The following is a 55,809-nucleotide window of genomic DNA, read 5'->3' as shown; positions in this document are numbered from 1 at the left end:
TTCTGTTCAAATCATATCTTTGGAAGTTATAAATAACCTGATGTTATATATTTCCTTGCGCCAGTACGAATATGTCTGCGCCATCGGGCGTCATGGCAGCCTGTCTGCGGCGGCTCAGGCCCTCAATGTCTCGCAACCGGCGCTGTCCACTGCGCTGACGCGGGTCGAATCGCATCTTGGCTATCCTCTGTTCACCCGCAGGCGCGGGGCGGCCATGGCTTTGACGCCGCAGGGCCGCCGGTTCATCGAACAGGCACAAGGGCTGGTAAGCGCGGCGGCGGCGATCGAAGGCCCCTCGCCCGTGTCGCAGGGCTCATCCCAGTTGAAGTTGGGCTGTTTCGTCGATCTTGCCCCCTTCCATCTGGCCTCGGCGTTGCAGGCCCTGAAGGCGGTCATGCCGGATGTTTCTGTGTCCTACCGGGTTGAAAGCTTCGAGGGATTGCAGGACTGCCTCATCGACGGACAGATCGACATTGCCATCACCTATGATCCGGGCATGGATGCGGGTTTCGTCCGGCAAAAGCTGTTCGACTCTGTGCCTTGCGCCCTTGTCCCACCGGATCATCCCCTGGCGTCGGCTGGGACTGTGTCGCTGGCAAGGTTGGCAAACGACCCCCTTATTCTGTCCAAGGAAGGCCTGTCCGCGCAGCATGTGCTGACCCTGTTCCGGCAAAACGGGCTGCACCCAACGGTCGCGCACAGGGCCGCAACGCTCGAGATTCAACGCAGCCTTGCCGCACATGGCGAGGGGATCGCGATCAGCTATGCCAGCCCTTCGAATGCGCTTAGCTACGACGCCAAGCCCTTGGTCAGCCTTCCGATTACAGACAAAGACGCGCCCGAGGCTGTCGTGTCGGCCCGGCACGGGACAGGACCGGTCGATGCAACAGTCGCTCTGGCCGAGCAAACCCTGCTGGACAGACTAACAGCGTTTTAGGTCACTGCTTTTTGCGCAAGCGGATAACCACGTCGACCGAGGCGATCTCGACCCCTTCCGGGGCTTCGGGCAGGCGTTGAATGACCAGTTGCTCTGATGGCGCATCGCTCAGGCGGCCCTCGTCTTCCCAGAAGAAATGCGGGTGGTCATGCGTGTTGGTGTCGAAATAGCTTTTCGATCCGTCCACCGTGATTTCCTGCAAAACACCGGCGTCGCAAAACGCACGCAGGGTGTTGTAGACCGTCGCCAGCGACACTGCGTCGCCATTGGACTTGGCCGAGTCAAACAGGCTTTCGGCTGTCACGTGACGATGACGCCCGTCCCCAACCAGCAATTCGGCCAATGCCACACGCTGACGCGTCGGGCGCAAACCCGCGCCTTCCAACCAATTTGTCGCTATGTTCCGGCTCTGAGGTGTCATAAATCCGATACCCGTTCTTGCTGGTTATATATATAGGGTCGCTTGGTCAGGAATTTCAAATGAAATTCATTCGCAAAAACCTTGCGGGTGCAGGGAAAAGAGTGTCGCTGGAACACCATGACGTGGCCTGCCGCTCTTGCAGGACCTTGCATACGGGTGTTAGACGAGGCCAGATATAACGAACTGACCCCTGGCAGGAGAGGCGGCAAGAATGGCCCAATTCCCGAGCAGCTTTGACAAAGACGATCTGCTGAAATGCGCCCGAGGCGAGCTTTTTGGCCCCGGCAACGCGCAATTGCCCGCCCCGCCGATGCTGATGATGGACCGGATCACCGATATTTCGGCAGACGGGGGTGCGCATGGCAAAGGCCATGTTCTGGCAGAGTTCGACATTACGCCAGACCTTTGGTTCTTTGACTGTCACTTCCCCGGCAACCCGATCATGCCCGGCTGCCTTGGTCTGGACGGCTTGTGGCAACTGACCGGCTTCAACCTGGGCTGGCGCGGCTGGCAGGGGCGCGGCATGGCGGTCGGTGTGGGCGAGGTCAAGCTGACCGGAATGGTGCGCCCGGACCGCAAGATGCTGACATACAAAATTGATTTCAAAAAGGCGATCCAGACCCGCCGCCTGACTATGGGCGTCGCGGATGGTATCGTCGAAGCGGACGGTGAAATGATTTACGACGTCAAAGACATGAAAGTCGTTCTGTCCGAAGCCTGAGCCTGACCGGCCCGAATGTAAGGAGCACGCACATGCGTCGAGTAGTTGTCACCGGTCTGGGGATCGTCTCCTCTATCGGCAACAATGCCCAAGAGGTTCTGGCCTCGCTGAAAGCTGGCAAACCCGGCATCGAAGCCAACGAACAGATGGTCGAACACGGCTTTCGCAGCCAGATCGCCGGAACGCTGAAGATCGACGTGGCCGAGCATGTGGACAAGCGCACCCTGCGGTTCATGGGCCCCGGCGCAGCCTATGCCCATATCGCCATGAGCCAGGCGATTGCCGATTCCGGGTTGGGCGAAGACCAGGTGGTCAACCCGCGCACGGGTCTAGTAGCCGGTTCCGGCGGGCCATCCACAAGCGCCATGCTGACGGCGCATCAGACGGTTCTGAAAACCGGCGCAACCAAGCGGATCGGGCCCTTTGCGGTTCCCAAATGCATGTGTTCGACGATTTCCGCCAACCTCGCGACCGCGTTCAAGATCAAGGGTATCAACTACTCGATCACCTCGGCCTGCTCGACGTCGCTGCACTGCATTGGCAACGCGGCGGAACAGATCATGCTGGGCAAGCAGGACGTAATGTTCGCAGGCGGTGGCGAAGAACTGGACTGGACCCTGTCCTGCCTGTTCGACGCGATGGGCGCGATGTCGTCGAAATACAATGACACGCCCAAAAAAGCCTCGCGCGCGTTTGATGAACACCGCGACGGATTCGTGATCTCGGGCGGCGGCGGCATCGTCGTGCTGGAAGAGCTGGAACATGCGCTGGCGCGCGGTGCCAAGATCTATGCCGAGGTCACGGGCTATGCCGCCACCTCGGACGGTCACGACATGGTGGCCCCATCCGGTGAAGGCGGTGAACGCGCCATGCGACTGGCGCTGGATACGCTGCCCGAGGGCCGCAAGGTGGGCTACATCAACGCGCACGGCACCTCGACCCCGGTCGGTGACGTGGGTGAGGTCGAAGCCGTCCGCCGCATCTTTGGCGAAGGCAACGTGCCGCCGATTTCCTCGACCAAGTCGATGACCGGCCACGCGCAGGGCGCGGCTGGCGCGCTTGAGGCGATCTTCTGCCTGCTGATGCTGGACAACGACTTTATTACTCCGTCGATCAATGTCGACACACTTGCCGAAGGCATCCTGCCCGGTGAAATTGCAACGAAAACAGTTGAAAACGCAGGACTGGACAGTGTCATGACCAACAGCTTCGGCTTTGGCGGCACCAACGGATCCATGATTCTGTCAAAGTATAACGGGTGAATGTGATGTCGGAACTTCTAAAGGGTAAGCGCGGCCTGATCATGGGCGTCGCCAATGACCGCTCGATTGCGTGGGGCATCGCCAAGGCCATGCACGAAGCAGGCGCAGAGCTGGCATTCACCTATCAGGGCGAGGCATTCGGCAAGCGGTTGGCGCCGCTGGCCCAAAGTCTTGGCAGCGATTTCATGGTGGATGCGGATGTCACCGATGACGCCTCGCTGGATCGTGCCTTCGCAGAATTGGCCGCGCGTTGGCCCACGATTGATTTTCTGGTTCACGCAATTGCCTATTCCGACAAGTCGGAACTGGCGGGCCGGTTCCTGGACACCACACGGGCGAACTTCAAGCACTCGATGGACGTTTCGGCTTATTCCTTTGTCGAAGTCGCACGCCGCGCCTATCCGATGATGAAGGACAATGGCGGCTCGCTGCTGACACTGACTTACCAGGGGTCGAACCGGGTTGTTCCAAACTACAACGTCATGGGCGTCGCCAAGGCCGCGCTGGAGTCGGCAACGCGCTATCTGGCCAATGATCTGGGCCCCGAAGGCATCCGCGTGAACGCCATTTCACCCGGCCCGATGAAAACGCTGGCGGGGGCGGCCATAGGCGGCGCGCGCAAGACCTACAAGTTCTGCGACCAGAACGCACCGATGCGTTCGAACGCCACGCTGGAGGCTGTTGGCGGGACAGCGGTTTACCTGACGTCGGACGCAGGTGCCTGCACATCGGGCGAGATTATCCGCGTCGATGGCGGTTTTCACGTGCTCGGAATGCCACAGCCCGATTTCATGTGACCATATCTTTCCCTGCCGCCGCCAAGATTTAACCATCTTTCAGCGGCAGGGATTGCAGCATGAGCAAATTTGACCAGATCATCGCAAGCAATGCCCGGACGGCCCGACGCAAATCGGGCTTCCTGAGCCAACGCGCCCGCGTGCTGTTGCTGACCCTGACCACTCTGCTGGTGCTGTTCGTGTTCTTTACGCAGCCGCAGGTGCGCGGCGCGATCGAAGCCCTACTGGGATAGCCCCACGATCAGTTGACCGAGACGACCTCGATCTCGAAGATCAGGTCCTGCCCGGCCAATGGATGGTTGGCATCCAGCGTCACGGTCGCCTCATTCGCCTCGACCACCATAACCGGCAGCGCCTGACCGTCAGGGGTTTGCATCTGCAACTGCGTACCGGGTTCAAGCGGAATGTCATCCGGAATGCCTTCCCGAGGAATAACCTGCCGCATCGCCGGGTTGATCGGGCCATAAGCGTCAACGCAGGCAATCTCGACCCGTTTTTTGTCCCCGACCGCCAGCCCCGGCATGGCGCTGTCCAGACCGGGGATGATCTGGCCCGAACCCACGACAAATTCCAGCGGATCGCGCCCGTCCGAGCTGTCAAAGACGTTTCCGTCCAGCAGCGTCCCGGTGTAGTGGATGCGAACCGTGTCGCCTTGTTTGATGTCGGTCATTGGGGCCTCCGGGCCGTTTGGGAACTGAACGGCCAACCCTAGGGGCTTACACAATGATGTAAACCCTTCGCCCTTTAACGCCCTGCCCTTGTGTGCCAACCTGCGCCCGAATGTGGAGGGGAGCAGATGGCAATCACAACTTGTATCTTCGATGCCTATGGCACGTTGTTCGACGTGGCCGCAGCCGCCCGTCAGGCCGCATCCGAGCCCGGCTTTGAGGCATTGCGCGACACCTGGCCCGAGGTTGCAGGGCATTGGCGTCTGAAACAGTTGCAATACACCTGGTTGCGGGCCGTGGCCGATGCCCATGCCGATTTCTGGGATGTGACGCAGGACGGTCTGGACTGGTCGCTGGAAGCCGCCGGTTTGCAAGGGGATGCCAAACTGCGGCAGCGTTTGCTGGACCTGTACTGGGAACTGCAAGCCTACCCCGAAGTTCCGGCCATGCTGAAGGCGCTCAAGGATGGCGGCCTGCAAACGGCGATCTTGTCCAACGGCTCGCCCCCGATGCTGGAAGGCGCGGTGAAATCGGCCGGGATCGAGGGCGTTCTGGACGACGTGCTTTCGGTCGAAAGTGTTGGTGTCTTCAAGCCGCATGTCCGAGTCTACGATCTGGTGCAGGGCAGGTTCGGCTGCGCCCGCGACGAGGTCTTGTTCGTCAGTTCGAACGGCTGGGACGCTGCCGGGGCAAGCGGATACGGCTTTGTCACCGCATGGGTCAACCGCGCCGGGGAACCGATGGACCGGCTGCCCTGGACACCCGCACATGTGCTGTCCGACCTGACCTCGATCCCCGAACTGGCGGGGCTTTGATGCCTGATTTCACGACCTCAGACGGCAGGCGGCTTCATTTTGAGGATACAGGCTCCGGTCAACCGGTGCTGTGTCTGGCGGGATTGACGCGAAACAGCCGCGATTTTTCTTTTATGCAGCCGCACCTTGGCGACAAACGCCTGATCATGATGGACTACCGGGGGCGCGGGCAGTCCGATTACGATCCGGATTTCATGAACTACAACATCTTTCGCGAATCCCACGACGCGATCGAATTGCTGGATCATCTGGATGTGCCGAAAGCTGCGATTCTGGGCACGTCACGCGGCGGATTGATCGCCATGGCCCTTGCCGCCAGCCACCCTGAACGCTTGACGCATGTGATCCTGAACGATGTGGGCCCCGTGATCGAACCTGCGGGCATCGCCAAGATCATGGATTACGTCGGCAAGACCCCGGTTTCGAAAACCTATGACGAAGCCGCCAAGATCCTGCAATCCGTGATGGAACCGCAATTCCCGGGCGTTCCATACGAACGCTGGCGTGCGCAGGCCGAAATCCAGTACGCGGCAACCTCTGACGGCCTGAGCCTGCGCTACGATCCTGCCTTGCGCACGGCTTTGCTGGAACAGGCGGCTACCGGCGCGATCCCGGACATGTGGATGTTCTTCGAAGCCCTGCGCGACATTCCAACGGGCGTGCTGAGGGGCGCAAATTCGGATGTTCTGGGTGCCGAGACGCTGACCGAGATGCACAACCGCCACCCCGGCTTGATTTCGGCCGAGATTCCGAATCGCGGGCATGTCCCGTTTCTGGATGAACCCGAATCCTTAGACATCATTCGCAGGGTACTGAGTGTGACATGAGTACGATTGAACTGATCGAAGCCGCCGCTGAACGGCTGCATGGACATGCTCGGGAAACCCCGATTCTGACCTCGCCCTTTCTGGACCAGATCGCAGGTCGACGTGTTCTGGTGAAGCCCGAGTGCCTGCAACACACCGGCAGCTTCAAATTTCGCGGCGCGTGGTCGGCCATCTCGGCGCTGGAACCGGATCAACGGCGACGCGGGGTGATCGCTTATTCCTCGGGCAACCATGCGCAGGGCATTGCCATGGCGGCGTCGAAACATGGGGTGGCGTCGGTGATCGTCATGCCCTCGGACGCGCCGCAGTTGAAGATCATCAACACACGCGCTTTGGGCGGTGAAGTGGTGCTGTATGACCGCGCGAGCGAGAGCCGTGAAGAGATTGGCGAGGCTTTTGCCTCGGATCGCGGGCTGACCCTGATCCGCCCCTATGACGAACCTCAGGTCATCGCCGGACAAGGCACGGTGGGCCTTGAGATCGCACGTCAGGCCAAGGCGTTGGGCGTTACTCAGGCTGATGTGCTGGTATGTTGCGGCGGTGGCGGTTTGACCTCGGGCATCGCGCTGGCGCTGGAGAAACACGCCCCCGACCTGCGCCCCCGCCCTTGTGAGCCCGAGGGGTTCGATGACGTAAAACGCTCTTTGGCAACGGGGCTGATCCAGAAGAACGCGGCGACCTCGGGCAATATCTGCGATGCGATTCTGACCCCGCAGCCGGGTGAAATTACCTTCCCGATTCTGAAACGCCTTTGCGGCCCCGGCCTGTCGATCACCGAGGACGAGGCGCTGCGTACCATGGCCTTGGCCTTCCTACGCCTGAAAGTCGTGCTGGAACCGGGCGGAGCCGTGGCGCTGGCTTCGGCCCTGTTCCGGACAGACGAGATCGAAGGTGACGCCGTGATCGTGGTGGCATCCGGCGGAAACGCCGACCCGGAAGTATTTGCAAAGGCGTTGGAATTCCTGACCTGACAATCGCCACAGTTCTGTGCAAAACATCGACACGGACAGAAGGATCAAACGCATGACCTGCGCGGATTTTGGCGATGTAATGCTGCATTACCGGATCGATGGCGCCCCGGATGGCACCCCTATTGTCTTTGCCAATTCGCTGGGCACCGATCTGCATCTTTGGGACGCGATGCTGCCCCATCTGCCCGCCGGCCTGCGGATCATCCGGTATGACAAACGCGGGCATGGGCAATCCTCAGCCCCGCGTGGCCCTTATTCCATGGGTGCCCTGATTCGGGATGTCGAACGGTTGCTGGATCACCTTGAGGTGCGCGACTGTGTCTTTGTCGGTCTGTCCATCGGTGGTATGATTGCGCAAGGTCTGGCCGTCAAACGCATGGATCAGGTCCGCGCGCTGGTCTTGTCGAACACTGCAGCCAAGATCGGCAACCCGCCGATTTGGCAGGATCGGATACAGGCCGTGCAACAGGGCGGTATCGAAGCATTGGCCGATGCCACGATGGAGCGCTGGTTTTCCCGGGATTTCCGGGCAGCGCAGAAACATCTGCAGTGGCGAGATATGATGGTTGGGCAGCCGGTCGAAGGCTATCTTGGATGCTGCGCGGCCATTGCCGGCACGGATTTTTATACGCCCACCAGCGGCTTGCGGCTGCCCACCTTAGGCATCGCCGGCAGCGAGGACGGTTCGACCCCACCGGATTTGGTGCGCGAGACAGTCGAGCTGATCCCGGGCGCAGATTTTAAACTGATGCGCAGGGCGGGCCATCTGCCCTGCGTGGAAAAACCTGAAGACTACGCAGCTTTGCTGAACGAATTCTTGACCGGTATCGGGCATATTTGAAGGAGCCAATACATGGCTGATTTCCTTTTGGTCCACGGGTCCTGCCACGGCGCGTGGTGTTGGCGCGACCTGATTCCTGTGCTGGAATCCCTCGGCCACTCGGTCCGCGCCATCGACATGCCCAGCCATGGCGCTGATCCAACCCCCATCGCAGATGTCACGCTGGATGGGTGCAGGGATTCTATCCTGTCGGCGACAACCCCGGAAACGATCATCGTGGGCCATTCGTGGGGCGGGTATCCCATCAGTGCCGCGGCCGAGGCGCAGCCGGATGCCATGCGCGCGCTGATCTACCTCAGCGCCTATGTCCCGCAGGATGGTCTGTCGATGGTCGAGATGCGCCGCCGCGGACCCAGCCAGACGATTGCCGACGCGGTGGAAAAATCCGCCGACGGGCTGTCCTATACCGTCCGTCCGGACTGCGTGAGAGAGCTGTTCTACCACGACTGCGACCCGGACATCACGCCCTACGCCTTTGGACGCTTGTGTCCTCAGGCCATTCGTCCGCAAGATACACCCTTGCATCTTGGCGCGCGCTACCAAAAGGTCCCGCGCGCCTATATCGCCACCAGCGATGACCACACAGTACCGTTCGAGTATCAGTGCAAGATGAGCGAGGGCATCCCGTCCGCGTTCCGACGCACCATCCACTCGGGGCATTCGGCCTTCTTTTCGCACCCGGATCAACTGGCCAACATCCTGTCTGATCTGAAACAGCAATTGTCGCATCACCAAACATAGATGACCTCGGGCAACTCTTTCCTAACGTAGTAACCCCGCCTAGGGTGCGAGGGTTGAAACGACGTGACGGTTCTGATGCGCCTGCCTTTTGTCTTTGTTCTTTCCATCGTCATGATCGACGCAATGGGCATCGGGTTGGTCATGCCGATCATGCCCCAACTGATTGTCGAGGTTCAGGGCGGTACGCTGGCCAATGCGGCGGTGTGGGGTGGCATCCTCAGCACCGCTTTCGCCGCGATGCAGTTCGTGTTCGGGCCGATTCTGGGTAACTTGTCCGATGCTTACGGACGCCGATCCGTTCTGCTGGTATCCCTGTTTGTCATGGCGTTGGACTATGTGGTCATGGCGCTGGCGGGCAGTATCTGGCTGCTTCTGGCGGGTCGTATCGTCGGCGGCATCACGGCGGCCACGCATTCAACGGCGGCCGCCTTCATGGCCGACGTCTCGAAACCGCAGGACAAGGCGGCGAATTTCGGGCTGTTGGGGGCGGCTTTTGGCGTCGGTTTTGTGCTGGGCCCTGTCGTGGGCGGATTGCTGAGCGAATACGGCACCCGCGCGCCTTTTTGGGCGGCTGCGGGCCTGTCTGCACTGACCTTTGCCATTGGCATGTTCGTGATGCCGGAAACGGTGACGGACAAGACCCGCCGGGCCTTCAGTCTGAAGCGCGCGAACCCGATCAATTCGTTGAAGGCTATTGCCGCCCTGCCCGGCATTCGCCCCTTGCTGTGGGTCTATTTCCTCTATTCGGTGTCAATCTATGTCTATCCGGCCATCTGGGCCTATTTCACGACCGAGCGGTTCGGATGGTCCCCGCAGATGATCGGCGTGTCTTTGGGCATCTACGGCCTTGCCATGGCAGCCGTTCAGGGCGGGTTGATCCGCCCTGCCACCCGCTATCTGGGTGAACGGGTGACAATCATATACGGGATGGTATTCGAAATCGTCAGCTTTGGCATTCTGGGCTTTCTGACCAATGGCCTGATCGCCCTGATGCTGATCCCGATCACCGCCATCGGCGCCGTCATTACTCCTGCACTGCAGGCAATGATGTCGCGCGCCACACCGGATTCGCAACAGGGGGAATTGCAGGGTGTCCTGACATCGCTGCATGCCTTGTCGATGGTCATCTCACCCCTACTGATGACCAGCATCTTCGCGCAGTTCATCAGACCGGACACAATTGTCTACCTGCCCGGTGCGCCGTTCCTATTGGCGCTGGTTCTGATGCTGGCAGGGTGTGTGCTGTTTTTGCGCGCCCGCCCGGTCCAGGGCGTAACAGCGACATCAAACTGACGATTTCCGCCTTGCGGCCTGCATCTTCCCGCGCCACCGTGGCTGAAACAGACCGGCGCATCGGACGCGTCGATACGTCAAACCCACAGGGCCGGAGGGCACGGGATGAAACTGCAGGACCTCGATATCATCATCACAGCGCCACCCGCACCGGGATGGGGCGGGCGCTATTGGATATTGGTCAAAGTGACCACCGACACAGGCATTACCGGTTGGGGCGAATGCTATGCCTCATCCATCGGCCCCGAGGCCATGCGCCACGTGATCCGCGATGTGTTCGAACGACACATGCTGGGCGAAAACCCCGAGAATATCGAGTTGATGTTCCGCCGCGCCTATTCCAGCGGTTTCACCCAACGCCCGGACCTGACCGTCATGGGTGCGTTCTCGGGGCTCGAAATCGCCTGCTGGGACATTCTGGGCAAGGATCGGGACCGGCCTGTCTATGCCTTGCTGGGCGGGTTGATGAACGAACGCATCCGCTCTTACACCTACCTGTACCCCCTGCCGCAGCATAACCTGAATGATTTCTGGACCGCACCGGATCAGGCCGGGGAATGCGCCGCAGAAATGGTCCGGCGCGGCTATACCGCGGTCAAGTTCGACCCGGCTGGCCCTTATACGGTCCGGGGTGGGCATATGCCCGCGATGTCCGACATCTCAATGTCCGTGGCGTTCTGCAAAGCGATCCGTGAGGCGGTTGGTGACAAAGCCGACTTGCTGTTCGGCACCCATGGTCAGTTCAACACGGCGGGCGCAATTCGGTTGGGTCAGGCGTTGGAGCCCTATTCGCCGCTGTGGTTCGAAGAACCCACCCCGCCGGACAATATCGAGGATATGGCCCGCGTCGCCCGCAACGTGCGCATCCCGGTCGCAACCGGCGAGCGCATGACCACCAAGGCCGAATTCGGTGCAGTGTTGCGCGCCGGTGCCGCCGAGATTCTGCAACCCGCCCTGGGCCGTGCTGGCGGGATATGGGAGATGAAGAAGGTCGCCGCCATGGCCGAGGTTTTCAACGCGCAGATGGCCCCGCATCTTTATGCCGGTCCGGTGGAGTGGGCCGCGAATACGCATCTGGCCGCATCGATTCCGAATCTTCTGTTGCTGGAAACCATCGAAACGCCGTTCCATGATCAGTTGATCAATGGCGCAATCCGGGTCGAGGACGGATTTGTCACACCGCCAAGCGCGCCCGGTCTGGGGATCGAAGTCAACGAAGATCTGGCCCGCGCGCACCCGTACACCGGGGACGGGTTGCACCTGCAAATGCAGGAAGACCCCTGCGATTATGCCAACGGCAATGCCTTTCAGGGCGGAGCCCCCGCCACCGAGGGGTGACAAGCCCGTATGGGTTGGGGCATATTGCGCCAACCCCAATCGGACAAGTGGCCTACCCGTGACCCTGAATGAACTAACCGACGAAACCCCTGATACGTCGGCAAATATGAAAGAAAACGCGGCAAGCGCCGCGGCCTATCTCAAGACACTGGCCCATGAAGGGCGTCTTATGATCCTGTGTCATCTGGGCGACGGGGAAAAATCGGTTGGGCAGTTGGAAGACCTGCTGCAAATCCGGCAGGCGGCCGTCAGCCAGATGCTGGCGCGGCTGCGCGAGGAAAATCTGGTGTCCACCCGCCGCGATGGCAAGACCATCTATTATTCGCTGGCAGATGGGAACACACGGCAGGTGATCGGGTTGTTGTATGAACTGTTTTGCAAGCCCGCCAGTTAGCGGTCAGTTCGATACATAACCGGCAATCACCTGCATCAGCTTGAAGGCGGTCGCGGCGTCGTTTTCGACCACGGCCAGGAACTCTTCCTCACCAATGCGCAGGCAGGACATCTTGGTCTCGGCCACCATGCTCAGCGCGCGGGGTTCCTTGCGGATCAGGCCCAACTCGCCCACCAGCTCACCCGGCCCCACCTTGGTAATCAGCTGATCGGGGCCGTCGGGTTGCGGCAGGAACAGGCCCGCCTCACCTTCCAGAACCACATAGGCCCCATCGGTCGGCTGATCGTCCTTCAGGAACACCACCTGCCCCGGGATCGCCTCGAACCAACGCGCACCAAAGGCCAGTAGTCGCAATTGTCTGCGATCCAGACCGGAAAACAGAGGTGTTTGTTCCAGGGCGCGCAGCTTGCGCGCAAGGTCTGCCGAGGCGGCGCTGTCTTCTTCCACGTCCGCAGGTCCTTCGTCCGTGACCACACGACCTTGCCGGATTTCGACATACATGTCGAATACATCCGGGTTCTCGAACTGATCGTTCAGGTAGATGACCGTGGTGTCCGGCATCAGTTCGCGCAGGTTTTTGTAGACCGCAACCTGCGTTTGCATGTCATAGCTGGCCAGCGCGTTTTCCAGAATCAGGATGTCGGGTTTCTTGATCGTCGCACGGGTGAAGGCCAGCGGCTCGGCAAACACGGCGGGCAGGTTCTGACCGCCCAGCGCAACCGGAACGTCATAGATCAACTCGACAACCAAAAGCCGCGCACCGTTTTCGGCCAGCACATCGACGATCAGCTTGCGCGCCTCATCGGATCGCGCGCCACCGATTTGGCTGACTTTGCCGAACAGCGCGTTCTCCATCACCGTCAGACCGGGGGCGAACTGATCCGGGTCCAGTGAAACGAATACATCCTGCAACCGCGCCAAAAGCTTGTCGGAATGGCTGTGCCGCAGTTCAAGAATGCGGTTCTTCAACTCATCCGTGAAGGCCGGACCGATCTGTTCCGCGGAAATCACCAATGGCACGGCCAGCAGGTTGGCCAATTGCTCATCATCCAGACCCGAGGCACCCTCTTTCCGTGTCCGCTCAACCAGTTCGACCGCAGTCTCGTAGGTTGCAGCCTCAAGCCCCAGTTTGCGGAACAGCGGGTGATCGGTGCCATCAAGACCAAAGATCTGCCGCAACATATCTATCACATCGCGCGTCAGGGCGATCAGCGTTTCATCCAGACCCAACTCTCGCAACTGGCCCAGGAAGACGGTCTGTTTGGCCAGCAAATCCTGCGTCACCGGAACGCGTGGGGTGGCGAACAACAGGTTTTCGGCCACCGGCAACGCGGGGTTATAGCTTTGGCGGTCGAAAATCAGCGCCTGCTGCGTCAGGCCCGCTTTTTGAACAGCCTCTTGAACCTTTGGGCGAAGATCGATCAGTTTGCGCGCAAGCTCCGGGTGGGTGCCCGGATCAAAGACCTGCTCGGCCCCGCGTTGGAACAAGGCGGCACCCGATCCCATTCCATCGATCAGCTTCAACCACCAGTCCCGCAACTCGCTGGCATCCTGCAAACCGGCAAGGGACGGGTCCAGCCATTCGGTCTGGAACGGATCGTCGCTGTTGCCCGCCCGCAAGGTTTCAGCAAAGTCCGGATCATCCGTCTGATCGGACAAGGGCTTGAACCGCATCGGCATCATAACGTTGTCACCCAGCGTGCCCTGAAACATGACCGGCCGGGACGAGGCATAGCCGATCCGCGCCGCCACCACGCCTTGATGAAGCTCGGACAGATTATGATCACCGATTGCCACCTTGCCCGCGCTTGGCAGAATCTCGCGCGTCAGCAATTCGCTTACGGCGCGCCGATCTTCTTCGCTTGGGGCCGCGATGCCGATGATCTTGCCGCCCGGGAACGTCAGGTTCAGATCGTCCAGCACCTGATTGCCGTCCATATCGCGGACCGAGACGTGATCCAGAACGATGTCGCCGTTCAGATGCGGGCGTGCCTGTGGCTCACCCTCGAATAGTCTCTCGTCCTGCATTCCCGAAGGCGCGAAGCGTTCGATCACAACGTCCCAGCGCAGCGACATATCCTGCGTCTGGTTGTAATAGGTCAGCAGTTCCTTCCACGGCGAGCTCAGGTCCTTATACGCTGCCAAAGCCGCCACAAGTGCCCCCAGCGAGACCGAACCCTGCAGCACCAGCAAGCCGCCAACCAGATAGAACATGAACGGGGTCAGTTGCGAGATGAAGTTGTTTATGAACTTCATAAAGAACTTCTTCTGATAGATCTCGAACCGGATCCCGAACAACCGCCCCAACTGATCCGAGATCATTGCGCGGCGATAACGCCAGCCACCATTGGCGCGAAGGGTCGAGGCACCGGCGGCATTCTCGCCGATCTGGGCGGCCAGCACGCGCACCTCTTGTATGCGTTTTTTGTTCAACAGGTTGATCTGGCGCTGCAATTTCGGAATCAACCAGGCCTGCAAGGGGATCAGAGCCACCGCCGCCAGACCGAACCAGACGCTTTGCAGGAACAGGAAGGACAGGATAGTAATCATCTGCCCCGCCTGCAAAACCGGTTGGCTGATCGCATCCCCCATCAGCCCGCCCATCGGCTCGCTTTCGGCGGTGATCATCGACACCATCTCGCCCTGACTGACCCGCTCGAAATAGGGCTGCGGGAAACGCAGGGCACGGCTGATCAACTGATAGCGAAAGCGCCGCAGCATCCGCTCGCTCAGCACCCCCTTCATGGTGTTGATGCGCATCTTCATCAGGCCATGGGCGAGAACCGCAGCAAGGAAGGCAAAACACAGGATGATCAGAAAGTTGGTCTGCGGCAGGCTGTATCCCCAGACGTCCACAATATCGCTGCTGGCACCGATCGCATCGTTGATGATGCGTTTGGGCAACTCCAACGTCAGGTACAGCAAGGGAAATAGCGTCGAGGTCACGGCCAGCAGGATCAGCTGGTCGCGTTTGGAATACTTCCAGATAAAACGAAAGATCGTGCGCTCTATGGAACCTGCCCCTGCTTGTACTCAAAACTCATGATTGGCGATATGCCGGAAAACTGAACAGTATAAATCTACACAATCCCAGCAAAATTTCGCAAACACGTTTTCGAGCCTCAGATTTCTTTGCCAAATGTGAACTACTTCATTTACCAATTGACGCATTCACGCCTAGTATCCGCTGAAGGACGATTTCGGGAGGGAACTTTTGACTGCCAGTTTTGGCGCAGTGTTTGTCATGCTCTGCTTGTTGCAGATCAAACATATGTTCGCTGACTATTACTTACAAACACCGAAAATGTTGTCCGGTCGGGGTGAATATCTTCACATGGGCCGTGCGCAGCATGCCGCTGTGCATGTTGTGGGCTCGATCATTGTCTTTCTGATTTTTGGCACGCCGTTGGCCTTTATCCTGATCATCGGCGCGCTTGAGTGGTTTATTCACTTCAATATCGACTACGCCAAAGCCAGCTATTCAGACAAAAAACGGCTAGAGCCCAACCAGCCCGCATTCTGGCGTGCTGCTGGTCTGGACCAGTTGATGCACAATCTGACCTACATCGCTATGGCCTGGGCCTGGGTTGCTTTCGCAAACTGATGGGGACCGCGTCGTGTTTCCATCGCGCGACAATGACCAGCATATTGACCAAGGTGTGACCCGCTAGAAATCGGGCCACCAGTCATTCAGAACGTTTGGTCGCCTTTCCTAGCCCAGAACCGAAAAACTGCTTTCTTCGTTGATCGGGCGTTTGCGCGAATAAAAGCCGACATCGATCATGCGTTTGATATAGGGCAGTTCAAACTGAAGCGGTTCGGCGTCGTGATCCGCTCCGCCCTCGCAATAGTCGATAAGCGCAGTCATCATCTTCCCGGCGATCGGAGCGTTCTTGTACTGGTTCCCGCTGGTGCCGCAGGCCATGTAAAACCCCGGCAGACTGGATTTGTCATAGATCGGAATCCAGTCGGTCGAGGCGTCATACAGGTCAACCACCCCGCGGGTCTTGGACGGAATGCCAAGGCTGGGCACACGCTGAGCGTAGCGCATGGCCTGCGTGGTCCACTGGTCGGTGAAATCGTGGTTGTAGTGGATGTCATCCTCGCACCACTGATGCGGGTCGCATTCCGGGTCTTCTGAGCCGACAAGGATGTGGTTGCCATGCTCGGGGCGGCAATAACACGCGATGTCGCTGTCCGAGACGATGGTGCCGTCGTTTTCGAAATCAAACCCCTCGGGGGCGGGCACATGCACCACCTCTTGCCGCAGGGGGCGGGTTTCGATGGTCATGTCGTCCAGCACATTCGCCAGTTTGTTGATGATGGCCGACCCCGGCCCCGCCACGTTCACCACCACCTTGGCGTGGATTTCCTCGCCCGAGGCCAGCTTGACCCCGGCCACACGACCGCCGTCGGTCAGGATCTCGACCACCTCGGCCCCGGTGCGAACCTCGGCCCCGTGTTGTTTGGCCGCGTCCATCAGGTTCTGCGCCGACAGGGCTGGGTCGGTCACGTACCCCGCTTGTGGCCAGTACACACCGCCCTGCATCTTGCGGCCATTGGGTTGGCCGAACTCCGGGTCATCCATCCGGCGCGCGGGCGCGAAACTGTCCAGCGAATAGACCGGCAGGCGTTCAACAACCTTGTCGGGCGACCATTCCTCGAACGGACAATCCAGATCGGCGCTGTTCTTCATGTGCTTTTTCAGCATGCCATTGGCATCGGTTTTCATCACCAGACAGCCCGTTTCACGGAACTGCGCCAGATTGGCATCTGACGGCAGGCCCAGATATTCGGCCCAATCGCGCCAGTAGTGATAGCCCTCCCACGCAAAGGCCGTGCCATCGAAGGTCGAATAATGCATCCGAATGATTGCACAAGACCCTGCGGTCGAGCCGTGCCCGACCTGCGCATTGCGATCCAGCGACAGGGTCTTCCATCCAGCCTTGGCCATCTCAAACGCGATGGCGGCACCGATCACTCCGGTCCCTATGATGATTGCATCCGGTTGGCTCATTCTGTGTCTCCTTCCCAAAAGCGCTTGGAATAGGCGCTGAATTCTTCCACTTCTTCTGGGCGCGGCTCGACACCCGTGAATACGTACAGGTAATGCGAAACCATCGACAGCCGCGTCTCCATCGGCTCGTTCAGCTGCGCCAGATCGTATCCGATCTGCATGTAATACAGCACGCGGGCGCGGGTCTCGGATTCGATCTCGGAATAGCCAAAACGCGCGAACATGGCGTGAAGCGCCTGCAATCGTCGGGCATCCGATTGATCCAATGCGCGGCGCACCTTGCCGGATTTGCGCGCCCAGTCGCGCACCGCAAAGTCCAGCGCCGTATCGAACAGGTCGGTGTTCACCACACATCGATGCACGTTACAGACCGCTGCCGTGATCGTCCTGGCCGGTGCCTCTGCCTGCGCGACCAACGCAGCCGTATTGGTGGCCTGCCAGCGCGACAGCAGCGCGTCCAGAAGCTCCTGCCGGGATTTGAAATACCAATAGAAGGACGAGCGCGAGACTGCCATGCGCTCGGCCAGGTTCAGGACCTTGATCTGGTCCACACCGTCCGAGATCAGCACGTCCATGGCCACATTCAGCCAGTCGTCGCGCGTGACCTTGATGTTGCCGACCAAGGGTTCAGCCAGTGGATCATCCCGATGCAGAATTGGTTTGGTGTTCATTCAACTCTCCGGCGGTGCGCCGCCCTCGGCGGTCCGGCGCGCGATGAAATCATGTAAGGCACCCAGCCGGTCGCTGTCGCCAGCAGGGGCCTTGAAATCGTTCAGGATCGCCTTCCAGACACTGGTCGCGCGATGGTTGGCATCAGCGGCCCCCCGCTCGGTCCAGGTGCCGAAATTGGCGTAGTCGTGGACGTGGGGCTGGTAGAACTCGGTGTTGTAGCGCTCCATCGTTTGGCTGGAGGCGAAGAAGTGGCCGCTGGGTTCGACCTCGGCCAGCGCCGTGTCAAAGCCGATCTCGGCGGTCCCGGCCTGCGCACCGGCGCAAAGCTCCGCGACCATGTTCAGCACCTCGGCGTCGCAGATCATCTTCTCAAAAGATACCGTCAGACCGCCCTCAAGCCAGCCTGCCGAATGGATGGTCACCGTGGCCCCGGCCATCAGACAACCCCAGAGGCCAAACTGATTTTCATTGGCGGCCTGCACATCGTTGATATTCGATGCCGACCCCGCCGCCGACCGCCATGGCAGACCCAGATGCCGCGCCAGTTGCCCTGCCGCAAGCGAGGCTTGGAAGTGCGAAGGCGTGCCAAAGGCAGGCGCACCCGATTTCATGTCCACATTGCTGGTGAACGTCCCATAACAAACCGGCGCGCCGGGTTTGGCCAATTGGGTCAGGGTCAGCGCCGCTAGTGCCTCGGCATGGGACAGCGTGATTGCGCCTGCCACGGTGATCGGGGCCATCGCGCCCATTAGGGTGAACGGGGTGATGATCGACATCTGCCCATGCCGCGCAAAGTCAATCAGGCCCTGCGCCATGGGAATGTCCAGCGTACGGGGACTGTTGGTGTTGATGATCGTGTAGCAGTGCGGGTTGGCGCGGAACTCCTCATCCGTCAGACCGCGTGCCATGGCGAGCATCTGGAAATTGTCCATCACCTGCGGCGTGCCGCGCGAATAGAAAAAGGGGAACTTGTCCGTCAGTTCCATCTGCGCCTGCGTGGTGAAATAGTGCCGCAGATGGGTCGGCACGTCCTGCGGCTCGACCTGGGGCGAGATCATCTGGAAAACATCGAAATGATGGGTGAGTTTCAGGAACTCCAGATAGTCTTGCCCGGTCGCGGGGCGTCGCCCGCGTTCCAGATCGGTGGCGTTGGGTGCGCCAGCACCGGGCTGAAACACCAGCGAACCCAGTTCCAAAGTAAAATCCCTGCGCCGTGCCCCGGCGCGGCACGCGATCGATTTGGGGGCCGAGGCCACAGCTGCCTCGACCATATCGCGCCCGATAAAGACCATTTCGCTGTCGTCATCCACCTTTGCGCCACCTGCCGCAAACAGGCGTCGGGCCTCGGGCAACAGGACTTTGACCCCCAGTTCCTGAAGGGTGCGCAAGGCCGTTTCGTGCATATCGGCGATCTGATCGGCGGGGAACACCTCCATTTGCGGGAACGGGTTCCGCAATTGGCGGTAATTTACGTCACGGCTGGGTGCGGGCGCGGCCTCGGCCCCGCGTCCGCGCCGTCGCCTGCCACGCTCAGGGGTTTGCGAGATCATCCTCAGCCCCTCATCGCCTTGCCCTGCGGATCATATGGCGATGGGGCGATCACCCATGCGGGTCGTTCGACCCCCACCACATGCACGGTCAGTTCCGTACCCGGCGCGGCCTTGTCGCGGTTGACCAAAGCCATGGCCAGCGACTTGCCCGTGTAATGGCCATAACCGCCCGAGGTGACGAAACCAACGCGGTCCTCGCCCGACCAGATGGGTTCATAGCCGCTGGCATCGGCATCCAGCGCGTCCACCTCAAGCGTTACCTGCACCTGCGCCGGGCCGTTGCCACCGCGCTCGGCCAAGGCAGCGTCTTTGCCGACAAAGTTCTTATCCCAGTCGATCCAGCGATCCATACCGGTCATGCCGGGGGTATAGGCCTGGGTGAACTCGGCGGACCAAATGCCAAAGCTTTTCTCAAGCCGAGTCGACAGCATTGCGTTGAAACCGCACTCGCGAATGCCATCCTCGGCCCCGGCCTCCAATAGCATGCGCCGCAGTTTGATGTGATCGCCATAGCGGCAGTTGATCTCGTACCCCTTCTCGCCCGTCACCGACATGCGGGCCACGCGGGCGCGGACCAAACCAATGTCGAAATCTCCGCAGCCCATGAATTTCAGGCCCGAGATATCCTGTTCGGCCAGTTTCTCGACCACTGCCTGCGATTTCGGGCCAACCACGGCGAACCCGCAGTATTCTTCGCCCAGATCGCGGACCTCGACCCCGTCGATCATGTGATCGTCGAACCAGCGCATGTGCCAGGCGCGCAGATAGTAGCTGCCCATGATCCACCAGGTGCCATCACCCCAGTTCAGGACGGTCAGATCACCTTTGAGGCGCCCGTTCTCGCCCAGCATCGGGGCCAGCTTGGCCCGACCCGGCGCGGGCAGTTTCGAGGCCATGATCTTGTCCAGCCAGATCTCGGCATTCGGCCCTGTGACCTCGAACCGGGAAAAGCCTGAAATATCCAGCAGCCCAACGCCGTCGCGGATCACCCTGCATTCCTCGGCCACGATGTCATGCGCGTTCGAGCGTTTCAGCGTCGGCGTCTCTTCGAACCCTTTCGGCGCAAAATACAGCGGCACCTCAAGGTCCCAGCTGACGCCCCATTTGCAGCCCGCCTCGGTCATCGCATCATGGGCCGGGGTCATTTTCAACGGACGGCCTGCGGGAAGCTGTTCATTCGGATAGGTCATCACAAAGCGACGGGAATAGAACTGGCCTGTCGTCTCGCGGATGTAGCGCTTGTTCTGCGCAAAGTCTCCGTAACGGGCCACGTCCATCGGCCATGCGTCGGCTTCGGGCTCACCATGGATCATCCACTCGGCCAGCGTCTTGCCAACGCCGCCACCCTGAAGGAACCCGGCCATCACCGCGCAGGCCGACCAATAGCCCCGCTTGCCCGGCACCGGCCCGACAAGAGGGTTGCCATCGGGCGAGAAGGTAAACGCGCCGTTTACCCATGTCTTGATGCCCACGTTCTGGATCGAAGGATAGCGCTCAAAACCCAGCGTCAACTCGTTCTCGATCCGGTCGAGTTGTTCCTGAAACAGCTCTTCGCCATAATTCCACGGCGCGCCATCCATTGCCCAGTGTTCGTGATCGACCTCATAGATACCGACCAGAACGCCCTTCTGGTCCTGCCGCATATAGGTGAACCCTTCGAGGTCCACGGTCATCGGCATCTCGAAATCGGCCTGCGCGACCTCGGGCACCGTGTCGGTGATCAGATAGTGGTGTTTGAGCGGCGAAACCGGCAGTTCCACGCCCGCCATGCGGCCCAAGTGCTTGGCCCAGAGACCGGCGGCGTTGACCACGTGTTCGCAGGTAATCGTGCCCTTGTCGGTCACCACTTCCCAGCCATCGGCCGTCTGCGTCAGGCGTTCGACCTTGGTTTCTTCGTAGTATTCGGCCCCGCGTTTCTTGGCAGCCGTCGCGTAAGCCTGAACGGTGCCGGTGGTGTCGATATACCCCTCGCGATCCGCCCACATCGCGCCCAGAACGCCTTCGGTGGACATGATCGGGCAGCGTTTCTGTGCCTCTTGCGGGGTCAGCAACTCGCAGTCATCGATCCCGATAGACTGGAAGATACGGTAATTGGCCTGCAACCACTCCCACCGTTCGGGCGTGCCAGCCAGCGTCAGGCCGCCGGTCATGTGCAACCCGATATTCTGGCCCGATTCCTTTTCAATCTCGCTGAGCAGGTCGATGGTATAGGCCTGTAGCGAGGCCATATTCGGATCCGCGTTCAGCGCATGGATGCCACCCGCCGCGTGCCAGGACGAGCCCGAGGCGAGCCGCCGCCGTTCCAGCATCACAACATCCGACCAGCCGAATTTGGCCAGATGATACAGAACCGAGGCGCCAACAACGCCGCCCCCGATGACCACGACACGGTATTGGGATTTCATCCCGACCTCCCCTAATCAGAACCTGGAAAGACGCTAGTGGCACTGTTCACTTCTGTCTAGACATTTCTGTACAGTAATCGACCCAATCAGACACCCGCCTGTTTTGGCTGCTTTCAAAGACTGGCGCTGGGCCTGGATTGAACCGTGTGAAACCACGTTTGCGTGGCGGTATTGCCCTCGGGTATCCGCATTTTGATCACGCGCGCGAAATCGACGAAAACGAAGGTCGAGATATCGGCGAGGCTGAAGGTATCCCCGGCGACAAAGGGGCTCTCGGCCAATCTGCCCTCAAGCAAGTCAAAAAACGCCCCGACACGTGCCGCACCACGTTCCGCCAGTTGAGGGATCTGGGCGTAATCGACCGGACCGGGAATGGCGCGATCCTTGAAGGCCGGATGCGCGTTCCGCAGCGCATCGGCAATCGGGGCACCGCCCTGTTGTTCGACAAGGGCGTGCCACATTAACACCTGGCCTTTTTCGTCAGGTGTACGCCCCATCAAGGGCGGTTCGGGAAAGCGCGCCTCAAGATAGGCAGCGATTCCCAGGTTTTCCGTCAGGACCGCGCCTTCGTCCGTCACCAGAACCGGCAGGGTCGCGCGCGGGTTCACCGCCAGAAACGCATCCTCCAGTTGCTCGCCCTTGGCAATCGAGACCTCGCGCGTTTCGATGTCGATCCCCTTTTCGGCGATAAACATGCGGGCCCGGCGCGGGTTTGGCGCGGTTGAACAATCATAGAAGATCATCGGTTGGGTCCTTTTCGGATCATCGGCGATAGACGAAACAGCGCCTCTCAACGGCCCCTTCGGGCAAAGGCAGTTCAGTCAGCGTTTCGAAATACATTCGGTCACTCGACACCATCAGCCCGCCCTCGGCCAGCAGCGGCTCGATCAGCGGGGAAACAAGGCGCGCAAAGGCATCGTTCTTCTCGCGATTATGCCCGCCAAGATCCGCGTGGATCAGGCTGGCAGACGCGCCGAAACGCGCGACCGAGGCGGGCAGCGTCTCGCGCACATCGCCCAGAATGACCCGATCCTCGGGCGGGGTGCTGTCCGGGTGCGAGGCCACCGCGCGCTCGAACACGTAAACCGGGCGGTCCTGAATGTGCCGGATCATGTGATGATAAGTCCGGCCATTACCCAAACCCAGTTCGAATACCGGCCCCTCCATCCCTGCGGTCTGCGCTATCGCAAAATCCAGACAGGCGCGCTGCGACACCATGCGGTCGATGAACAGATCCAGACGGCTTTGATTCTCGGACACGGGGAAATCTCTCCTTGATACCGCTCACCAGCATAGACGCAGGCGGCTGTGCACTAGATGACAAAAACTCAAGAGTTTGTGTAGCAGCGAAGACATAACTTTCATATTCCCGAGACATTTCAGTCTAAGAACGGGTTTGACTAGACGGGCGGAACCGCGCGACACTGACTAAAAAATCACGGGGAGTTGATACAGCCGATGCTACCGTACGGCCAACGGGGTGGAAAACCCGAATGAGCGCGTTGTTGTCCGTAAAAGACCTCAGCATTGGTTTTGGCGTGGGTGATCCTGTGGTCACAGACGTGAATTTCGACGTCGATGCCGGGCAGACGCTTGCCCTTGTGGGCGAGTCCGGGTCGGGCAAGACTATTTCCTGCCGGGCAGCGCTGCGCATCCTTCCCCGAACCGCACAGATTCGCAGCGGCTCGATCATTCTGAACGATTCCAAGGGCACCGCTGATCTTGTAAAGATCGGCGAGCGTGAGATGCGCGGCATTCGCGGCAATCGGATTTCGATGATTTTTCAGGAGCCCATGCGCTCGCTGTCGCCGCTGCACAAGATCGGCAATCAGGTGAGCGAGGTTCTCTGGCTGCATCGCGGCGCGTCCGAGGCGCAGGCCCGCAAAGAGGTGCTGACGCAGTTCGAACGTGTCGGTTTCCCCGATCCTCAGCGCGCCTATGACTCGTACCCGTTCGAACTGTCCGGCGGTATGCGTCAACGCGCGATGATCGCGATGGCGATGGTGGCCAAGCCTGAACTGCTGATCGCGGATGAGCCGACAACCGCGCTGGACGTGACAACACAGGCGCAGGTGCTTGGGCTGATCAAGGAATTGCAACGCGAAACCGGGATGGCCCTGATCCTTGTGACTCATGACCTTGGCGTGGTTGCCAACATGGCCGAGCAAGTCGTGGTCATGCACAAGGGACGCGTGATGGAGGCCGGCCCCGCCGCGCCTATTCTGACCGCGCCGGCGCATCCTTATACCAAACAATTGTTCGATGCGGCGCCCGAGATTCCGGATCAGGATGCAGTCGGAATACCGATGCCCGACGAAGACCTGATCCTGCAGATGAAAGGGGTTTCCAAGACCTACACAATGCGGGCCAGCAAGGGCTGGCAGGCAGATAAGGAAATTCATGCCTGTCGCGGCGTCGATCTGAAACTTGCGCGCGGCAAGACGCTGGCCATCGTAGGTGAAAGCGGCTCGGGCAAGACCACCGCGGCCCGGATCGCCCTTGGTGCGGAACTGCCCGATCCGGGCGGAGAGGTGCTGTTCCGCACCTCCGCAACCGAAGACCCGATCCCTGTTCACAAAATGAGCCGCGCCCAGCGCACCGCCTTTCAGCGCAAGGCGCAGATGGTGTTTCAGGACCCCTATAGCTCGCTCAGCCCCCGCATGCGGATTCAGGATGCGATGACTGAGCCGTTGGAGATTCACCGGATCGGCTCGACTTCGGAACAGCGGGACAAGGCCGCTGAGATGTTGCAACGCGTTGGTCTGAACGCCGACATGCTGAAACGCTACCCGCACGCCTTTTCCGGCGGACAGCGCCAGCGCCTGTCCATCGCCCGCGCCATGATGCTGGACCCGCAACTGATTGTGTGTGACGAGCCGACCTCGGCGCTGGACGTGTCGGTGCAGGAACAAATCCTGACACTGCTTGAGAACCTGCAGGACAGTCTGAACCTGTCCTACTTCTTCATCTCTCACGACCTTGCGGTCGTGGCGCGCATTGCCGATGAGGTCGCTGTGATGCGCCGGGGGTTGATCGTTGAACAAGCCCCACCCGAAACCCTTTTCTACAATCCGCGCCACCCCTACACCAAGGCGTTGATTGCCGCTCAACCAGAACCCGACATCAACCGCCCGATCGACCTGAAAATGGTCTCATTGGGCGCCGGCGCGCCGGACAGTTGGGATGAAGCCTTTCGTTTCTCTGACACCGTGATACCTTCACTTGTGGAATTGGAGCCGGGCCATAAGGTACGTTGTCATGTTTAAGACCACTCGCCATTTGTTTTTTGCCGCATCGCTGGCCTTTTCTTCGACCTTGGCCGCCGCAGCCGAAACACCAACCCCGCAAGAGGCCGAATACTGGGCCGCAAAGGTTGATGCCGGAGACTTGCCACCGGTTACCGAACGCTTGCCAAAAGAGCCTTTGGTCGTCGATCTGGCCGCCAAAGGGCGCGAGTTCGGAACGCCCGGCGGGACCCTGCGCACCATGGTGACCCGGTCCAAGGATATCCGCCAGATGGTCGTTTACGGATATGCCCGTCTGGTCGGCTTTGACGAGAATTACGAGATTGTCCCCGACCTGCTGGCCTCGTTCGAAAACGAAGGCAACCGCAAGTTCACCCTGAACCTGCGCGAAGGGCACAAGTGGTCGGACGGCTCGCCCTTCACTTCCGAGGATTTTCGCTATTGGTGGGAAGATGTTGCCAATAACGAATTGCTCAGCCCCTCGGGCCCGCCGGACTTTCTGATCGTCGAAGGCAAAACACCCACTGTTTCATTCCCGGATGAGACCACCGTGATCTTCGAATGGGATGACCCCAACCCGGACTTCCTGCAATCGCTGGCGCAGGCCCGTCCGCCGTTCATCTACCGGCCCGCTGCGTTTCTGAAACAATATCACGAGAAATTCGCGGACCCGGAAGAACTGGCCTTTCAGGTCGAAGATGCCCGCGTCAAAAGCTGGGCGGCGCTGCATAACAAGCTGGATAACCTGTATAAATTCGACAATAGTGAGTTGCCTACCTTGCAGCCCTGGTTGAATGCCAGTTCGGGCAAGAAGATCCGGCACAGCTTTATCCGCAACCCCTATTACCACCGCGTCGACTCGAACGGTGTGCAACTGCCCTATATCGACGTGGTCGAGATGGAGATTGTTGCCCCCGGACTGGTTGCAGCCAAGACCAACGCAGGGGAAAGCGATTTGCAAGGCCGTGGTCTGGCGTTCCGCGATGCCTCGATCCTGAAAAAGGGGGAAGAGGTTGGCAACTACAAGACATTGCTGTGGAAAACCGGCGTAGCCTCGCAGATCGCGATCTATCCCAACCTGAACTACTCGGACGAAGCTTGGCGCAATGTGCTGCGCGACGTGCGTGTACGCCGTGCACTGTCGCTGGCAATTGATCGCAACACGATCAATCAGGCGCTTTACTTCAAGCTGGCAAAGCCGATGGCGATGTCGGTCCTGCCCGCCTCACCCTTCTACAGTGAGGAAAACGCCAAGGCCTGGGCCGACTTCGATGTCGATCAGGCAAATGCCCTGCTGGACGAGGCCGGGCTGGATCAGCGCGACAAGAATGGCATCCGCCTGCTGCCCGATGGCCGCCCCATGGAACTGGTGATCGAAACCGCCGGTGAGCGACAAGAGGTTGAAAACGCCCTGCAAATCGTCACCGACACGTGGCGCGAGATTGGCGTCAAACTGGTGATGCGCCCGCTGGACCGCGACATCCTGCGCAACCGTGTCTTTGCCGGGAACACCATGGCCTCGGTCTGGTTCGGGTGGGATGACGGGTTGCCGCAGGCCCATACGTCGCCGTCTTATCTGGCACCGACCGATCAGGTCTTTTTGGCCTGGCCGAAATGGGGCCAGTATTATCAGACCGGTGGCGAGGTTGGCGAAGCCCCCGATATGCCAGAGGCCGAGCGCCTGATGGAACTGGCCCATGAATGGGAGATCGCCACCACGGATGAAGAGCGTGAGGCCGCCTGGACCGAAATGCTGAATATCCACGCCGATCAGCTTTATGCCATTGGCATCCTGAACGGCGCACCGCAGCCTATCGTCGTCTCGAACCGTTTGCGCAATGTTCCGGAACAGGCCATGTGGGCGTGGGAGCCCGGCGCGCATTTCGGCGTTCACCGCCCGGATGAGTTCTTCTTCGCCGACTGACAGGAGCAGCTAAATGGTCATGCTGCGCTATGCGGTGTATCGCTTTTTCACGATGCTGCTGACCCTGTTGGTGGTCTCGGTCCTGATTTTCGTGATCATCAACCTGCCGCCCGGCGACTATCTGAGCAATCAGATCGCCGAACTTCAGGCCTCGGGCCAATCGGCAGGCGTGGCCAAGGCCGAGTTCCTGCGCACGGAATACGCGCTGGACCGCCCGATGTGGGAGCAATACCTGATCTGGATGGGGTTCTGGCCCGGCCCGCACGGCTTTTCGGGCATGTTGCAGGGCAACTGGGGCTGGTCCTTTGAATTCGACCGCCCGGTGTCCGAGATCGTTGGCGATACGCTGTGGCTGACCGTTGTCGTGAACCTTGCCGCGATCCTGTTTGTCTATGCAGTCGCCCTGCCCCTTGGCGTGATTGCCGCCGCGCGGTCGCGGACATGGATCGACTATACCTCGGCCTTTGTGGGCTATCTGGGTCTGGCGACGCCGAACTTCCTGCTTGCGCTGATCCTGTTTTACTACGGGCATCAGTATTTCAACTTGCCCATCGGTGGGCTTATGGACCCCAAATTCGAAGGCCAGCCGATGAGTTGGGATAAACTCAAATCCATCCTGATCCACCTGATCGTGCCAACCTTCGTCATCGGCACATCCGGAGCCTCGGCCATGATGCAACGCCTGCGGGCGAATATGCTGGATGAGTTGGGCAAGCCTTACGTCGAAACAGCCATCGCCAAGGGCATGGCCCCGTCCCGGATGCTGACCAAATACCCCCTGCGCGTGGCCTTTAACCCTTTCGTGGCCGATATCGGCAACCTGCTACCCTCGATGGTATCCGGCTCGGTTCTGGTCTCGGTCGTTCTGGGCCTGCAGACCATCGGCCCGACCCTGCTGACGGCACTCAAGACGCAGGATCAGTTCCTGTCGGCCTTCATCCTGATGTTCGTGGCACTGCTGACGCTGATCGGCACTATGATCTCTGATATTCTGCTGGTCATGCTCGATCCGCGCATTCGGTATGAGGGGCGCGAAGCATGACCGACCGCCCCGATGATCGCTTTGTCGATGACGCCCCGTTCGACCCGCAAGCCTCGGTCCAGCAACTGGAGCGCGCCGATCTGGACGCCCCAAACTGGGTGCTGGTCTGGCGGAAATTCAGAACGCACAAGCTGGGCCTGATTTCGGGCATCTTCCTGTTGCTGTGTTATCTGATGCTACCATTCGCCGGGTTCATCGCGCCCTATGGCCCAAATGACCGGAACGGCGAACACCTTTATGCTCCGCCTCAGTCGATCAACTGGTTCCACGAAGGCGAATTCAAAGGCCCGTTCATCTATCCCATCGTGGCCGAGGCGGATCTGGAGACGTTCCAGTGGAAGTTCGTCCCCGATACCGAAGACCCGCGCCCGATCCGCTTCTTCTGCGAAGGGTCGGAATACCGACTGGCCGGCCTGATAAAATCCGACACTCATCTGTTCTGCGCCCCGGACGGCGCAACCCTGTTCCTGTGGGGCTCGGACCGGTTGGGCCGCGATGTGTTCAGCCGTATCCTTTACGGCGCGCAGCTATCCCTGACCGTGGGCCTGATCGGCATCTCGGTCTCATTCTTCCTTGGCATCCTGTTCGGTTCCATGGCCGGGTATTTCGGCGGGCGCATCGACTGGACCATCAACCGGGTCATCGAGGTCCTGCGCTCTCTGCCCGAGCTTCCCCTGTGGCTGGCCCTGTCCGCCGCCGTGCCATCGAACTGGAGCCCGGTCGCGGTGTTCTTCATCATCTCGATCATTCTTGGCATCCTCGACTGGCCCGGCCTCGCCCGATCCGTCCGCGCCAAGTTCCTGTCCCTGCGGGAAGAGGAATATGTCCGCGCGGCCGAGATGATGGGCGCAAGTTCGGGTCGGGTGATCCGCAAACACCTGTTGCCCAACTTCATGTCCCACCTGATCGCCTCGGCCACACTGTCGATCCCGGCGATGATCCTTGGGGAAACGGCGCTTAGCTTCCTGGGCCTCGGCCTGCGCGCCCCGGCGGTCAGTTGGGGGGTGATGCTGAACGATGCGCAGAACCTGGCCTCGATCGAGATCTACCCGTGGACCGCCATCCCGATGCTTCCGATCATCGTCGTTGTTCTGGCCTTCAACTTCCTTGGGGATGGATTGCGCGACAGCCTTGATCCCTATCAGCAATGAGCCTGCTTGCCTCCTTGCCGGCGTCCGACGGCTATCGCACCACCGGGTCCGGGGTATTGCCCAGCGCCTTCGCGGTTTCTGAGCTTGCAACTGCCAGCCTTGCCGCCGTGGGTCAGGAGGTATCGCGCCTGATGGTGGCGCTCAATCTGACGCCCACAGCGCCCGACATCGAGGTCAACCAACGTCTGGCCTCGCTCTGGTTTCGCTATTCCTTCAAGCCCGATGGGTGGCAGATGCCCAGCCTGTGGGACGCCATCGCAGGGGATTACCGTGCCGCAGATGGCTGGATTCGACTGCACACCAACTTGCCGCACCACCGGGCCGCCGCGCTGAAGGTCCTGGGCACCGAGGCCGACCGGGATGCGGTCACGCAGGCCCTCAGGTCGTGGTCCATTGGTGATCTGGAAAACGCCATCGTCGCGGAAGGCGGCGTTGCCGCTGCAATGCGCAGCCGGGTCGAGTGGCAGGACCACCCCCAAGGTCGTGCAGTCGCCCGAGACCCGCTGATCGGATGGCACAGCCCCAGACATATCACGCTGCGTGATCGGCCCCAGGCCACCGCTGAACGCCCGCTGGCAGGGTTGCGCGTGCTGGACCTGACGCGGGTTCTGGCGGGTCCGGTCTCGACCCGTACGCTCGCCGGGCTTGGGGCCGACGTGTTGCGCATTGATCCACCGGATTGGGATGAACCCGGCGTGATCCCCGATATTTCTCTGGGCAAGCACTGCGCTTATCTGGACCTGAAATCAACTGATGGGCTGGCGCGACTGCAGGCTCTGCTGGCCGAGGCGGATGTCTTTGTCCATGGCTACCGTCCCGGTGCTTTGGACGCCTTGGGCCTGACCAAATCCAAGCGGGACGAACTGGCCCCGAACCGGGTCGAGGTCACGTTGGATGCCTATGGCTGGCAAGGCCCCTGGGCCGGGCGGCGCGGGTTCGACAGTCTGGTGCAGATGAGCGCCGGAATTGCGCATACCGGCATGAGCTGGGCGCAGGCGGACAAACCAACCCCGTTGCCGGTTCAGGCATTGGATCATGCAACCGGATACCTGATGGCCGCCGCTGTCCTGTCTGCACTGGCTGAGGCGGCGCAAAGCAACTCGGTCATGCATGCGCAACTGTCCCTTGCCCGCACGGCCGAGCTTCTTGCCGTTTTGGGCAAGACCGACGCAGCGGACGAAATCAGGGAAGCCACAAAAAGCGACTATTCCAAAACCATGGAAAATTCAGGCTGGGGGCCCGGATACCGGCTGAAACCGCCCCTTACCGTGGGCGGGACCGAACTGCGCTGGCCCCGTCCCGCCAACAAACTGGGCACATCTGATCCTGTCTGGCCGACGCCAGCCCCCTGACACACCCGCCGCGCGGCACGCGCGGCCCGGCCCAACGCTTTGGGTGGCGTCTCGTCAGAGACGCAGACCTAAGGGGCGGGAGAGCCCCTAGCGGTCGTCGCCGCCGGGGCCGATATCGTCCAGATAATCCTCGTCAATCGCGGCCTGAACAGCGCCGGTTACAGCCTCGCGCTGCTTTGGTGTCAGGTCTTCGGCGTTCTTGTCATCTGCCAGCCGCACAGTGACCTCGCGATGGGCAAAACGGATACCTTCGCGGGCAAACAATTCGCGGATTTCCTGATACACCTTCTTGCGCACCAGCCACTGATCGCCCGGTTTGGTCATGAACTTGACCCGGATGATCATCGCGGAATCCTGCATCTCGATCACGCCCTGCGATTTCAGCGGCTGGATAAAGTTCTCGCCGATCACCGGATCGCTCAGCAATTGCTGGCCCAGCTTCTTGATCAGTTTGCGGACCTTTTCCACATCGGTGTCATAGGTGACACGCAGGGGCAGCTTCATGATTACCCAGTCGCGGGAATAGTTGGTCAGAACCTTGATCTCACCAAAGGGAATGGTGTTCAGCGCGCCCAGATGGTGGCGCAACTGGAACGACCGGACCGAGATCTTTTCGACCGTCCCTTTCACATCCCCAATGTCGATATACTCCCCCTTGCGGAACGCATCATCCAACAGGAAGAACGCGCCCGAGAATATGTCGCGGACCAGCGTTTGCGAGCCGAACCCAACGGCCAGACCAACCACACCAGCACCGGCGAACAGCGGGCTGACATTGATGCCCAGTTCCATCAGCACGATCAGCACAATCGTTACCACGACAACGGCCAGAATCGCCCCCCGGAACAGCGGCAACAGAGTCGCCAACCGACTTTGACCGCCTTCGCCACCTTCATCACCCAGTTCGGCCTCGGTCCCGTCATCGGATTCTTCGGCGATTTTACTGTCGATCCAGATGCGGAAGAAGTTGAACAGGATGTAGCCGATGAACAGGATCACCATGACATCCAACGCGCGCCCGACGGGCAGGTCTTCGCTCCAGCTGGCCTCGGGGTTCCAGATCACGACCAGCGCGTACATGCCGACCACAAAGGCCAGAATACCAGCAACACGGCGGGCCAGATCCTCGTAGGTCAGGATCGTGTGCTTTCGTTGCGTGGCCTCTGGCGTGTCCGAAACGAGTTCGCCCTCCAGAGGTTCGTCCGCCGTGGCATTCTTTTCTTCGATCTGGCGGCTGCGGTTGAAATAGCGTTCCAGCAGATAGTTCATCGCACCATAGGCCACGACGACGGACATGAAGATCGCGTAGCTGCTGGCCACAATCGGGACCGAGTTTTCATTCTCCAGAACCAGATCCACTGCCAGCTTGAACCAGCTGAATACCATGTAAATGATCAGCACCGGGGCCCAGGCGAATGAGATGAACCGCAAGATCCACGACACCTGACCGGGCGCGCGCCCACCCCGGATCGCATTGGAAATGGCACCTGCATTGAACAGGATCATCAGGATATTGCCCAAGGCCCCCACCATGGTCAGACCACCATAGACCATGGCATAGACATTGTAGTTCAGCCCGAAATCCGCCACCCAGGTCGAGAACATGACGACCGAGATGTCATAGGTGGCCAGTGCCGACGCCCAGATATACAGCCGCTTCGCGTTGCGGTCGGAAAAGGGCGGCAGGCGATATTGGCTCAGATACGGCGACAGCACCATCCGCCACAGGTCGGACACCGTGCGTGACAGGAAAAAGGCTGTGAAGATGGCCGTTACCGTGAATTGGATCGAGATATCCTCGGCCTCGCCAAAAAACAGGTACCCGACGATCAGGGCCATCAGCATCGCAAATATGGTTCCGCCGATTCCCATCAGGAAGCGGAACACAAGGAACGGCATTTTTTCGCGATAGCCTTGGGGGTTTTCTTTGCTTCGGGCCACGACCCAGCGTTTGGCAAAGCGTTTGCCGTAGATTTCCGTCGACAGCCATCGGCCCAACAACAGGAACAGGACGTTCCAGACCAGAACCTCGACATAGGTCTGAATGCGCCCATCGGGGCTGGTTTGGCGCAGGACGTACTGAACCTCGAATACCGAATAGGGCAAGGCTTCCAGGCGCGAGGCGACCGACTCGCGGAACTTCGAAAACCGCTCTTGCGCCCGCATCAGTTGCGATCCGTCGGCCATTGGGTTTTCTGCCGAGTCCTCGGACGCAGCCCCTCCGCCAATGGTCGAGGTCACAACCTGCCCCGCACTGTCGATCACGATGACGCTGGCGCCAGCCTCGCTGGCGGCGCGGATCGCGGCGGCCAGATCGCCTTCGCTGGCTGTCTCGGTCTCGTCAGTTGATCCTGTCGGATAACCGGGGATCAGAGAGGTTTGCGCAGAAACGCCAACGGGCAAGACCAGAAGAACGGTCAGCAACGCCAGGATCAATCCAGCCAGAAAGTTAGGTTTCATAGGGTCTTGCATCCTAAACTCAAGATGCCGCTCAGAATACAGAACCCTTACGCTCTGTTCAAACCATCACGGCCATCGAACTCAATATCGTGCCGGGGCGTGGTCCTGGCGCAATGGGTCACTGCGGGTATTTTCAACTTCGTAAAAATTGAATATGACCTGTATTGCGCCCAGGCGCTGCCCAACTGGCCGTTTTCTCGACCATTCCGCTAACAATGCCAAACCCCGGAGAAAAATGCTCGCGATACAACATTCTTCTGTTGCCAATTCGCAATGCCTCGCGCATTTGCGATTGGGCCTTTCCGCCTTTGGCAAGCAAGGCTTAACAATATAAGATAACTGGTGCGAACGCGCGGATCCTGCACCAAGACCAGAAAAACAGGCACCAATATGAGCCTCGGCACAAACACTCTTAAATCCGGTCGCGCGCCGCGCATCCTGTTTTACAGCCATGATACCTTTGGTTTGGGTCATCTGCGACGCTCGCGCGCATTGGCGGCGGCGGCAACACAGGCAGACCCAACCGCATCGGCGCTGATCCTGACCGGCTCGCCCGTGGCCGGGCGGTTCACCTTTCCCCGCCGCGTCGACCATGTGCGCCTGCCCGGCGTGACCAAGCGCGCCGACGGATCTTATGCCGCGCGCACCATCGGCATGGGAATCGATGAAGTGACCGAGCTGCGCGCAGGTCTGATCCAGACAGCGGTGCAGCAATTCGATCCGGACATGCTGATCGTCGACAAGGAACCCACCGGGTTTCGCGGCGAATTGTTGCCGACGCTGGAATATCTGGAAAACAACTGCGGCACCAAGCTGGTCCTTGGTCTGCGCGATGTGCTGGACGAGCCCGAGGTGCTGGCCGCCGAATGGGACCGGAAAGACGCCGTTACCGCGACCGAGCGGTTTTATGACGAGATCTGGGTTTATGGCCTGCGCTCGATCTACGACCCGACCGCTGAGTTGCCTCTGAACCCTGCAACGCAGTCCCGCATTCATTGGACCGGCTATCTGCGGCGTGACCTTGGCCCTGTCGGTGAACCGCCTGAACAGCCCTATATCCTGATCACCCCCGGTGGGGGCGGCGATGGCAAGGCCATGGTCAATCTGGTTCTGTCTGCCTACGAACAAGACCCCAATCTGTCGCCCCGTGCCGTTCTGGTCTATGGGCCATTCCTGTCCGGCGAACTGCGCGAGGATTTTGAAGCCCGCGTGGCGGCGCTGAATGGTCGGGTGACGGCTGTGGGTTTCGAATCCCAGATCGAAACCCTGTTTGCCGGTGCTGCCGGTGTGGTCTGCATGGGGGGCTACAACACCTTTTGCGAGGTTCTGTCCTTCGATAAACGCGCCGTCATCGTTCCGCGTACCACACCGCGTCTGGAACAGTGGATCCGCGCCTCGCAGGCCGAGGGGTTGGGTCTTGTCCGAATGCTGGACGAAACCCGCGACGGCCTGACGCCTGATGCGATGATTCAGGCCATTCGTGCACTGCCGCAACAGCCGTTGCCGTCCGAGACGATCCAGGCTGGCCTGCTTGACGGTCTGGATTACGTGACCGACCGGATCGAAACCCTGCTGACCGGCGAACAGGAACGGGCCACCGGATGAGTGCAAATACGCCGAAGCTGGCGGTGCTGGTCAAAGGCTGGCCGCGCCTGTCCGAGACGTTCATCGCGCAGGAACTGGTCGCCCTTCAGGACGCGGGCCACGCGTTTGACATCTGGTCACTCCGCCACCCGACGGACACCAAACGCCATCCGCTGCATGACCGCTTTACCGGTCGCGTGCACTACCTGCCCGAATACCTGTATCAGGAACCCCTGCGGGTCTGGTCCGCACGCGCGATTGCCCAGGGTCTTCCGGGCTATGCAGAATCATACCGGGTATGGCGGCAAGACCTGCGTCGTGATCCCACCCACAACCGCATCCGCCGCTTCGGGCAGGCCTGCGTTCTGGCTGCGGAACTGCCCGGCGACACACGGGCGCTTTATGCGCATTTCATGCACACCCCGTCCTCGGTCGCGCGCTATGCGGCCATCATGCGCGGCGTTCCGTGGAGCTTTTCTGCCCACGCCAAGGATATCTGGACCTCGCCGGAGTGGGAGAAACGCGAAAAGCTGCAGGCGACGACGCATGGCGCAGCCTTCGGGGCCACCTGCACCGCCATCGGGGCGCAACACCTGCGCGGTTTGGCGGATACCCCGGATCGGGTCGATCTGATTTACCACGGGCTGGACCTAGGCCGCTTTCCGTCCCCGCCCGAGCGCGCGTTGCGCGATGCAAATGGACCCTTTCACATGGTCTCGGTCGGGCGGCTGGTTGAGAAAAAGGGCTTTGATCGCCTGATCGCTGCCTTCGCCCTGCTGCCCAAGACACTGGACTGGCACTGGACCCACATCGGCGGCGGCGGCCTGGGTCAGGCGCTGCAGGATCAGGCAAAGGCGGCAGGCGTTGCGCACCGCATCACCTGGAAAGGCGCTTGTGATCAGCCCGAGGTGATTGCGGCGATGCGGGATGCGGACCTGTTCGTGCTGCCCAGCCGAATTGCCGATGACGGCGACCGGGACGGATTGCCGAATGTGCTGATGGAAGCGGCCTCGCAAAAACTGCCGATCCTTTCGACGCCCGTTTCCGCCATTCCCGAGTTTATCGAGACCGGAACGCATGGCGTTCTGTCCAAGGATGACCCAGCGGCTTTGGCCGAGGCGATTGCCCAGATGGCGGCGCAGCCAGCGAAAACTGCCCAGATGGCCCAAGCAGCTTATGATCGTTTGCTTGCCGAATTCCGGATGGACCCGGGCATCGCTCGATTGTCGGCCCGGCTGAGCGCTTTGTGCACGGACGCCGCCTGATGGCGCGCGTCGCGTTCTATGCGCCGATGAAGTCCCCCGACAGCCCAAAACCTTCGGGCGACCGGGAAATGGCCCGCAACCTGATGCAGGCCATTTCGGCGCAAGGGGACCGGGTCGATCTGATCTCGGACCTGCGCATCTATGACAAAACCGGAGATGCGGCACATCAGCAATCGCTGCGTTTGGCGGCTGAGGCCGAGGCGCAGCGGTTGATTTCCCGGTTGCCGTCGGACGTCGATCTTTGGGTGACCTATCACAACTACTACAAGGCCCCCGATCTGTTGGGCCCTGTGGTATCAAAGGCGCGCGGCATTCCTTATGTTCAGTTGGAAAGCACCCGCGCCTCCAGCCGCCTGACCGGCCCCTGGTCGGGCTTCGCCCGGGCGGCGCACGCGGCCTGCGATGCGGCGCAGGTGATTTTCTATCACACGGCAAATGACCTGATCACCCTGCAGCGCGACCGCTGCAACAATCAGGCTTTGGTCGAGTTGCCACCTTTCTTACCGATCTCCGACCTGCCACCAAGCGGCACCGCGGACGGCCCGATGCTGAGCGTCGGGATGATGCGCCACGGGGACAAGCTGGCCTCGTACACCATTCTCACCGAAGCCTTGGCGCATCTGACTGGCGACTGGCACCTCAACATCGCGGGGGACGGCCCCGCCCGCCCCGAGGTCGAGGCCCTGATGGCACCCTTTGCGGATCGCGTCACCTTCTTGGGTCAACTGGATCGGGACGCTCTGCAAGCTGCCTACCAAGCCGCCAGCCTGTTCGTCTGGCCTGGCGTGAATGAGGCCTATGGGATGGTCTACCTCGAAGCGCAGGCGGCCGGTCTGCCCGTTGTGGCGCAGGATCGGCCGGGGGTTCGGGATGTTCTCTGTCCGTCGGATTACCCATCCGTGGACGCCGGAGTACCGGGATTTGCCACGCATCTTCAGGCGCTGCTGGATGACCCCGCCAGACGCCGAACCCTTGGTGCCGACGCGCGGGCGCATGTGGCAGCGCATCACCTGATGCCGCGCGCAACCGAAACCTTCTGGGCGGCGGTGCGCCCGTTGGTGGAGGCATCGGCATGACCAGACTGGCCCTCTTGCGACACGGGCACACAAGCTGGAACCGCGCCGGGCAGATACAAGGGCGCAGCGATATTCCCCTTGATGATGACGCGCGGGCTGAAATGGCGGGCTACGATCTTCCACCCGGATGGGAGCAGGCTGACATCTGGTCCAGCCCATTGGCCCGCGCCCACGAGACGGCGCAGTTGGTATCGGGTCGCATTCCGCAGACATCTGCGGCCCTGACCGAGATGAACTGGGGCGATTGGGAGGGGCTGCGCGGCGTCGATCTGATTGAAGACCCCAAAAGCGGCTATCGCCATATCGAAGACTGGGGCTGGGACTACCGCCCGCCCAATGGCGAAAGCCCCGCCGAGGTCTGGAGACGCTTGCAACCATGGCTGTCTGGGTTGCAGAAAGACTCGGTCGCGGTCTGCCATATCGGCATCATGCGGGTGATCCTCGCCCGCGCCTGGGGTTGGAATTTTGAAGGCCCCGCGCCTTTCAAGATCAAACGCAATCGGCTTTATATCGTTGAGATGCCTGACCTGACCGCCGAACCTGACCCTGTGCGCCTGATCCCACGCGGAGCCACGCAATGAGAGTGATGATCGTCGTCACCCATCTGCTGGGCACAGGTCATCTGAGCCGCGCGCTGACATTGGGCCGCGCCTTTGTGGATGATGGGCAGCAGGAGCTGGTTGTGTCGGGCGGCATGCCCGCGCCGCAATTGAACTCGGATGGCATGACCCTGCTTGGCCTGCCGCCGTTGCGCTCGGACGGGACGAATTTCACCCGCCTTCTGACAGAGACCGGCGAGGTCGCCGATGCAGGGTATCTGACTGCGCGGAGCACCGCTTTGGTTCAGGCGATACACAGCTTTCAGCCCCAGGTTCTGATCACCGAGCTTTTCCCCTTTGGCCGCCGTGTGCTGGCCGCCGAGTTCGAAGCGGGGCTGGAAGCCGCACACGCACTGGAATCGCGGCCCATCATTCTTTGTTCGATCCGCGACATTCTGGCGCCGCCCTCGAAACCCGCGAAGGCCGAACGCGCCGATGACATCGTGCAGCGTTATTATGATGGTGTGCTGGTGCATTCTGATGAAAACATCACCCCGCTTTCGGTCAGTTGGCCGGTGTCGGAACGCCTTGCCGAACGGCTGCATTATACGGGGTTTGTCGCACCAGAGGCACCAAGCCTGCATCCAGACGCCGTGGGACGGGACGAAGTTTTGGTCAGCGCAGGCGGCGGATCTGTCGGCCAGCCGATCTTTCGCGCGGCCATCGAGGCCGCCCGAAAGATGTCCAACAGGCGCTGGCGCCTGTTGGTGGGCGGGCGGGACGCAAAGGACCGCATTGCCGAGTTGTCCGGGTACGTTGATGGGGCACCGGTGACGCTGGAACCAGTGCGCCCGGATTTCAGGCAGATGCTGCCCCATGCCGCGGCCTCGGTCAGCATGTGCGGCTACAACACCGCTTTGGATATCCTGCAATCCGGAACGCCTGCGGTGTTTGTACCCTTTGATGATGGCAAGGAAGTCGAACAGGGGCTGCGCGGTCAGAGCCTCTCGGGTTTGCCCGCAATCGAGCTGTTGCACAGTCAGGACCTGACCGGGATTGCTTTGGCCCGGCGGGTCGAACGCGTGATCTCGGAAGGGCGGCGCAAGCCGGAACGCGCAGGGTTTGACGGTGCACAGCGCAGTGTTGAAATCGCAAAACACTTGTGGGAGCAGCGGCTGTGAACCCCGATTGGAACCCTCTGGACGCCGAACTGGCGCTGTGGCGCGAAGGCGACCTGACCCTGCCCCTCTGGTGGCGGGACGACGATGCGACGACGCACACAGCGCAATTGGACAGGCTGACCGAACTGTCCGAGCGGTTGGGCTTGCCTGTCCATCTGGCGGTGATCCCTCGGGATGCGGATGCAAGACTTGCGGGATATGTCGAACGGCATCCGACATTGATCCCCGTTGTCCATGGATGGGCGCATCAGAATCACGCACCCGAAGGTGAAAAGAAGTCCGAGTTTAGGGCGCATCGACCATTGGATGCGGTTGTCGCCGATGCAAAAGCGGGGCTTACCCGTATGACAGAGATGTTCGGTGATCGGCTGCGACCAATGTTTGTCCCCCCTTGGAACCGGATCGGCGATGAAACCGTCGCGCAACTGCCCGCGCTTGGCTTTCGCACCCTGTCCACGGCAACGCCGCGCAAGGCTGCGATGGCCGCACCGGGGCTGGAACAGATCAACACCCATCTCGATCCGATTGACTGGCGTGGAACACGCGGGCTGGTTGCTCCGGATGTTTTGATCTTGCAGGTCGTGGACTTTCTCAAGGATCGCCGCAATGGACGGGCAGAGAATGCTGAACCGTTCGGAGTGCTGACCCACCACCTTGTCCACGACCCGAACATCTGGGCCTTCACCGAGGCCCTGCTGACGAAACTACTGGACGGCCCCGCACAGGCGTGGACCGCCCCCAAGACCTGAAGAACGGAGTTCCCCTGATGAGCCGATTGGATTCCATGCTGCGTCGCCTGACTGCCCAGCGCGACGGGCTGAACTGGGCCGCATCCCGGATCGCGGATAAGGACGGCGATGTGCTGGACATGGGCCTGGGCAACGGGCGCACCTATGACCACCTGCGAGAGATCCTGCCCAACCGGCGCATCTGGGTGATGGACCGGGTGTTGCAATGCCACCCCGACAGCACCCCGCCCGAACAGGATTTCCTGCAAGGCGAGGCCGAGCCGATGCTGGAAAGGCTGGCCCGTGAAGGCCACAAGATGGCCATGGCGCATTATGATTTCGGACGTGGGATCAAGGAAGAGGACGTGGCCGAAGCTGCCCGCCTCAGCCCGTTGATCGCGCAGGTGATGCAGCCCGGAGGGTTGCTGATCTCGGGCCAGCCATTGGTGGGCTTCGATCAGATCAAAGGGCCCGAAACCATCGCACCGGACCGGTACTTGTTTTACCTTGCCTGATCAGGCCACGCGCTGCCCACGCGACCAGACCGCCTTCAAGGCCGGAACATCGCCCCGCATCTGAAACCGGATCAGGTCGGCACGCGCGCCGCTGCGCAGCTCTCCCCGGTCGTGCAACCCTGCGGCTTGCGCCGGGGCCAGAGTGACGGTCCTGAGACCGCGTGCCATGTCGCCCCACATCTCACCCAGACGCACTGCCGACAGCAACAGGGCCGATGGCACATAGTCCGACGACATTATGTCCAGATGGCCCAGCAGGGCCAGTTCCTCGGCCGCCACATTCCCGGAATGAGAGCCGCCACGTATGATGTTCGGCGCCCCCATCATCACCTTGATGTCGTGGTCATGACAGGCGCGCGCGGCCTCGACCGTTGTTGGGAACTCGGCCAGATGAATGCCGTGGCCTGCAGAAACCTTCACCTGATCTTCGGTCGTGTCATCATGGCTGGCGATCACCGCCCCGAACCGTTGCGCGGCCTTCACGGTTTCGACCTCGTGCGTGTCACCGTGTTGGTCGCGCAGGCCCTTCAACTGCGCCACATGCTGCAGAAACGTATCGTCGTCCATCGCGTATTTGCCCTTCATATAGGCCTCGAACTTTGACAGATCGCGAAACTGCCGCTGGCCCGGCGTATGGTCCATGATCGACACCAGCCCAACCCGATCCTCGGGGCCGAACTCATCCAGCTCCTCGACCAGCGTTTCCGAGCACACCTCGGCCCGCAGATGCAGGAAATGGCTGATCTTCAGCGCGTCCTGCTCTCGCAAATCCCATAATTCTTGGGACAGATCACGGGCGTATTTCCCGTATCGCGCGGCCCCTGACGGGATCGAGCCCACGCGCATGGCATCGAAGACAGTGGTGATCCCGGTGCTGGCCAGTTCGGCATCGTGGGCAAGGATCGCGGCGGCATGCGGCCAGTCCACCCGAGGGCGCGGCTGGATATGGCGTTCCAGATTGTCCGTGTGCAACTCCACCAATCCGGGGCAGACATAGTCGCCGCCGCAATCGATCGCCCCCGTCGGAACCGAGGTGCCTGTGTCCATCTCCGCAATGGTGCCACCGACGATCCGAACGCTGCCGGTCACGGTCTCTTCGGGCAACACAAGCGTGGCATTGGCAAGGATCATTTCTTCTGTCATCTGAACTTCACGCAGTTTGAGATATTGAACGGCCACGTAGCTAGGAGGCCAATGTGACATTCACGCGATACGCAATCTATTTTGCCCCGCCCGCTGACGCGGAATGGACGAGATTTGCCACCCGTTGGCTGGGCTGGGACATGGAGGTCGGAACGCAGGTCACGCACCCGATTGTCGACGGCATCGACGTGGCCACCGTCACCGAGGTTCCGCGCAAATACGGGCTGCACGCAACGATGAAGCCGCCCTTTCGCTTGCGAGACGGCCATTCCGTGGACGCGCTGCACGATGCCTGCGCCGCGCTGGCCGCGCGTCACGCGCCGGTCACGCTGGACGGGCTCGAGATCGCGCGTCTGGGCCGGTTTCTGGCGTTGCGCCCCGTTGGGAACACAGCTGCCCTGAACGCTCTGGCCGCTGGCTGCGTGCAGGATCTGGATACGTTTCGCGCGCCCGCGTCCGAGGCGGAACTGGCCCGCCGCCGGGCGGCAAAGCTGACCCCGGAACAGGACGCCAATCTTGTTCAGTGGGGCTATCCCTACGTGCTGGACGCGTTCCGATTTCACATCACGCTCAGCGGGCGATTGGACAAAGCTACGCTGACAGACGTCGAAAGCGCACTGGCCGTTCATCTGGCCCCGCTGCTGCCGTCGCCCTTCCAGATCAACGATCTGGCCCTGATGGGCGAGGCTCAGGACGGTCGCTTTCACCTGATCCATCGCTACGCCCTTTCCGGCTGAAGCTGCGCAAGGATTTGGCTGACCGTGTTATCCAAAGCACCCGAATTGTCGATCTCGATCACCCGGTTCAGCCCGTCCGGCAGGGGCGTTTTGGCCCGGCCCAGACGCTTGGCCTGATCCGCCGCGCTTTCGCGATCCCGCGCGGCCAGCCGCTGTGCAAGCACATGGGCATCAGCGGTCAGAGAGATTACGATCAGATCGCCAAACACCTTCTGCGCCTGCACCAGCACAGCGCGTGAGAAATTGACCAGCACCGCCTGACAGTTTTGTCGCTGCTCGGCGATCCCGGCTGGTACGCCATACAGCAACCCATGCGCAGGCCAGTGCATGGCAAAGGCACCGTCCAGCACCATCTGCTCGAACACCTCGACCGAGACACGGTCGAACTCCTCGCCCTCTTCCCCTTCGGGCCGGGTGATCACCCGCCGCAATCGCTGAATACCCGGCGCGCGCGCCTCCAGCGCCGCCATGACGCTGTCCTTGCCAACGCCTGATGGACCCACAACCGCTATGACCGGGGCAAGACTCATGCCGCCTGTCCGGGCGTGAATGTGGACACATCCACCGCGCGGTCGCAGACCCGATCACGCGCATCAACGTCGTGGAATATCCCAACTATCGCCGCGCCACGCGCCTTGGCCTCATCGATCAGCGAAAGAACGGTTTCCCGGTTCTGTGCATCCAGACTGGCGGTCGGTTCGTCCAGCAACATCGCCGGATACTCATGCGCGAAGCCGCGCGCGATGTTCACACGTTGTTGTTCGCCTCCGGAAAAGGTCGTCGGGCTCAGGGACCACAGCCGTTCCGGAATGTTCAACCGCGCCAACAATCCCGCCGCCTTGTCCAAAGCCACCTGTCGGTCGCATCCAATCGCCAGTAACGGCTCGGCCACCACCTCCAGCGTCGGCACCCTTGGCACAACCCGCAGAAACTGGCTGACATAGCCAAGCGTGTCCCGCCGCAGAGCCAGAATCTCGCGCGGTTCGGCTTGCGCAACATCCAACCCAGCAACCAGTACCGAACCGGACGCGGCCAGATAGTTGCCATAGATCACCCGCATCAAGGTGGACTTCCCCGCACCAGACGCCCCTGTCAGGGCAACACATTCGCCCGGCGCCACCGTCAGGGAAGCCCCCTCCATAACCGGGATCACCGCACTGCCCTGGTTGTGCAGGGTAAAGCTCTTGCTGACGTCCTTCAGCTCAATCATCACTTCATCTTTTCCCAAATACTCAAACCTGCAGGACGCTGGACACAAGCAACTGCGTATAGGCATGTTGCGGATCGTCCAGCACCTGATCGGTCAACCCGGCCTCGACCACGTGCCCGTCCTTCATCACCATCAATCGATCCGCCAGCAGGCGCACCACGGCCAGATCATGGGTCACAATGATCGCGCTCAGGCCCATTTCGCGGACCAACCCGCGCAACAGGTCCAGCAGACGCGCCTGAACCGAGACGTCCAGCCCCCCGGTCGGCTCATCCATGAACACCAGTCGAGGGCCCGTGACCAGATTGCGCGCAATCTGCAACCGCTGCTGCATCCCGCCGGAAAACGCGGTCGGGCGGTCGTCGACCCGGGATGCTGCGATTTCGACCCTGCCCAGCCAGTCAATCGCCTTGTCCCGGATATCGCCAAAATGCCGGTCGCCTACGGCCATCAGCCGTTCACCAATGTTGCCCCCGGCACTGACCGACATGCGCAACCCGTCGCGCGCGTGCTGGTGCACAAAGGCCCAATCGGTTCGGCCCAGCATCCGACGTTCGGGCTCAGACATGGTGACTGTATCCACCGGTCCATCTGCACGGGTGTCAAAGATCACCTGCCCCGTATCCGGCACCAAATGCCCGGCCAGACAGTTCAGCAGCGTGGATTTCCCCGACCCGCTTTCGCCAACAATCCCCATCACCTCGCCGGGGTAGAGATCGAAGCTGACATCCGCACAGCCGATCCGTGCGCCATAGCGTTTCTCGATGCCCTTGACGCTCAACAATGGCACGTTTTGCCCCATCATTCCGCGCCCCAATCCGGAGCAACCGTCTGAGGCTGATAGCTGCCAAACGACCACTCATGCCCTTCTGGATCGCGCGCCCGATAACGGCGCGTTCCGAATTCAGTATCCTCGGGCGGGTAAACAATTTCGGCGCCAGCCGCCTTTGCGGTTTCGAAATGGGCGTCCACATCCTCGACGACCAGATAAACACCGGGGCTCTGCACCTGCACGGCATCGTCGACCGTGCCCATCATGATGACGCCGTTTCCATATCGCATCTCGCCATGCATCAGCCGACCGTCCTCGCCATCAAAGGCCTGAACAACCTCCAACCCAAACGCACGCTGCAAAAACTCAACCGCAGCCTTTGCATCGACATAGCTGAAATAGGGAACAATCGAAGGCCTTCCTGTCATCTCATCTCTCCTTGCAATTCTGGCTGTGTTTCGCCCAATCGCCCCAAATGGCCCGCCGCGCGGCGCGAGCGGCAGTAATCGGTATCCGAGCAAACAAACATCCGGTTTCCCGCATCATCCATGATGACCTCATCCAGATAGCTGTCTTCGGCCCCGCACAAATCGCAGGCGTGATCGGCCTTGGTGGCCTCAAACGGATAATCCTCGAAATCGAGGCTGACGACCTTGGTATGCGGCGGCACCGCGTAAATCCGCTGCTCACGCCCGGCACCAAACAGTTGGATCGCGTCCATTTCCAGCTTGGGGTTGTCGAATTTCGGAATCGGCGATGGGTCCATCACATAGCGGTCGGACACTTTCACCGGGTAAGCGTATGAGGTCGAAATCGCCCCGTGCTGGCTGATGTCTTCATACAGTTTCACATGCATCAGCCCGTATTCTTCAAGGCTGTGCATCTTCCGCGTTTCGGTCTCTCGCGGCTCCAGAAAGCGCAAGGGTTCCGGGATCGGCACCTGATACACCAGGATCTGATCCTCGGTCAGCCTAGCCTCGGGGATGCGGTGGCGGGTCTGGATGACGGTCGCCTTCTCGGTCTGTTCGGTGGTTGCGACGCCTGCCGTGTTTTCAAAGAACTTGCGGATCGAAACGGCATTGGTGGTGTCATCCGCCCCCTGATCAATCACTTTGAACGTATCGTCGGGCGTCAGGGTTGCAGCCGAGACCTGCACCCCGCCCGTACCCCAGCCATAGGGCATCGGCATCTCGCGGCTGGCAAAGGGCACCTGATAGCCCGGAACGGCCAGCCCTTTGAGAACAGCGCGACGGATCATCCGCTTGGTTTGCTCGTCCAGATATGCAAAGTTGTACTCAGACATAATTTCGTACTTCCGGCAGTTGGAGCAATTCTTGGAAATCACCATAGTTCTGGCTTTGGTCGCTCTGCTGGTATTCACCCTTCATCTCGGCGCCCGCCAACGACGCCGGAGAAGATCGCTCAGGCAAGACAGGTTCGGCTATTGGGTTTGGGAAGAGTTCGATGGCAGTATGGGGCGTTCCCCCATCCACCCTGACAAACACGGTGGCGCATGGTGGAAGGAACGCAACAGGTTTAACGACCGGGATTGGGGTTGCGATCTTGATGAATAAACTCATTCCGCAGCCTCCCTGGGCGTGATCCGTTCTTCCGCCTCGCGGCGCAGTTTGCGCACCAGTTCCAGTTCGGACTGAAAATCCACGTAATGCGGCAACTTGATGTGTTCGAGGAACCCTGTGGCCTGAATGTTATCCGCATGGCTCAGAACAAATTCTTCATCCTGCGCGGGGGCACCCAGATTTTCCTCTCCCAACTCCTCCCACCGCAGCGCCCGGTCGACCAGAGCCATCGAGATCGATTTGCGTTCGGATTGACCAAAGACCAGCCCATAACCGCGCGTGAATTGCGGCAGTTCGGTTTTTGAGCCTTTGAACTGGTTTACCGTCTCGCATTCGGTCAGTTCGACCTCGCCAATGTCGATGGCAAAACCCAGTTCCGGGATGTCCATCTCAACCGTGACCTTGCCGAACCGCAACTCGCCGACAAAGGCGTGGTTGCGGGCATAGCCGCGCTGGGTCGAGTAGGCCATGCCCAGCACAAACCCTTCATCCCCGCGCGTCAGAGATTGCAGGCGCAGCGGGCGGTTCGAGGGAAACTCCATCGGTTCACGTGTCAGATCGCCCGGGGTTTCATCGCTAAGGGGTTCGTCTTGGATGATATCCTCGCCTTTGAGGAATTCGGTGATATGCGGCGTTGGTTCGGTACGCGCTGATCCTTCAGGGGTGGCAGGCACCTCGCCATCTGCGGCCAGTTTGAAATCCAGCAACCGGTGGGTGTAATCAAAAGTCGGGCCCAGAACTTGCCCGCCCGGTGCGTCCTTGAAGGTGGCCGAGATGCGACGGTCGCAAGCCATCTGCCCTGTCTCGACAGGGTTCGAGTAGCCAAAGCGTGGCAGGGTGGTGCGATAGGCGCGGATCAGAAAGATAGCCTCGATCAGGTCCCCGCGCGCCTGTTTGATCGCCAAGGCGGCGAGATCAGGATCGTACAGGGACCCTTCGGCCATGACCCGGTTGACCGCAAGGCTCAGCTGTTCCCGGATTTGGTCGAGGCTGAGTTCCGCCACATCTGTCGCGCCGCGCCGTTCCTCGGCAAGCCAGCTATGGGCGTTCTCAATGGCTTTTTCGCCCCCTTTGACAGCGACATACATTACTTAGCCCTCCGCCCTGATCTGCGTGCTGCGGGGCACGGCAGCGACCTGTTCGCCGCAGGTCAGAAAGAAATCGCACCCCAACGGGTAGAGTTTCGAATTCGCCTGAAACGCAGCGATGTCGGGCACAGACAGATGCGCCACATCCTTGATGCCGGGACCGGACAAGGTGGCGCCTGCCTGTTCCAGAGCCTCGCATTCGACAATCAGAGTGGCCGAGCGATCCGGGTATTCCGGCGTTCCGATGCGATAGACGTCAAGCGGGGCCAACGCATCCCAGGTTCCAACCGCAAAGTCGGCCTCGGGCGCGGGTACCAGCGGAGCGCCGGTGTGAAAGGTCAGCCACTTGCGGACAGCGTCGGTGTCAACAGCCCCAGCCAGATGCAGCTTGGTTTCCGGGTCACACAGCGTCAGAAGCAAGGTTCCGGCGGCCACGGACAGCGGGTCGGGCGGCACAACACCGGTCAGCGGGCGGATTTCGCCGGGGCGCGCCATCACCGTCATGGCAGCGCGAAAGGCATGGGCGGCCTGGATCGGTGCGTTGTCGAAGCCACCCGAGAATTGCGTTTGCGCCGACATCAATCTTCCCCCCGGACCATCGTGAAAAACTCGACCTTGGTTGCGGCTGCTTTGGCCGCGCGCGTGGCCTTGGCCGTCTGCATCTGCTGTTTCAGCGGATCAAGGAGTTCGGACCGCAGGGTTGACGCCGCCGTCGTCTGCATCATCGCATCGATCACCGCCGCCGCCCCGGCCTTGGGTTTCGAGCGTCCCTGAACGTAGCCATGCCCAACCGTGCCGTCCTTCAGAACGACCGAACAGCGTGTCACCGTCATTTCACCCAGGTTGAACGGCGCACCGGTTCCGCCCGCGCGTCCGCGCACCATCACGCCGCCGGTTTCGGGCCGACGCAGCCACTCAAAGCTGGGACGGTCCGCAAGATCCTTCCAAAGCGTCAACATCGCATCTTCCGGAGCGCGCGCCAAAAGGCCCATCCACTCTTGCCGGGCAGCCGTCGCGATTTCTGTTTGATGTGTCATCAAAGCCTCTTGGCTGGGTTGTCTATCTATACTATACAACTAGACAAATATTAGCGTGCGCGCGCCCGCCGTGCAATCGGAACTCTGTGAATATTTGATGACATGAGCAAAACACCGATCTGGAAAAGCATCGCCCTCAGTTTGACTTCGGACATTGCCGAAGGACGTTACCAAACGGGCGATAGGCTGCCGACCGAAGCGCAATTGGCGGCGACCCATGGAGTTAACCGGCACACGGTGCGGCGGGCCTTGTCGGATATGGCCGATCAAGGCCTGGTCCATGCGCGACGCGGCGCAGGTGTCTTTGTGGCGGCCCGGCCCACCGACTACCCCATCGGCAAGCGGGTCCGGTATCACAAGAACATTTCGGCCAGCGGCAAGATGCCCGGCAAACAGATCCTCGCCCTGACGACCCGTGCAGCCGATGAGGCTGAGGCCGAGGCGCTTGACTTGGCCCGGGGTGCTTCGGTGCATGTCTATGACGGCCTATCCCTTGCAGACGGGCAACCCATCGGACTGTTCCAGAGTGTCTTTCCTGCGGATCGATTCCCGGATCTTCTGGACGCCCTGACCGACACGCAATCAGTGACCAAAGCGCTGCAAAGCTGCGGCGTGGGTGACTACACACGCATCTCGACCCGTCTGACGGCCCGCGCCGCGACTGCGACACAAGCCCTGCACTTACGCCTGAGCGAAGGCGCGCCGGTTTTATTCTCGATTGGCATCAATGCCGATCCAGACGGCAATCCGGTAGAATATGGGAAAACCGTATTTGCAGGGGAGCGGGTCACACTGACTCTAAATGAGGAGTGAGCCAACGGGGCTCCCGCCCGTCTTCGACCTCCTTGCGGAGGTCTCATCCCGTTGGGCGTAGCGCCGAGCAAAGCGCGGCGCCGGGCCCAAGGCCTCTAAGGGGGATCGGCGAAGCCGATGCACCTGCGGGCGCGGGAGCGTTTGCTGATGCAATGGGGCTATTCGTATTTTTCCAGGAAAGCCTCGGCACCCAAGGCGCGAAAATCCGGCAAGGCTGCTCGCAACCGCGGATTGTCCCAGTCCCACCACGCCAGGGCAAGCATTCGGTCAGCGATTGCTTCTGAAAATCGCGGGCGTATCTCTGTGGCCGTGACACCCCCAACAATGGTGTAAGGCGCGACATCCTTGGTCACGACTGCACCGGACGCGACAACAGCTCCGTGCCCAATAGTCACCTCGGGCTTGATGATCGCAGCATGGCCGATCCATGTATCATGGCCGATCCGTGCCGTGCGACTGGCGCGATGAGCAAACCACTCTGCGTCGTCCTCCTCGCCGTCCCAATAGTCCGCGGACCGATAGAGGAAATGATGCAGCGAGGCTTTCTCCATCGGGTGATCCGTCGCGCCGATCCGAGTGAAGCTGGCGATATTGGCGAATTTGCCAATCTCGGCATTGGCAATGTCACAGGTGCGGTCGCAATAGGAGTAATCGCCCCAGACCGAGTTTGCGACACGACTGCCTGCGCCGATCTCGACATACTCACCAAACTGGCTGTTGCTGATCTGACAATCAGGATGAATGAACGGCTGATCCGCGCGCAATCGTGGCATCGTTTCTTCCAACTCTCTGATTAGGGCAACAGGAAGGCTTTGCGCTTGGGATCGCGCGGTTTGCGCATCTTCCCTGTTTCTCCTTGGATCAGTCGACGCCGCAGCCAGCCCGAGAACCAATCCATCAGCATCACCATCAGGATGATCAGGACGATGTAATAGGCGACCTCTTCCCAGTCTTTCTGCGTGATGATCGCTTGGGTCAGCAACAGGCCGATACCGCCGCCCGTGATCGCACCGATCACGGTGGCGCTGCGGGTGTTGGATTCGAGGAAATAGAGAAGCTGGCTCAACAAAACAGGGGTGATCTGCGGGATAACCCCAAAGCGATAGCGCTGCGGCGCGTTTGCACCGGTTGATTGCACGCCCTCAATCTGTTTCTGGTCCACATTCTCCAGCGCTTCCGAGAATATCTTGCCGAAGGTGCCGGTATCCGTCACCAGCATGGCCAAAGCGCCGGTCAACGGGCCGGGCCCAAAGGCGCGGGCCAGAACAACCGTCCAGATCAAGGCGTCCACGCCGCGCACAAAGTCAAAGATACGTCGTGTGGCGAACCGAACGGATTTCAGCGGGTTGAAGTTGCGCGTGGCCAGAAACGCCAGTGGCAGGGCCACGATGGCCGCGCCGAACGTGCCCAGAAACGCCATCAGGATCGTTTCGAATATGGCCCAGGCCACGTCCTGGTGCCGCCACATCTTGTTGGTCCAGAAATCGTTGAAGATCGCCCCGGCTTCGCCGGATGCAGCGCGCCCGGCGAGATCGGAGAATGACTGGCCATAATAGGGACTGTCCAAAGTGAACCAAAACAGCTCCCACCCGGTGAAATACCGAAACACCTCGGCCCGGTTCCGGGTCACGGTCAGGCGACCGGCATCCGTGGTGATCGCCATCCGGTTCTTTGAAACATTGATCCAGTCGGGCACATCACCCGGCGGCAGTTCGGCCTGCACCCCGGCGGATCGGGTCGGCGTGGCGCGCACGGTGCCGTAGCCGGGAATGTCATATTCGATGGTCTCCGAACCAAAACGCACGACATGACCGTCTTCCAGATCGATCACCGTCGTTTCGCCCAGTGTCACCCACTCCGGCGCGTCGCCATCAGGGTAGGCGCCCTTGCGTTCTCCTTCGATGGCGGCTGAGACCTCACCTGTGCGATTGTCCCGCTCGATATGGGTTTTGTAACTATAACTGTCGGCGACCAGAGTTCTGCCGTTTTCCAGGTTCGCCCGCCCTGCCAAACCCGGCACGTCGAAGGCGAAGAACACATAGACAAGATAGACCAGCACCAAAGCCGGAAAGCCGAAATTCACCAGACGTTTTCGGCTGAACAGACGGTCCGCTTCGGCCTTCAGTTCAACAACGGTCAGATCGGTTGCGAAGGTGCTCATACCGAAGCTCCTTTTTCCGACCCGTGGGTCAAGCGGTCGCGCAGCACACCCGAGATCTGGTCCACGACGACAATAGTGACAAAGAGAAGAAGGAAGATGGCGGCGGCCTCGTCATAGCGCCCCTGCCCCCAGGACATCGAGTTGCGCAGCTCATAGCCCAGACCACCGGCCCCGACGAAGCCGAGGATGGCCGAGGCGCGGATGTTGATCTCGAACCGCAGCAGGGCATAGCTGACATAGTTCGGCCCGACCTGCGGGATCACACCCAGATACATCCGCTGTGACCAGTTCGCACCGACCGAATGCAGCCCCTCGACCGGTTTCAGCGAGGCGTTTTCATTCACTTCCGAGAACAGCTTGCCCAAGGCCCCAGCCGTATGAATGGCAATCGCGATCATCGCCGGAACCGGACCACCGCCCAGAACAAAGATCAGGACCAGTGCGATCACGATCTCCGGTATCGCCCGACAAATGTCGGCAATGCGGCGGAACAGCGGGATCAGCGAAGGCCAAAGCGCCATGCCCCGCGTCGACATCAGGGCCAGAAACGTTCCTGCGATGGTCCCGATCAGGGTCGATGCTGCGGCGATATTGATGGTCTCGATCAGGGCCGGGAAGAACGTGACCAGATTCTCGGGCATCGCCCCGATCTTCTCCCACGCCTCGGCCAGAACCTCGGACGGGTAATCGAAGATGCGGTGCCAGCCGTCGATAAAGCTGCCCGCATTGCGGCTGTCCGCGGTGCGAAAGCCGGCGACCATCAGCGCCACAAACAGGATCAGAAGGATACCACCATAGACCCGCTTGCGCCGTGTCATCTCGGAATAGTCGGCCCGGATTTGGGCGACGCTGGGGGGGCCTGCGGACAGGTCTGTCATGGAATGCTCCTGAGTGGAAAAACGGGGCCCGGCAGGTACCGGACCCCGATCTTGGAGGCACGCTTAGTTCGACTTCAGCTTGCGTGCTTCGATGATGATTTCGTAAGCGTCATGGGTGATCGGTTCGAACGCTTTGGCCTCACCAGCGGCAACGCCGTAGAAGCATTCACGGTCCTTTTCGGCCAGACCCGCCATCAGCGCAGTCATCTTTTCCTTCACATCCGCAGGCAGAGCGGTACGCAGAACAACCGGGCCTTCCGGTATCGGCTTGGACTGCCAGATCATGACCATGTCGTTCATGTCGATCAGACCCGCATCAACCGCGCGGCGCAGCGCACCCGAGTTGAAACCGTCTTCCCAGTCCCCCAGACCGTCGGCCCAGGTCACACCGCCGTCCACGTCACCATTGTTCACCGCCACGATGGTCTGCTCATGACCGCCGGTAAACTTCACTTCACCAAAGTAGTCGCCCGATTCCATGGTCGAACCAGTGGCCTGAGGGATTTCGATGGACGGGATCAGGTAACCCGAGGTCGAGTTCGGATCGCCGAAGCCAAAGGTCTTGTCCTTCATGTCTTCCAGCGAGGTGATGCCGCTGTCCTTGCGGGCAAACCCGATCGAGTAGTAGCCGTATCCGCCATCGGTGTTGACCTTGACCAGAACCGGCTCGACCGCTTCGGGGTCGCTCAGATAGGTTTTTGCGTAACCCGATGCGCCCAGCCACGCCATGTCGATGGTGCCGCCCAGCAGGCCCTGAATCACGCCATCATAGTCGGCAGGCGCGAACAGCTTGGTTTCAACGCCCAGTGTTTCTTCGGTGTATTCACGCAGGCATTCGTTGTTGTTCAAGCGGTCCTGAGCGTTCTCACCGCCCAGAATACCAATGCGGAACTCGCTGATGTCGTCAGCCAGGACCGGCGCGGCCAAGGCGGTGGTTGCAGCAAGGGCAGCAATCAGTTTTTTCATCTGTCTCTCTCCAGGTTTTTGTGCCGGCCTTTCATCGGCCGGTCGATGAAAGGGGTCGGGTGGCTTAGATGGTGGCTTCTGCTTCCATCAGGGCCTTCTGGGTGGCGTCCAGAGTGTCGATCTCGGTCGAGGTCGCCTCTTCCGAGAAGCTGGCATCAGCGCCATAGATTTCGCGGGCGACGCCGGTTGTCAGTTGCTCGGGCAGGCCGTCGAAGACAATGCGACCGTCACGCATTCCGACGACGCGGTCGCAATAGCGGCGCGCCGTGTCCAGCGTGTGCAGATTGGCGATGACGGTGCGGCCATCTTCCTCGTGGATACGACGCAGCGCCTGCATCACCACCTGCGCGTTCATCGGGTCGAGCGAGGCGATGGGCTCATCCGCCAGAATGATCTTGGGGTCCTGCATCAGAGCGCGGGCAATGGCCACACGCTGCTGTTGTCCACCCGAGAGCGCCTCGGCCCGTTTGGGCGCATGTTCGGCGATGCCCAGACGGTCCAGAATATCGATGGCGCGGTGAATTTCGGCCATTGGATACAGGTTGAACATGGTCGCCAGCGTGGAATGGCGGTTCAGAGTGCCGTGCAGAACGTTAGAGACCACATCCATGCGCGGCACCAGGTTGAACTGCTGAAAGATCATCGCGCAGTCCGCCTGCCAGGCGCGTTTCTCACGACCTTTCAGCTGCGTTACATCGCGGCCTTTGAACAGAATCTGACCCTCAGTCGAATCCGTCAGGCGGTTGATCATTCGCAACAGGGTCGACTTGCCCGCACCCGAACGCCCGATGATGCCAATCATGCACGGCTTGTCCACATCCAGCGTTGCCGCGTCCACGGCTGTATTCTCGCCAAAGCGCTTGGTCAGTTTCTCGATCCGCAGCACGTGCCACCCCCAATTCGTGTTGGCGGTCTGCTACAGATGCCAGTAAACGGATATGTGTCACTGCGGTGAAAGTTTTGTAACGCCGCACGTCCCACTAGGGCTACCCATCGGGGCAAGGCGCGGGTATACGCGACCGCGACTCTTTTGCTGACACGAGGCCGCCATGAGCTTTGACCGCACCATCAAGATCGCCCCGTCGATCCTGTCCGCCGACTTCGCCAATTTCGGGGCCGAGATTCAGGCCATCGAAGCCCAAGGCGCAGACTGGGTACATGTCGACGTGATGGACGGCCATTTCGTGCCGAACCTCACCTTCGGCCCCCCGGCGGTGAAGGCGTTCCGCCCACATGTGAAAACCGTGATGGACGTGCATCTGATGATCACGCCGGTTGACCCCTACATTCAAGCCTACGCAGATGCGGGCGCCGACATCCTGACCGCCCATGTCGAGGCCGGCCCGCACACCCACCGCACCCTGCAGGCCATCCGCGCCGCAGGTATGAAGGCTGGCGTCGCCCTGAACCCCGGCACCCCGGCCGAGGCGGTCGAGCATCTTCTGGACCTGACCGATCTGGTCTGCGTCATGACCGTGAACCCCGGTTTCGGTGGCCAGAAGTTCATCGACATGACCGCCAAGGTCCGCAAACTGCGCCAGATGATCGGCGACCGCCCTGTGCATATCGAGATTGACGGTGGCGTTGATCCCAAGACCGCACCACTGGTTGCGGCGGCTGGCGCGGATGTGCTGGTGGCCGGGTCGGCTGTGTTCAAGGGTGGATCAGTGGATCAGCCTGAGGTTTATGGTGAGAACATCCGGGCCGTTCGCGCGGCGGCTGAGGGTGGGTTGTCCTAATTCAGCAGCTTATGGCGGCGGCTGACTGGGTCTGTGCCGAATGGATCCCGGGTCACAAAGTCAGTCGCTATGTAGCCATTCGTGCGCCGCTGACACGGCGTTTTCGGGCCCGGCCACGGGAAGCGGAAACGCTTCTTGGGTATTTTTGTTTCGCGAAGACGATAAGCTCTGACACACGTGTGCAGTGGTGTGGGAAAGACGAAAAAGCACGGGCCAACCAGCCAAAGAAACTCCCATTGTATTTTCTTCCCTGTGCGACATACGCGCGAATGTTGACACGGTCGGCAATCTCGGAGCCTACAGCCATTTTCATCATGGACCTCGCAGCAACCCGAGTGTTGCCATCAATCATGCGCAATCCCATTCTGTCGCCTGATAGTTTGGTTGCGCGTTCGTAGGGGAAAAGCAAAATATTGAAGATCAATAGCTTCTCCACACTGTTAATGAAGAACTGCAGCCAGCCAAACCGGAAGTGTTTAGCTGCCAATGCGCCCACAAATCGCCCGACAATGAATCGCAGTTCGTCCTTCGTGTTTTCGTTCTTCAAAAGCTCGGAATTCAGAAGCAATATCTTGGTGTTGAGAAGCGACAGGATTGATGCGTTGTAAGATCCATCCTCATGAACATATGCCTCGACCGTTCGGTTGTAACCAAAAAGCTCCTTCGCTTCTTTGATCGCATCGTTGGCTTCAGTGAAAGACGCCGCTGAAACCTGGACAAAATTGTTCATCCAATGCGCGACAGCCAACCTAAGGCTGAACCACAGCGAGAAAAGGATGATCGGAACCAGCAAAAGAATGGTTCCAAAAGTTGCGACTGTTAGCAGCGCCGTTACGAAACCAAACGGAATCAAAACAAACAAGGTTATGTAAAAGCGTGGAGTCTCAGTAGGATGTCTCAGTTCCTGCATTTCATTTTTTGACAATGGCATGGGAAATCCCCCACAAAAATCGTGAAAAGTAATAGATTATGAAATTACATCTATTTTGTTAGACGAAATCAACTGTTCAGTCTTTCTTCGGAATTGCGGAACCCGGTCGTATTATTGAGTACTGTGCGCTAACGCCAAATGTTCGGCGATGACTTTCGCAGCGAAGGGCTCGCCACAAAAAAGGGCGCCCCTTAGGGAGCGGCCTTCTTAGTCTCAACGACGAGCCGTGCTGAAGCCCGGCCTACCGATTACTCGATGATCTGCGACACACTACATTTGGTGTATCTCGGGATCATTGAGTTCAAACAAAAAAGGCGTCCCGAGGGACGCCCTTTCCGTTTGATCATTCGCAGGTGCGAATTATTCAATAATTTTGGAAACAACACCCGCACCAACGGTGCGGCCACCTTCGCGGATGGCGAAGCGCAGACCGTTTTCCATCGCGATCGGTGCGATCAGCTCAACGCCGAACGACACGTTGTCGCCGGGCATGACCATCTCGGTGCCTTCCGCCAGGGTCACGGTGCCGGTCACGTCAGTTGTACGGAAGTAGAACTGAGGACGGTAGTTCGCGAAGAACGGAGTGTGACGACCGCCTTCTTCCTTGGTCAGGATGTAGGCTTCGGCTTCGAACTTGGTGTGCGGAGTAACCGAACCCGGCTTACACAGAACCTGGCCACGCTCAACGCCGTCACGGTCAACACCACGCAGCAGGGCGCCGATATTGTCGCCTGCTTCACCGCGGTCCAGCAGCTTGCGGAACATTTCAACGCCGGTGCAGGTGGTTTTGCTGGTGTCGCGGATGCCGACGATTTCGATCTCGTCGCCGACGTTGATCACGCCACGCTCGACACGGCCGGTCACAACGGTACCACGGCCCGAGATCGAGAACACGTCTTCGATCGGCATCAGGAACGGCTGGTCAACAGCGCGCTCAGGCGTGTCGATGTAGTCATCAACAGCCGCCATCAGTTCCTTGATCTTCTCTTCGCCGATTTCCGGGTTGTTGCCTTCCATCGCGG

The 55,809-nt window shown here is 60.3% G+C and carries 56 protein-coding genes; 29 read left to right on the top strand and 27 right to left on the bottom strand.

Going from position 1 to position 55,809, the window contains the following annotated elements; all coding sequences use genetic code 11:
* The first annotated feature begins 55 nt into the window (after positions 1 to 55).
* Positions 56 to 937 (top strand): LysR family transcriptional regulator, encoded by an 882-nt coding sequence (locus ACR0LW_RS09675; RefSeq protein WP_480882480.1) that lies wholly within the window; start codon positions 56 to 58, stop codon positions 935 to 937.
* Between the two features lies 1 nt (position 938).
* On the opposite strand, the gene irrA is transcribed toward ACR0LW_RS09675, so the two are convergent.
* Entirely contained in the window at positions 939 to 1,358 is a 420-nt protein-coding gene (gene irrA, locus ACR0LW_RS09670; protein ID WP_170454458.1) for an iron response transcriptional regulator IrrA, read from the bottom strand.
* Positions 1,359 to 1,569: 211 nt separating this feature from the next.
* On the opposite strand from irrA, the gene fabA reads away from it, so the two are divergent.
* From fabA to ACR0LW_RS09650, 4 genes are read left to right on the top strand one after another with little or no spacing between them, the layout of a single operon-like run.
* Entirely contained in the window at positions 1,570 to 2,079 is a 510-nt protein-coding gene (gene fabA, locus ACR0LW_RS09665; protein ID WP_170326986.1) for a bifunctional 3-hydroxydecanoyl-ACP dehydratase/trans-2-decenoyl-ACP isomerase, read from the top strand.
* 32 nt (positions 2,080 to 2,111) lie between these two features.
* A complete protein-coding gene (fabB, locus tag ACR0LW_RS09660) occupies positions 2,112 to 3,341 on the top strand; it encodes a beta-ketoacyl-ACP synthase I (protein WP_480882478.1) in 1,230 nt (409 codons plus the stop codon).
* 5 nt (positions 3,342 to 3,346) lie between these two features.
* A complete protein-coding gene (locus ACR0LW_RS09655) occupies positions 3,347 to 4,138 on the top strand; it encodes an enoyl-ACP reductase FabI (RefSeq protein WP_480882476.1) in 792 nt (263 codons plus the stop codon).
* A 59-nt stretch (positions 4,139 to 4,197) separates the two neighbouring features.
* A complete protein-coding gene (locus tag ACR0LW_RS09650; RefSeq protein WP_170454464.1) occupies positions 4,198 to 4,371 on the top strand; it encodes a hypothetical protein in 174 nt (57 codons plus the stop codon).
* A gap of 8 nt (positions 4,372 to 4,379) precedes the next feature.
* Here the strand turns inward: ACR0LW_RS09650 and ACR0LW_RS09645 are convergent, their stop codons facing one another.
* A complete protein-coding gene (locus tag ACR0LW_RS09645) occupies positions 4,380 to 4,808 on the bottom strand; it encodes an FKBP-type peptidyl-prolyl cis-trans isomerase (protein WP_170623842.1) in 429 nt (142 codons plus the stop codon).
* A gap of 126 nt (positions 4,809 to 4,934) precedes the next feature.
* Here ACR0LW_RS09645 and ACR0LW_RS09640 point away from each other — a divergent pair, with 126 nt between their 5' ends.
* The 8 genes from ACR0LW_RS09640 to ACR0LW_RS09605 all read left to right on the top strand — a co-directional run bounded on the left by ACR0LW_RS09640 (position 4,935) and on the right by ACR0LW_RS09605 (position 12,026).
* The gene (locus ACR0LW_RS09640; RefSeq protein ID WP_480882475.1) at positions 4,935 to 5,621 is read left to right on the top strand and encodes a haloacid dehalogenase type II; all 687 of its coding nucleotides are present in this window, start codon (positions 4,935 to 4,937) and stop codon (positions 5,619 to 5,621) included.
* Positions 5,621 to 6,448: an alpha/beta fold hydrolase gene (locus ACR0LW_RS09635; RefSeq protein WP_480882473.1), complete on the top strand. Its 828-nt coding sequence runs from the start codon at positions 5,621 to 5,623 to the stop codon at positions 6,446 to 6,448. The genes ACR0LW_RS09640 and ACR0LW_RS09635 overlap by 1 nt, the downstream gene beginning before the upstream one ends.
* Entirely contained in the window at positions 6,445 to 7,419 is a 975-nt protein-coding gene (locus ACR0LW_RS09630; protein WP_480882472.1) for a threonine ammonia-lyase, read from the top strand. Before ACR0LW_RS09635 ends, ACR0LW_RS09630 begins: the two co-directional genes overlap by 4 nt.
* Positions 7,420 to 7,471: 52 nt before the next feature.
* Positions 7,472 to 8,260 (top strand): 3-oxoadipate enol-lactonase, encoded by a 789-nt coding sequence (gene pcaD / locus ACR0LW_RS09625; RefSeq protein WP_480882470.1) that lies wholly within the window; start codon positions 7,472 to 7,474, stop codon positions 8,258 to 8,260.
* Between the two features lie 12 nt (positions 8,261 to 8,272).
* Positions 8,273 to 9,001 carry an alpha/beta fold hydrolase gene (locus tag ACR0LW_RS09620; protein WP_480580040.1) on the top strand — a complete coding sequence of 243 codons (729 nt, stop codon included), beginning with the start codon at positions 8,273 to 8,275 and terminating at the stop codon, positions 8,999 to 9,001.
* Positions 9,002 to 9,076: 75 nt separating this feature from the next.
* Complete coding sequence (locus ACR0LW_RS09615; RefSeq protein ID WP_480882636.1) at positions 9,077 to 10,294, top strand: TCR/Tet family MFS transporter; 1,218 nt, start codon at positions 9,077 to 9,079, stop codon at positions 10,292 to 10,294.
* 105 nt (positions 10,295 to 10,399) lie between these two features.
* Entirely contained in the window at positions 10,400 to 11,632 is a 1,233-nt protein-coding gene (locus ACR0LW_RS09610) for a mandelate racemase/muconate lactonizing enzyme family protein (protein WP_480882468.1), read from the top strand.
* A gap of 106 nt (positions 11,633 to 11,738) precedes the next feature.
* Positions 11,739 to 12,026 carry an ArsR/SmtB family transcription factor gene (locus ACR0LW_RS09605; RefSeq protein WP_480882635.1) on the top strand — a complete coding sequence of 96 codons (288 nt, stop codon included), beginning with the start codon at positions 11,739 to 11,741 and terminating at the stop codon, positions 12,024 to 12,026.
* Positions 12,027 to 12,029: 3 nt separating this feature from the next.
* Here ACR0LW_RS09605 and ACR0LW_RS09600 read toward each other — a convergent pair whose 3' ends face one another.
* Positions 12,030 to 15,026, bottom strand: coding sequence for an ABC transporter transmembrane domain-containing protein (locus ACR0LW_RS09600; protein WP_480882634.1), 2,997 nt, complete (start codon positions 15,024 to 15,026; stop codon positions 12,030 to 12,032).
* Positions 15,027 to 15,270: 244 nt separating this feature from the next.
* Here ACR0LW_RS09600 and ACR0LW_RS09595 point away from each other — a divergent pair, with 244 nt between their 5' ends.
* Positions 15,271 to 15,630 carry a DUF3307 domain-containing protein gene (locus ACR0LW_RS09595; RefSeq protein ID WP_480882633.1) on the top strand — a complete coding sequence of 120 codons (360 nt, stop codon included), beginning with the start codon at positions 15,271 to 15,273 and terminating at the stop codon, positions 15,628 to 15,630.
* A 108-nt stretch (positions 15,631 to 15,738) separates the two neighbouring features.
* Here ACR0LW_RS09595 and ACR0LW_RS09590 read toward each other — a convergent pair whose 3' ends face one another.
* The 6 genes from ACR0LW_RS09590 to ACR0LW_RS09565 all read right to left on the bottom strand — a co-directional run bounded on the left by ACR0LW_RS09590 (position 15,739) and on the right by ACR0LW_RS09565 (position 22,930).
* Complete coding sequence (locus ACR0LW_RS09590) at positions 15,739 to 17,043, bottom strand: NAD(P)/FAD-dependent oxidoreductase (RefSeq protein ID WP_480882466.1); 1,305 nt, start codon at positions 17,041 to 17,043, stop codon at positions 15,739 to 15,741.
* Positions 17,040 to 17,714 carry a TetR/AcrR family transcriptional regulator gene (locus ACR0LW_RS09585; protein WP_480882464.1) on the bottom strand — a complete coding sequence of 225 codons (675 nt, stop codon included), beginning with the start codon at positions 17,712 to 17,714 and terminating at the stop codon, positions 17,040 to 17,042. The genes ACR0LW_RS09590 and ACR0LW_RS09585 overlap by 4 nt, the downstream gene beginning before the upstream one ends.
* Positions 17,715 to 19,265 (bottom strand): trimethylamine methyltransferase family protein, encoded by a 1,551-nt coding sequence (locus tag ACR0LW_RS09580; RefSeq protein ID WP_480882463.1) that lies wholly within the window; start codon positions 19,263 to 19,265, stop codon positions 17,715 to 17,717. It lies immediately after the preceding gene.
* Positions 19,266 to 19,267: 2 nt separating this feature from the next.
* Positions 19,268 to 21,670: a GcvT family protein gene (locus ACR0LW_RS09575; RefSeq protein WP_480882462.1), complete on the bottom strand. Its 2,403-nt coding sequence runs from the start codon at positions 21,668 to 21,670 to the stop codon at positions 19,268 to 19,270.
* Positions 21,671 to 21,783: 113 nt separating this feature from the next.
* On the bottom strand, positions 21,784 to 22,413 hold the full coding sequence (locus tag ACR0LW_RS09570) for a glutathione S-transferase (protein WP_170520407.1): 630 nt from the start codon (positions 22,411 to 22,413) through the stop codon (positions 21,784 to 21,786).
* A 19-nt stretch (positions 22,414 to 22,432) separates the two neighbouring features.
* Positions 22,433 to 22,930, bottom strand: a complete 498-nt coding sequence (locus ACR0LW_RS09565; protein ID WP_480580023.1) for a class I SAM-dependent methyltransferase — start codon at positions 22,928 to 22,930, stop codon at positions 22,433 to 22,435.
* Between the two features lie 233 nt (positions 22,931 to 23,163).
* On the opposite strand from ACR0LW_RS09565, the gene ACR0LW_RS09560 reads away from it, so the two are divergent.
* The 5 genes from ACR0LW_RS09560 to ACR0LW_RS09540 are packed head-to-tail and all read left to right on the top strand — an operon-like array spanning position 23,164 to position 30,384.
* A complete protein-coding gene (locus tag ACR0LW_RS09560; RefSeq protein ID WP_170454494.1) occupies positions 23,164 to 24,936 on the top strand; it encodes an ABC transporter ATP-binding protein in 1,773 nt (590 codons plus the stop codon).
* Positions 24,929 to 26,839, top strand: a complete 1,911-nt coding sequence (locus ACR0LW_RS09555) for an ABC transporter substrate-binding protein (RefSeq protein ID WP_170520401.1) — start codon at positions 24,929 to 24,931, stop codon at positions 26,837 to 26,839. Before ACR0LW_RS09560 ends, ACR0LW_RS09555 begins: the two co-directional genes overlap by 8 nt.
* 13 nt (positions 26,840 to 26,852) lie before the next feature.
* On the top strand, positions 26,853 to 27,881 hold the full coding sequence (locus ACR0LW_RS09550; protein ID WP_170454498.1) for an ABC transporter permease: 1,029 nt from the start codon (positions 26,853 to 26,855) through the stop codon (positions 27,879 to 27,881).
* Positions 27,878 to 29,032, top strand: coding sequence for an ABC transporter permease (locus ACR0LW_RS09545; RefSeq protein ID WP_170454501.1), 1,155 nt, complete (start codon positions 27,878 to 27,880; stop codon positions 29,030 to 29,032). Before ACR0LW_RS09550 ends, ACR0LW_RS09545 begins: the two co-directional genes overlap by 4 nt.
* Positions 29,029 to 30,384, top strand: coding sequence for a CoA transferase (locus ACR0LW_RS09540; RefSeq protein ID WP_480882459.1), 1,356 nt, complete (start codon positions 29,029 to 29,031; stop codon positions 30,382 to 30,384). Before ACR0LW_RS09545 ends, ACR0LW_RS09540 begins: the two co-directional genes overlap by 4 nt.
* Before the next feature lie 87 nt (positions 30,385 to 30,471).
* On the opposite strand, the gene ACR0LW_RS09535 is transcribed toward ACR0LW_RS09540, so the two are convergent.
* The gene (locus ACR0LW_RS09535; protein WP_480882458.1) at positions 30,472 to 32,844 is read right to left on the bottom strand and encodes a mechanosensitive ion channel domain-containing protein; all 2,373 of its coding nucleotides are present in this window, start codon (positions 32,842 to 32,844) and stop codon (positions 30,472 to 30,474) included.
* A 390-nt stretch (positions 32,845 to 33,234) separates the two neighbouring features.
* Between ACR0LW_RS09535 and ACR0LW_RS09530 the strand changes: the two genes are divergently transcribed.
* From ACR0LW_RS09530 to ACR0LW_RS09500, 7 genes are read left to right on the top strand one after another with little or no spacing between them, the layout of a single operon-like run.
* Positions 33,235 to 34,449, top strand: a complete 1,215-nt coding sequence (locus ACR0LW_RS09530; RefSeq protein WP_480882456.1) for a glycosyltransferase family protein — start codon at positions 33,235 to 33,237, stop codon at positions 34,447 to 34,449.
* The gene (locus ACR0LW_RS09525; protein WP_480882454.1) at positions 34,446 to 35,693 is read left to right on the top strand and encodes a glycosyltransferase family 4 protein; all 1,248 of its coding nucleotides are present in this window, start codon (positions 34,446 to 34,448) and stop codon (positions 35,691 to 35,693) included. The genes ACR0LW_RS09530 and ACR0LW_RS09525 overlap by 4 nt, the downstream gene beginning before the upstream one ends.
* Positions 35,693 to 36,769 carry a glycosyltransferase family 4 protein gene (locus ACR0LW_RS09520; RefSeq protein ID WP_480882452.1) on the top strand — a complete coding sequence of 359 codons (1,077 nt, stop codon included), beginning with the start codon at positions 35,693 to 35,695 and terminating at the stop codon, positions 36,767 to 36,769. Before ACR0LW_RS09525 ends, ACR0LW_RS09520 begins: the two co-directional genes overlap by 1 nt.
* Positions 36,766 to 37,350 carry a histidine phosphatase family protein gene (locus ACR0LW_RS09515; protein ID WP_480882451.1) on the top strand — a complete coding sequence of 195 codons (585 nt, stop codon included), beginning with the start codon at positions 36,766 to 36,768 and terminating at the stop codon, positions 37,348 to 37,350. The genes ACR0LW_RS09520 and ACR0LW_RS09515 overlap by 4 nt, the downstream gene beginning before the upstream one ends.
* On the top strand, positions 37,347 to 38,489 hold the full coding sequence (locus tag ACR0LW_RS09510; RefSeq protein ID WP_480882449.1) for a glycosyltransferase family protein: 1,143 nt from the start codon (positions 37,347 to 37,349) through the stop codon (positions 38,487 to 38,489). The genes ACR0LW_RS09515 and ACR0LW_RS09510 overlap by 4 nt, the downstream gene beginning before the upstream one ends.
* Positions 38,486 to 39,238, top strand: a complete 753-nt coding sequence (locus ACR0LW_RS09505) for a polysaccharide deacetylase family protein (protein ID WP_480882448.1) — start codon at positions 38,486 to 38,488, stop codon at positions 39,236 to 39,238. Before ACR0LW_RS09510 ends, ACR0LW_RS09505 begins: the two co-directional genes overlap by 4 nt.
* Before the next feature lie 17 nt (positions 39,239 to 39,255).
* The gene (locus ACR0LW_RS09500) at positions 39,256 to 39,732 is read left to right on the top strand and encodes a class I SAM-dependent methyltransferase (RefSeq protein ID WP_170623880.1); all 477 of its coding nucleotides are present in this window, start codon (positions 39,256 to 39,258) and stop codon (positions 39,730 to 39,732) included.
* Here the strand turns inward: ACR0LW_RS09500 and ACR0LW_RS09495 are convergent, their stop codons facing one another.
* Positions 39,733 to 40,875: an alpha-D-ribose 1-methylphosphonate 5-triphosphate diphosphatase gene (locus ACR0LW_RS09495; RefSeq protein WP_480882447.1), complete on the bottom strand. Its 1,143-nt coding sequence runs from the start codon at positions 40,873 to 40,875 to the stop codon at positions 39,733 to 39,735.
* Positions 40,876 to 40,928: 53 nt separating this feature from the next.
* Here ACR0LW_RS09495 and ACR0LW_RS09490 point away from each other — a divergent pair, with 53 nt between their 5' ends.
* Entirely contained in the window at positions 40,929 to 41,612 is a 684-nt protein-coding gene (locus tag ACR0LW_RS09490; RefSeq protein WP_480882445.1) for a DUF1045 domain-containing protein, read from the top strand.
* Here the strand turns inward: ACR0LW_RS09490 and ACR0LW_RS09485 are convergent.
* From ACR0LW_RS09485 to phnG, 9 genes are read right to left on the bottom strand one after another with little or no spacing between them, the layout of a single operon-like run.
* A complete protein-coding gene (locus ACR0LW_RS09485; RefSeq protein ID WP_480882444.1) occupies positions 41,594 to 42,142 on the bottom strand; it encodes a phosphonate metabolism protein/1,5-bisphosphokinase (PRPP-forming) PhnN in 549 nt (182 codons plus the stop codon). The genes ACR0LW_RS09490 and ACR0LW_RS09485 overlap by 19 nt on opposite strands.
* The gene (gene phnL, locus ACR0LW_RS09480) at positions 42,139 to 42,822 is read right to left on the bottom strand and encodes a phosphonate C-P lyase system protein PhnL (RefSeq protein ID WP_480882442.1); all 684 of its coding nucleotides are present in this window, start codon (positions 42,820 to 42,822) and stop codon (positions 42,139 to 42,141) included. Before phnL ends, ACR0LW_RS09485 begins: the two co-directional genes overlap by 4 nt.
* 22 nt (positions 42,823 to 42,844) lie before the next feature.
* Positions 42,845 to 43,624, bottom strand: a complete 780-nt coding sequence (gene phnK / locus ACR0LW_RS09475) for a phosphonate C-P lyase system protein PhnK (RefSeq protein ID WP_480882632.1) — start codon at positions 43,622 to 43,624, stop codon at positions 42,845 to 42,847.
* A complete protein-coding gene (locus tag ACR0LW_RS09470; protein WP_480882440.1) occupies positions 43,624 to 44,022 on the bottom strand; it encodes a VOC family protein in 399 nt (132 codons plus the stop codon). The genes phnK and ACR0LW_RS09470 overlap by 1 nt, the downstream gene beginning before the upstream one ends.
* On the bottom strand, positions 44,019 to 44,897 hold the full coding sequence (locus ACR0LW_RS09465; protein WP_480882438.1) for an alpha-D-ribose 1-methylphosphonate 5-phosphate C-P-lyase PhnJ: 879 nt from the start codon (positions 44,895 to 44,897) through the stop codon (positions 44,019 to 44,021). The genes ACR0LW_RS09470 and ACR0LW_RS09465 overlap by 4 nt, the downstream gene beginning before the upstream one ends.
* Positions 44,890 to 45,174 carry a hypothetical protein gene (locus ACR0LW_RS09460; RefSeq protein WP_480882437.1) on the bottom strand — a complete coding sequence of 95 codons (285 nt, stop codon included), beginning with the start codon at positions 45,172 to 45,174 and terminating at the stop codon, positions 44,890 to 44,892. The genes ACR0LW_RS09465 and ACR0LW_RS09460 overlap by 8 nt, the downstream gene beginning before the upstream one ends.
* Positions 45,171 to 46,262, bottom strand: a complete 1,092-nt coding sequence (locus ACR0LW_RS09455) for a carbon-phosphorus lyase complex subunit (RefSeq protein ID WP_480882436.1) — start codon at positions 46,260 to 46,262, stop codon at positions 45,171 to 45,173. Before ACR0LW_RS09455 ends, ACR0LW_RS09460 begins: the two co-directional genes overlap by 4 nt.
* Positions 46,263 to 46,265: 3 nt before the next feature.
* The gene (gene phnH / locus ACR0LW_RS09450; RefSeq protein WP_480882434.1) at positions 46,266 to 46,841 is read right to left on the bottom strand and encodes a phosphonate C-P lyase system protein PhnH; all 576 of its coding nucleotides are present in this window, start codon (positions 46,839 to 46,841) and stop codon (positions 46,266 to 46,268) included.
* Positions 46,841 to 47,299 carry a phosphonate C-P lyase system protein PhnG gene (gene phnG / locus ACR0LW_RS09445; protein ID WP_480882432.1) on the bottom strand — a complete coding sequence of 153 codons (459 nt, stop codon included), beginning with the start codon at positions 47,297 to 47,299 and terminating at the stop codon, positions 46,841 to 46,843. Before phnG ends, phnH begins: the two co-directional genes overlap by 1 nt.
* Positions 47,300 to 47,401: 102 nt before the next feature.
* Here phnG and phnF point away from each other — a divergent pair, with 102 nt between their 5' ends.
* Positions 47,402 to 48,112, top strand: a complete 711-nt coding sequence (gene phnF / locus ACR0LW_RS09440; RefSeq protein WP_480882431.1) for a phosphonate metabolism transcriptional regulator PhnF — start codon at positions 47,402 to 47,404, stop codon at positions 48,110 to 48,112.
* A gap of 158 nt (positions 48,113 to 48,270) precedes the next feature.
* On the opposite strand, the gene ACR0LW_RS09435 is transcribed toward phnF, so the two are convergent.
* From ACR0LW_RS09435 to phnC, 5 genes are all read right to left on the bottom strand, one after another.
* The gene (locus ACR0LW_RS09435; RefSeq protein ID WP_480882429.1) at positions 48,271 to 48,885 is read right to left on the bottom strand and encodes an LbetaH domain-containing protein; all 615 of its coding nucleotides are present in this window, start codon (positions 48,883 to 48,885) and stop codon (positions 48,271 to 48,273) included.
* A 20-nt stretch (positions 48,886 to 48,905) separates the two neighbouring features.
* A complete protein-coding gene (gene phnE, locus ACR0LW_RS09430) occupies positions 48,906 to 50,273 on the bottom strand; it encodes a phosphonate ABC transporter, permease protein PhnE (RefSeq protein ID WP_480882427.1) in 1,368 nt (455 codons plus the stop codon).
* Positions 50,270 to 51,151, bottom strand: coding sequence for a phosphonate ABC transporter, permease protein PhnE (gene phnE, locus ACR0LW_RS09425; RefSeq protein WP_480882426.1), 882 nt, complete (start codon positions 51,149 to 51,151; stop codon positions 50,270 to 50,272). Before phnE (ACR0LW_RS09425) ends, phnE (ACR0LW_RS09430) begins: the two co-directional genes overlap by 4 nt.
* 63 nt (positions 51,152 to 51,214) lie before the next feature.
* A complete protein-coding gene (gene phnD / locus ACR0LW_RS09420; protein ID WP_170454555.1) occupies positions 51,215 to 52,117 on the bottom strand; it encodes a phosphonate ABC transporter substrate-binding protein in 903 nt (300 codons plus the stop codon).
* Positions 52,118 to 52,181: 64 nt separating this feature from the next.
* Positions 52,182 to 53,003, bottom strand: a complete 822-nt coding sequence (gene phnC / locus ACR0LW_RS09415) for a phosphonate ABC transporter ATP-binding protein (RefSeq protein ID WP_170520349.1) — start codon at positions 53,001 to 53,003, stop codon at positions 52,182 to 52,184.
* A gap of 163 nt (positions 53,004 to 53,166) precedes the next feature.
* On the opposite strand from phnC, the gene rpe reads away from it, so the two are divergent.
* Positions 53,167 to 53,856: a ribulose-phosphate 3-epimerase gene (gene rpe / locus ACR0LW_RS09410; protein WP_480781425.1), complete on the top strand. Its 690-nt coding sequence runs from the start codon at positions 53,167 to 53,169 to the stop codon at positions 53,854 to 53,856.
* A gap of 67 nt (positions 53,857 to 53,923) precedes the next feature.
* On the opposite strand, the gene ACR0LW_RS09405 is transcribed toward rpe, so the two are convergent.
* Positions 53,924 to 54,787, bottom strand: coding sequence for a M48 family metallopeptidase (locus tag ACR0LW_RS09405; protein ID WP_480882424.1), 864 nt, complete (start codon positions 54,785 to 54,787; stop codon positions 53,924 to 53,926).
* Between the two features lie 360 nt (positions 54,788 to 55,147).
* The coding region (locus ACR0LW_RS09400) for an EF-Tu C-terminal domain-related protein (RefSeq protein WP_480882422.1) at positions 55,148 to 55,809 on the bottom strand (662 nt) is incomplete at its 5' end.

It is taken from the genome of Ruegeria sp. N4, from assembly GCF_056531425.1.
This window is presented reverse-complemented; position numbering and strand designations above follow the sequence as displayed.

What these genes read in the sequence shown, in the direction of transcription:
- phnH (WP_480882434.1), bottom strand. Translation starts at nt 46,841, where the DNA reads ATGTCGGCGCAAACGCAATTCTCGGGTGGCTTCGACAACGCACCGATC.
- ACR0LW_RS09595 (WP_480882633.1), top strand. Translation starts at nt 15,271, where the DNA reads ATGCTCTGCTTGTTGCAGATCAAACATATGTTCGCTGACTATTACTTA.
- phnD (WP_170454555.1), bottom strand. Translation starts at nt 52,117, where the DNA reads ATGAAAAAACTGATTGCTGCCCTTGCTGCAACCACCGCCTTGGCCGCG.
- ACR0LW_RS09485 (WP_480882444.1), bottom strand. Translation starts at nt 42,142, where the DNA reads ATGAGTCTTGCCCCGGTCATAGCGGTTGTGGGTCCATCAGGCGTTGGC.
- ACR0LW_RS09460 (WP_480882437.1), bottom strand. Translation starts at nt 45,174, where the DNA reads ATGAGTTTATTCATCAAGATCGCAACCCCAATCCCGGTCGTTAAACCT.
- ACR0LW_RS09435 (WP_480882429.1), bottom strand. Translation starts at nt 48,885, where the DNA reads ATGCCACGATTGCGCGCGGATCAGCCGTTCATTCATCCTGATTGTCAG.
- ACR0LW_RS09510 (WP_480882449.1), top strand. Translation starts at nt 37,347, where the DNA reads ATGAGAGTGATGATCGTCGTCACCCATCTGCTGGGCACAGGTCATCTG.
- phnE (WP_480882427.1), bottom strand. Translation starts at nt 50,273, where the DNA reads ATGAGCACCTTCGCAACCGATCTGACCGTTGTTGAACTGAAGGCCGAA.
- ACR0LW_RS09540 (WP_480882459.1), top strand. Translation starts at nt 29,029, where the DNA reads ATGAGCCTGCTTGCCTCCTTGCCGGCGTCCGACGGCTATCGCACCACC.
- phnK (WP_480882632.1), bottom strand. Translation starts at nt 43,624, where the DNA reads ATGGGGCAAAACGTGCCATTGTTGAGCGTCAAGGGCATCGAGAAACGC.
- phnF (WP_480882431.1), top strand. Translation starts at nt 47,402, where the DNA reads ATGAGCAAAACACCGATCTGGAAAAGCATCGCCCTCAGTTTGACTTCG.
- ACR0LW_RS09655 (WP_480882476.1), top strand. Translation starts at nt 3,347, where the DNA reads ATGTCGGAACTTCTAAAGGGTAAGCGCGGCCTGATCATGGGCGTCGCC.
- ACR0LW_RS09650 (WP_170454464.1), top strand. Translation starts at nt 4,198, where the DNA reads ATGAGCAAATTTGACCAGATCATCGCAAGCAATGCCCGGACGGCCCGA.
- ACR0LW_RS09525 (WP_480882454.1), top strand. Translation starts at nt 34,446, where the DNA reads ATGAGTGCAAATACGCCGAAGCTGGCGGTGCTGGTCAAAGGCTGGCCG.
- phnL (WP_480882442.1), bottom strand. Translation starts at nt 42,822, where the DNA reads ATGATTGAGCTGAAGGACGTCAGCAAGAGCTTTACCCTGCACAACCAG.
- ACR0LW_RS09635 (WP_480882473.1), top strand. Translation starts at nt 5,621, where the DNA reads ATGCCTGATTTCACGACCTCAGACGGCAGGCGGCTTCATTTTGAGGAT.
- rpe (WP_480781425.1), top strand. Translation starts at nt 53,167, where the DNA reads ATGAGCTTTGACCGCACCATCAAGATCGCCCCGTCGATCCTGTCCGCC.
- ACR0LW_RS09585 (WP_480882464.1), bottom strand. Translation starts at nt 17,714, where the DNA reads ATGAACACCAAACCAATTCTGCATCGGGATGATCCACTGGCTGAACCC.
- ACR0LW_RS09545 (WP_170454501.1), top strand. Translation starts at nt 27,878, where the DNA reads ATGACCGACCGCCCCGATGATCGCTTTGTCGATGACGCCCCGTTCGAC.
- ACR0LW_RS09555 (WP_170520401.1), top strand. Translation starts at nt 24,929, where the DNA reads ATGTTTAAGACCACTCGCCATTTGTTTTTTGCCGCATCGCTGGCCTTT.
- ACR0LW_RS09630 (WP_480882472.1), top strand. Translation starts at nt 6,445, where the DNA reads ATGAGTACGATTGAACTGATCGAAGCCGCCGCTGAACGGCTGCATGGA.
- ACR0LW_RS09550 (WP_170454498.1), top strand. Translation starts at nt 26,853, where the DNA reads ATGGTCATGCTGCGCTATGCGGTGTATCGCTTTTTCACGATGCTGCTG.
- ACR0LW_RS09405 (WP_480882424.1), bottom strand. Translation starts at nt 54,787, where the DNA reads ATGCCATTGTCAAAAAATGAAATGCAGGAACTGAGACATCCTACTGAG.
- ACR0LW_RS09455 (WP_480882436.1), bottom strand. Translation starts at nt 46,262, where the DNA reads ATGTATGTCGCTGTCAAAGGGGGCGAAAAAGCCATTGAGAACGCCCAT.
- fabB (WP_480882478.1), top strand. Translation starts at nt 2,112, where the DNA reads ATGCGTCGAGTAGTTGTCACCGGTCTGGGGATCGTCTCCTCTATCGGC.
- ACR0LW_RS09560 (WP_170454494.1), top strand. Translation starts at nt 23,164, where the DNA reads ATGAGCGCGTTGTTGTCCGTAAAAGACCTCAGCATTGGTTTTGGCGTG.
- ACR0LW_RS09520 (WP_480882452.1), top strand. Translation starts at nt 35,693, where the DNA reads ATGGCGCGCGTCGCGTTCTATGCGCCGATGAAGTCCCCCGACAGCCCA.
- ACR0LW_RS09535 (WP_480882458.1), bottom strand. Translation starts at nt 32,844, where the DNA reads ATGAAACCTAACTTTCTGGCTGGATTGATCCTGGCGTTGCTGACCGTT.
- irrA (WP_170454458.1), bottom strand. Translation starts at nt 1,358, where the DNA reads ATGACACCTCAGAGCCGGAACATAGCGACAAATTGGTTGGAAGGCGCG.
- ACR0LW_RS09640 (WP_480882475.1), top strand. Translation starts at nt 4,935, where the DNA reads ATGGCAATCACAACTTGTATCTTCGATGCCTATGGCACGTTGTTCGAC.
- ACR0LW_RS09495 (WP_480882447.1), bottom strand. Translation starts at nt 40,875, where the DNA reads ATGACAGAAGAAATGATCCTTGCCAATGCCACGCTTGTGTTGCCCGAA.
- ACR0LW_RS09575 (WP_480882462.1), bottom strand. Translation starts at nt 21,670, where the DNA reads ATGAAATCCCAATACCGTGTCGTGGTCATCGGGGGCGGCGTTGTTGGC.
- ACR0LW_RS09515 (WP_480882451.1), top strand. Translation starts at nt 36,766, where the DNA reads ATGACCAGACTGGCCCTCTTGCGACACGGGCACACAAGCTGGAACCGC.
- fabA (WP_170326986.1), top strand. Translation starts at nt 1,570, where the DNA reads ATGGCCCAATTCCCGAGCAGCTTTGACAAAGACGATCTGCTGAAATGC.
- ACR0LW_RS09500 (WP_170623880.1), top strand. Translation starts at nt 39,256, where the DNA reads ATGAGCCGATTGGATTCCATGCTGCGTCGCCTGACTGCCCAGCGCGAC.
- ACR0LW_RS09530 (WP_480882456.1), top strand. Translation starts at nt 33,235, where the DNA reads ATGAGCCTCGGCACAAACACTCTTAAATCCGGTCGCGCGCCGCGCATC.
- phnE (WP_480882426.1), bottom strand. Translation starts at nt 51,151, where the DNA reads ATGACAGACCTGTCCGCAGGCCCCCCCAGCGTCGCCCAAATCCGGGCC.
- pcaD (WP_480882470.1), top strand. Translation starts at nt 7,472, where the DNA reads ATGACCTGCGCGGATTTTGGCGATGTAATGCTGCATTACCGGATCGAT.
- ACR0LW_RS09470 (WP_480882440.1), bottom strand. Translation starts at nt 44,022, where the DNA reads ATGACAGGAAGGCCTTCGATTGTTCCCTATTTCAGCTATGTCGATGCA.
- ACR0LW_RS09605 (WP_480882635.1), top strand. Translation starts at nt 11,739, where the DNA reads ATGAAAGAAAACGCGGCAAGCGCCGCGGCCTATCTCAAGACACTGGCC.
- ACR0LW_RS09465 (WP_480882438.1), bottom strand. Translation starts at nt 44,897, where the DNA reads ATGTCTGAGTACAACTTTGCATATCTGGACGAGCAAACCAAGCGGATG.
- ACR0LW_RS09645 (WP_170623842.1), bottom strand. Translation starts at nt 4,808, where the DNA reads ATGACCGACATCAAACAAGGCGACACGGTTCGCATCCACTACACCGGG.
- ACR0LW_RS09615 (WP_480882636.1), top strand. Translation starts at nt 9,077, where the DNA reads ATGCGCCTGCCTTTTGTCTTTGTTCTTTCCATCGTCATGATCGACGCA.
- ACR0LW_RS09610 (WP_480882468.1), top strand. Translation starts at nt 10,400, where the DNA reads ATGAAACTGCAGGACCTCGATATCATCATCACAGCGCCACCCGCACCG.
- ACR0LW_RS09590 (WP_480882466.1), bottom strand. Translation starts at nt 17,043, where the DNA reads ATGAGCCAACCGGATGCAATCATCATAGGGACCGGAGTGATCGGTGCC.
- ACR0LW_RS09620 (WP_480580040.1), top strand. Translation starts at nt 8,273, where the DNA reads ATGGCTGATTTCCTTTTGGTCCACGGGTCCTGCCACGGCGCGTGGTGT.
- ACR0LW_RS09580 (WP_480882463.1), bottom strand. Translation starts at nt 19,265, where the DNA reads ATGATCTCGCAAACCCCTGAGCGTGGCAGGCGACGGCGCGGACGCGGG.
- ACR0LW_RS09570 (WP_170520407.1), bottom strand. Translation starts at nt 22,413, where the DNA reads ATGATCTTCTATGATTGTTCAACCGCGCCAAACCCGCGCCGGGCCCGC.
- phnG (WP_480882432.1), bottom strand. Translation starts at nt 47,299, where the DNA reads ATGACACATCAAACAGAAATCGCGACGGCTGCCCGGCAAGAGTGGATG.